Origin of the sequence: Actinoplanes sp. NPDC049681 (assembly GCF_044465265.1) — a bacterium.
Lineage (GTDB): Bacteria > Actinomycetota > Actinomycetes > Mycobacteriales > Micromonosporaceae > Actinoplanes.
Genome location: NZ_JBITLP010000003.1, coordinates 293,546 through 347,845 on the forward strand (window position 1 = coordinate 293,546; position 54,300 = coordinate 347,845).

General features: G+C 69.4%; 68 protein-coding genes, 3 tRNA genes and 1 riboswitch (2 of these 72 only partly in view). Of the genes, 66 read left to right on the plus strand and 5 right to left on the minus strand.

Annotated features, from left to right (window positions below):
* From ACIBO8_RS11160 to truA, 56 genes are all read left to right on the plus strand, one after another.
* Window positions 1–926, plus strand: the 3' end of a protein-coding gene (locus ACIBO8_RS11160; RefSeq protein WP_396115016.1) for a putative bifunctional diguanylate cyclase/phosphodiesterase. It extends 1,600 nt beyond the left edge of the window; the window shows 926 of its 2,526 coding nt (coding positions 1,601–2,526); its start codon lies beyond the left edge, outside the window; it ends in the stop codon at window positions 924–926.
* A 114-nt stretch (window positions 927–1,040) separates the two neighbouring features.
* Window positions 1,041–1,116 (plus strand) — tRNA-Thr (locus tag ACIBO8_RS11165).
* Between the two features lie 46 nt (window positions 1,117–1,162).
* Window positions 1,163–1,235 (plus strand) — tRNA-Met (locus tag ACIBO8_RS11170).
* A gap of 126 nt (window positions 1,236–1,361) precedes the next feature.
* Entirely contained in the window at window positions 1,362–1,529 is a 168-nt protein-coding gene (rpmG, locus tag ACIBO8_RS11175) for a 50S ribosomal protein L33 (protein ID WP_067495822.1), read from the plus strand.
* A gap of 87 nt (window positions 1,530–1,616) precedes the next feature.
* Window positions 1,617–2,072, plus strand: a complete 456-nt coding sequence (locus tag ACIBO8_RS11180; protein WP_396115017.1) for a MaoC family dehydratase N-terminal domain-containing protein — start codon at window positions 1,617–1,619, stop codon at window positions 2,070–2,072.
* On the plus strand, window positions 2,065–2,460 hold the full coding sequence (locus ACIBO8_RS11185) for a MaoC family dehydratase (RefSeq protein WP_396115018.1): 396 nt from the start codon (window positions 2,065–2,067) through the stop codon (window positions 2,458–2,460). The genes ACIBO8_RS11180 and ACIBO8_RS11185 overlap by 8 nt, the downstream gene beginning before the upstream one ends.
* A gap of 136 nt (window positions 2,461–2,596) precedes the next feature.
* Window positions 2,597–2,669, plus strand: a tRNA-Trp gene (locus tag ACIBO8_RS11190).
* Window positions 2,670–2,785: 116 nt separating this feature from the next.
* Window positions 2,786–3,163 carry a preprotein translocase subunit SecE gene (gene secE, locus ACIBO8_RS11195; RefSeq protein ID WP_396115019.1) on the plus strand — a complete coding sequence of 126 codons (378 nt, stop codon included), beginning with the start codon at window positions 2,786–2,788 and terminating at the stop codon, window positions 3,161–3,163.
* Between the two features lie 27 nt (window positions 3,164–3,190).
* A complete protein-coding gene (gene nusG, locus ACIBO8_RS11200) occupies window positions 3,191–3,955 on the plus strand; it encodes a transcription termination/antitermination protein NusG (RefSeq protein WP_396115020.1) in 765 nt (254 codons plus the stop codon).
* Between the two features lie 75 nt (window positions 3,956–4,030).
* The gene (gene rplA, locus ACIBO8_RS11205) at window positions 4,031–4,741 is read left to right on the plus strand and encodes a 50S ribosomal protein L1 (RefSeq protein ID WP_396115021.1); all 711 of its coding nucleotides are present in this window, start codon (window positions 4,031–4,033) and stop codon (window positions 4,739–4,741) included.
* Window positions 4,742–4,808: 67 nt separating this feature from the next.
* Window positions 4,809–5,543, plus strand: a complete 735-nt coding sequence (locus tag ACIBO8_RS11210; protein WP_396115022.1) for an ATP-binding cassette domain-containing protein — start codon at window positions 4,809–4,811, stop codon at window positions 5,541–5,543.
* Window positions 5,540–6,238: a hypothetical protein gene (locus tag ACIBO8_RS11215; protein ID WP_396115023.1), complete on the plus strand. Its 699-nt coding sequence runs from the start codon at window positions 5,540–5,542 to the stop codon at window positions 6,236–6,238. Before ACIBO8_RS11210 ends, ACIBO8_RS11215 begins: the two co-directional genes overlap by 4 nt.
* A 272-nt stretch (window positions 6,239–6,510) precedes the next feature.
* On the plus strand, window positions 6,511–7,056 hold the full coding sequence (gene rplJ, locus ACIBO8_RS11220) for a 50S ribosomal protein L10 (protein ID WP_396115024.1): 546 nt from the start codon (window positions 6,511–6,513) through the stop codon (window positions 7,054–7,056).
* Window positions 7,057–7,110: 54 nt separating this feature from the next.
* Window positions 7,111–7,500: a 50S ribosomal protein L7/L12 gene (rplL, locus tag ACIBO8_RS11225; protein ID WP_396115025.1), complete on the plus strand. Its 390-nt coding sequence runs from the start codon at window positions 7,111–7,113 to the stop codon at window positions 7,498–7,500.
* Window positions 7,501–8,125: 625 nt separating this feature from the next.
* On the plus strand, window positions 8,126–11,566 hold the full coding sequence (locus tag ACIBO8_RS11230) for a DNA-directed RNA polymerase subunit beta (RefSeq protein WP_364704307.1): 3,441 nt from the start codon (window positions 8,126–8,128) through the stop codon (window positions 11,564–11,566).
* Between the two features lie 90 nt (window positions 11,567–11,656).
* Entirely contained in the window at window positions 11,657–15,547 is a 3,891-nt protein-coding gene (locus ACIBO8_RS11235) for a DNA-directed RNA polymerase subunit beta' (protein WP_396115026.1), read from the plus strand.
* Window positions 15,548–15,661: 114 nt separating this feature from the next.
* A complete protein-coding gene (locus tag ACIBO8_RS11240) occupies window positions 15,662–15,976 on the plus strand; it encodes a hypothetical protein (protein WP_396115612.1) in 315 nt (104 codons plus the stop codon).
* 127 nt (window positions 15,977–16,103) lie between these two features.
* Complete coding sequence (locus ACIBO8_RS11245) at window positions 16,104–16,526, plus strand: hypothetical protein (protein WP_396115613.1); 423 nt, start codon at window positions 16,104–16,106, stop codon at window positions 16,524–16,526.
* Between the two features lie 394 nt (window positions 16,527–16,920).
* A complete protein-coding gene (rpsL, locus tag ACIBO8_RS11250; RefSeq protein ID WP_014440718.1) occupies window positions 16,921–17,295 on the plus strand; it encodes a 30S ribosomal protein S12 in 375 nt (124 codons plus the stop codon).
* Between the two features lies 1 nt (window position 17,296).
* Window positions 17,297–17,767: a 30S ribosomal protein S7 gene (rpsG, locus tag ACIBO8_RS11255; RefSeq protein WP_071803316.1), complete on the plus strand. Its 471-nt coding sequence runs from the start codon at window positions 17,297–17,299 to the stop codon at window positions 17,765–17,767.
* 105 nt (window positions 17,768–17,872) lie between these two features.
* On the plus strand, window positions 17,873–19,969 hold the full coding sequence (gene fusA, locus ACIBO8_RS11260; protein WP_396115028.1) for an elongation factor G: 2,097 nt from the start codon (window positions 17,873–17,875) through the stop codon (window positions 19,967–19,969).
* A gap of 119 nt (window positions 19,970–20,088) precedes the next feature.
* Window positions 20,089–21,282, plus strand: coding sequence for an elongation factor Tu (gene tuf / locus ACIBO8_RS11265; RefSeq protein WP_071803318.1), 1,194 nt, complete (start codon window positions 20,089–20,091; stop codon window positions 21,280–21,282).
* 360 nt (window positions 21,283–21,642) lie between these two features.
* Window positions 21,643–21,951, plus strand: coding sequence for a 30S ribosomal protein S10 (gene rpsJ / locus ACIBO8_RS11270; RefSeq protein ID WP_007073037.1), 309 nt, complete (start codon window positions 21,643–21,645; stop codon window positions 21,949–21,951).
* Window positions 21,952–21,962: 11 nt separating this feature from the next.
* Complete coding sequence (gene rplC, locus ACIBO8_RS11275) at window positions 21,963–22,616, plus strand: 50S ribosomal protein L3 (RefSeq protein ID WP_396115029.1); 654 nt, start codon at window positions 21,963–21,965, stop codon at window positions 22,614–22,616.
* Complete coding sequence (gene rplD / locus ACIBO8_RS11280) at window positions 22,613–23,263, plus strand: 50S ribosomal protein L4 (protein ID WP_396115030.1); 651 nt, start codon at window positions 22,613–22,615, stop codon at window positions 23,261–23,263. The genes rplC and rplD overlap by 4 nt, the downstream gene beginning before the upstream one ends.
* On the plus strand, window positions 23,260–23,562 hold the full coding sequence (rplW, locus tag ACIBO8_RS11285) for a 50S ribosomal protein L23 (RefSeq protein WP_184997663.1): 303 nt from the start codon (window positions 23,260–23,262) through the stop codon (window positions 23,560–23,562). Before rplD ends, rplW begins: the two co-directional genes overlap by 4 nt.
* Window positions 23,563–23,574: 12 nt before the next feature.
* A complete protein-coding gene (rplB, locus tag ACIBO8_RS11290) occupies window positions 23,575–24,414 on the plus strand; it encodes a 50S ribosomal protein L2 (RefSeq protein ID WP_396115031.1) in 840 nt (279 codons plus the stop codon).
* Window positions 24,415–24,427: 13 nt separating this feature from the next.
* The gene (gene rpsS, locus ACIBO8_RS11295; RefSeq protein WP_020513590.1) at window positions 24,428–24,709 is read left to right on the plus strand and encodes a 30S ribosomal protein S19; all 282 of its coding nucleotides are present in this window, start codon (window positions 24,428–24,430) and stop codon (window positions 24,707–24,709) included.
* Window positions 24,710–24,742: 33 nt separating this feature from the next.
* Entirely contained in the window at window positions 24,743–25,222 is a 480-nt protein-coding gene (gene rplV / locus ACIBO8_RS11300; RefSeq protein ID WP_396115032.1) for a 50S ribosomal protein L22, read from the plus strand.
* Window positions 25,222–26,082, plus strand: coding sequence for a 30S ribosomal protein S3 (rpsC, locus tag ACIBO8_RS11305; RefSeq protein WP_396115033.1), 861 nt, complete (start codon window positions 25,222–25,224; stop codon window positions 26,080–26,082). The genes rplV and rpsC overlap by 1 nt, the downstream gene beginning before the upstream one ends.
* A 3-nt stretch (window positions 26,083–26,085) precedes the next feature.
* The gene (gene rplP, locus ACIBO8_RS11310; RefSeq protein ID WP_015618999.1) at window positions 26,086–26,511 is read left to right on the plus strand and encodes a 50S ribosomal protein L16; all 426 of its coding nucleotides are present in this window, start codon (window positions 26,086–26,088) and stop codon (window positions 26,509–26,511) included.
* Entirely contained in the window at window positions 26,511–26,744 is a 234-nt protein-coding gene (rpmC, locus tag ACIBO8_RS11315) for a 50S ribosomal protein L29 (RefSeq protein ID WP_106130636.1), read from the plus strand. The genes rplP and rpmC overlap by 1 nt, the downstream gene beginning before the upstream one ends.
* A complete protein-coding gene (gene rpsQ / locus ACIBO8_RS11320; protein WP_071803326.1) occupies window positions 26,741–27,016 on the plus strand; it encodes a 30S ribosomal protein S17 in 276 nt (91 codons plus the stop codon). Before rpmC ends, rpsQ begins: the two co-directional genes overlap by 4 nt.
* Window positions 27,017–27,110: 94 nt before the next feature.
* Window positions 27,111–27,479 carry a 50S ribosomal protein L14 gene (gene rplN / locus ACIBO8_RS11325; RefSeq protein WP_015619002.1) on the plus strand — a complete coding sequence of 123 codons (369 nt, stop codon included), beginning with the start codon at window positions 27,111–27,113 and terminating at the stop codon, window positions 27,477–27,479.
* Window positions 27,476–27,796, plus strand: coding sequence for a 50S ribosomal protein L24 (gene rplX / locus ACIBO8_RS11330; RefSeq protein ID WP_396115614.1), 321 nt, complete (start codon window positions 27,476–27,478; stop codon window positions 27,794–27,796). Before rplN ends, rplX begins: the two co-directional genes overlap by 4 nt.
* Window positions 27,796–28,365 carry a 50S ribosomal protein L5 gene (gene rplE / locus ACIBO8_RS11335; protein ID WP_396115034.1) on the plus strand — a complete coding sequence of 190 codons (570 nt, stop codon included), beginning with the start codon at window positions 27,796–27,798 and terminating at the stop codon, window positions 28,363–28,365. The genes rplX and rplE overlap by 1 nt, the downstream gene beginning before the upstream one ends.
* 2 nt (window positions 28,366–28,367) lie before the next feature.
* Window positions 28,368–28,553 (plus strand): type Z 30S ribosomal protein S14, encoded by a 186-nt coding sequence (locus ACIBO8_RS11340; RefSeq protein WP_106130632.1) that lies wholly within the window; start codon window positions 28,368–28,370, stop codon window positions 28,551–28,553.
* 81 nt (window positions 28,554–28,634) lie between these two features.
* Window positions 28,635–29,042: a 30S ribosomal protein S8 gene (gene rpsH / locus ACIBO8_RS11345; RefSeq protein ID WP_071803329.1), complete on the plus strand. Its 408-nt coding sequence runs from the start codon at window positions 28,635–28,637 to the stop codon at window positions 29,040–29,042.
* 13 nt (window positions 29,043–29,055) lie between these two features.
* A complete protein-coding gene (rplF, locus tag ACIBO8_RS11350) occupies window positions 29,056–29,598 on the plus strand; it encodes a 50S ribosomal protein L6 (protein WP_396115035.1) in 543 nt (180 codons plus the stop codon).
* A gap of 8 nt (window positions 29,599–29,606) precedes the next feature.
* Window positions 29,607–29,990: a 50S ribosomal protein L18 gene (gene rplR, locus ACIBO8_RS11355; RefSeq protein ID WP_396115615.1), complete on the plus strand. Its 384-nt coding sequence runs from the start codon at window positions 29,607–29,609 to the stop codon at window positions 29,988–29,990.
* A gap of 12 nt (window positions 29,991–30,002) precedes the next feature.
* Window positions 30,003–30,623, plus strand: a complete 621-nt coding sequence (gene rpsE / locus ACIBO8_RS11360) for a 30S ribosomal protein S5 (protein ID WP_106130628.1) — start codon at window positions 30,003–30,005, stop codon at window positions 30,621–30,623.
* The gene (gene rpmD / locus ACIBO8_RS11365) at window positions 30,623–30,805 is read left to right on the plus strand and encodes a 50S ribosomal protein L30 (RefSeq protein ID WP_071803333.1); all 183 of its coding nucleotides are present in this window, start codon (window positions 30,623–30,625) and stop codon (window positions 30,803–30,805) included. Before rpsE ends, rpmD begins: the two co-directional genes overlap by 1 nt.
* Window positions 30,805–31,248 (plus strand): 50S ribosomal protein L15, encoded by a 444-nt coding sequence (gene rplO, locus ACIBO8_RS11370; RefSeq protein WP_396115036.1) that lies wholly within the window; start codon window positions 30,805–30,807, stop codon window positions 31,246–31,248. Before rpmD ends, rplO begins: the two co-directional genes overlap by 1 nt.
* 278 nt (window positions 31,249–31,526) lie before the next feature.
* Complete coding sequence (gene secY / locus ACIBO8_RS11375) at window positions 31,527–32,873, plus strand: preprotein translocase subunit SecY (protein WP_396115616.1); 1,347 nt, start codon at window positions 31,527–31,529, stop codon at window positions 32,871–32,873.
* A 74-nt stretch (window positions 32,874–32,947) separates the two neighbouring features.
* The gene (locus tag ACIBO8_RS11380) at window positions 32,948–33,601 is read left to right on the plus strand and encodes an adenylate kinase (protein WP_106130625.1); all 654 of its coding nucleotides are present in this window, start codon (window positions 32,948–32,950) and stop codon (window positions 33,599–33,601) included.
* Between the two features lies 1 nt (window position 33,602).
* Window positions 33,603–34,457 carry a type I methionyl aminopeptidase gene (map, locus tag ACIBO8_RS11385; RefSeq protein WP_396115038.1) on the plus strand — a complete coding sequence of 285 codons (855 nt, stop codon included), beginning with the start codon at window positions 33,603–33,605 and terminating at the stop codon, window positions 34,455–34,457.
* A 107-nt stretch (window positions 34,458–34,564) separates the two neighbouring features.
* Window positions 34,565–34,984, plus strand: coding sequence for a DUF1707 domain-containing protein (locus ACIBO8_RS11390; RefSeq protein WP_396115617.1), 420 nt, complete (start codon window positions 34,565–34,567; stop codon window positions 34,982–34,984).
* 61 nt (window positions 34,985–35,045) lie between these two features.
* Window positions 35,046–35,588 (plus strand): DUF1707 domain-containing protein, encoded by a 543-nt coding sequence (locus ACIBO8_RS11395; protein ID WP_396115618.1) that lies wholly within the window; start codon window positions 35,046–35,048, stop codon window positions 35,586–35,588.
* Between the two features lie 239 nt (window positions 35,589–35,827).
* Window positions 35,828–36,049, plus strand: a complete 222-nt coding sequence (infA, locus tag ACIBO8_RS11400) for a translation initiation factor IF-1 (RefSeq protein WP_007073013.1) — start codon at window positions 35,828–35,830, stop codon at window positions 36,047–36,049.
* 48 nt (window positions 36,050–36,097) lie between these two features.
* On the plus strand, window positions 36,098–36,214 hold the full coding sequence (gene rpmJ, locus ACIBO8_RS11405) for a 50S ribosomal protein L36 (RefSeq protein WP_015619018.1): 117 nt from the start codon (window positions 36,098–36,100) through the stop codon (window positions 36,212–36,214).
* A 173-nt stretch (window positions 36,215–36,387) separates the two neighbouring features.
* Window positions 36,388–36,768, plus strand: a complete 381-nt coding sequence (gene rpsM, locus ACIBO8_RS11410; protein ID WP_071803339.1) for a 30S ribosomal protein S13 — start codon at window positions 36,388–36,390, stop codon at window positions 36,766–36,768.
* 17 nt (window positions 36,769–36,785) lie between these two features.
* A complete protein-coding gene (gene rpsK / locus ACIBO8_RS11415) occupies window positions 36,786–37,193 on the plus strand; it encodes a 30S ribosomal protein S11 (protein ID WP_014440747.1) in 408 nt (135 codons plus the stop codon).
* A 16-nt stretch (window positions 37,194–37,209) separates the two neighbouring features.
* Window positions 37,210–37,836, plus strand: coding sequence for a 30S ribosomal protein S4 (gene rpsD, locus ACIBO8_RS11420; RefSeq protein WP_071803341.1), 627 nt, complete (start codon window positions 37,210–37,212; stop codon window positions 37,834–37,836).
* A gap of 93 nt (window positions 37,837–37,929) precedes the next feature.
* On the plus strand, window positions 37,930–38,952 hold the full coding sequence (locus ACIBO8_RS11425) for a DNA-directed RNA polymerase subunit alpha (protein ID WP_023358222.1): 1,023 nt from the start codon (window positions 37,930–37,932) through the stop codon (window positions 38,950–38,952).
* 35 nt (window positions 38,953–38,987) lie between these two features.
* Window positions 38,988–39,584 (plus strand): 50S ribosomal protein L17, encoded by a 597-nt coding sequence (rplQ, locus tag ACIBO8_RS11430; protein WP_396115040.1) that lies wholly within the window; start codon window positions 38,988–38,990, stop codon window positions 39,582–39,584.
* 76 nt (window positions 39,585–39,660) lie between these two features.
* The gene (gene truA, locus ACIBO8_RS11435; protein WP_396115041.1) at window positions 39,661–40,476 is read left to right on the plus strand and encodes a tRNA pseudouridine(38-40) synthase TruA; all 816 of its coding nucleotides are present in this window, start codon (window positions 39,661–39,663) and stop codon (window positions 40,474–40,476) included.
* 11 nt (window positions 40,477–40,487) lie between these two features.
* On the opposite strand, the gene ACIBO8_RS11440 is transcribed toward truA, so the two are convergent.
* Window positions 40,488–41,507 (minus strand): hypothetical protein, encoded by a 1,020-nt coding sequence (locus ACIBO8_RS11440; RefSeq protein WP_396115042.1) that lies wholly within the window; start codon window positions 41,505–41,507, stop codon window positions 40,488–40,490.
* A gap of 96 nt (window positions 41,508–41,603) precedes the next feature.
* Here ACIBO8_RS11440 and ACIBO8_RS11445 point away from each other — a divergent pair, with 96 nt between their 5' ends.
* The 9 genes from ACIBO8_RS11445 to thiC all read left to right on the plus strand — a co-directional run bounded on the left by ACIBO8_RS11445 (window position 41,604) and on the right by thiC (window position 49,745).
* Window positions 41,604–42,227 (plus strand): class I SAM-dependent methyltransferase, encoded by a 624-nt coding sequence (locus tag ACIBO8_RS11445; RefSeq protein ID WP_396115043.1) that lies wholly within the window; start codon window positions 41,604–41,606, stop codon window positions 42,225–42,227.
* Window positions 42,228–42,258: 31 nt separating this feature from the next.
* A complete protein-coding gene (locus ACIBO8_RS11450; protein ID WP_396115044.1) occupies window positions 42,259–43,914 on the plus strand; it encodes an ABC-F family ATP-binding cassette domain-containing protein in 1,656 nt (551 codons plus the stop codon).
* A gap of 45 nt (window positions 43,915–43,959) precedes the next feature.
* Window positions 43,960–44,071: riboswitch (TPP riboswitch) on the plus strand.
* The gene (thiE, locus tag ACIBO8_RS11455) at window positions 44,065–44,709 is read left to right on the plus strand and encodes a thiamine phosphate synthase (protein WP_396115045.1); all 645 of its coding nucleotides are present in this window, start codon (window positions 44,065–44,067) and stop codon (window positions 44,707–44,709) included. (Overlaps the previous riboswitch by 7 nt.)
* Window positions 44,706–45,734 carry a glycine oxidase ThiO gene (gene thiO / locus ACIBO8_RS11460; protein ID WP_396115047.1) on the plus strand — a complete coding sequence of 343 codons (1,029 nt, stop codon included), beginning with the start codon at window positions 44,706–44,708 and terminating at the stop codon, window positions 45,732–45,734. Before thiE ends, thiO begins: the two co-directional genes overlap by 4 nt.
* On the plus strand, window positions 45,731–45,931 hold the full coding sequence (gene thiS / locus ACIBO8_RS11465) for a sulfur carrier protein ThiS (protein ID WP_396115048.1): 201 nt from the start codon (window positions 45,731–45,733) through the stop codon (window positions 45,929–45,931). The genes thiO and thiS overlap by 4 nt, the downstream gene beginning before the upstream one ends.
* A 1-nt stretch (window position 45,932) precedes the next feature.
* Window positions 45,933–46,682, plus strand: a complete 750-nt coding sequence (locus ACIBO8_RS11470; RefSeq protein WP_396115049.1) for a thiazole synthase — start codon at window positions 45,933–45,935, stop codon at window positions 46,680–46,682.
* Complete coding sequence (locus ACIBO8_RS11475; RefSeq protein WP_396115050.1) at window positions 46,676–47,320, plus strand: thiamine phosphate synthase; 645 nt, start codon at window positions 46,676–46,678, stop codon at window positions 47,318–47,320. Before ACIBO8_RS11470 ends, ACIBO8_RS11475 begins: the two co-directional genes overlap by 7 nt.
* On the plus strand, window positions 47,317–48,075 hold the full coding sequence (gene thiD / locus ACIBO8_RS11480) for a bifunctional hydroxymethylpyrimidine kinase/phosphomethylpyrimidine kinase (RefSeq protein WP_396115051.1): 759 nt from the start codon (window positions 47,317–47,319) through the stop codon (window positions 48,073–48,075). Before ACIBO8_RS11475 ends, thiD begins: the two co-directional genes overlap by 4 nt.
* Before the next feature lie 74 nt (window positions 48,076–48,149).
* Window positions 48,150–49,745 carry a phosphomethylpyrimidine synthase ThiC gene (gene thiC, locus ACIBO8_RS11485; RefSeq protein WP_396115052.1) on the plus strand — a complete coding sequence of 532 codons (1,596 nt, stop codon included), beginning with the start codon at window positions 48,150–48,152 and terminating at the stop codon, window positions 49,743–49,745.
* Here thiC and ACIBO8_RS11490 read toward each other — a convergent pair.
* Complete coding sequence (locus tag ACIBO8_RS11490; RefSeq protein WP_396115053.1) at window positions 49,733–50,158, minus strand: ribonuclease domain-containing protein; 426 nt, start codon at window positions 50,156–50,158, stop codon at window positions 49,733–49,735. The two genes, thiC and ACIBO8_RS11490, sit on opposite strands and share 13 nt — an antisense overlap.
* 138 nt (window positions 50,159–50,296) lie before the next feature.
* Here ACIBO8_RS11490 and ACIBO8_RS11495 point away from each other — a divergent pair, with 138 nt between their 5' ends.
* Window positions 50,297–52,237, plus strand: coding sequence for a glycoside hydrolase family 5 protein (locus tag ACIBO8_RS11495; RefSeq protein ID WP_396115054.1), 1,941 nt, complete (start codon window positions 50,297–50,299; stop codon window positions 52,235–52,237).
* Between the two features lie 3 nt (window positions 52,238–52,240).
* Here ACIBO8_RS11495 and ACIBO8_RS11500 read toward each other — a convergent pair whose 3' ends face one another.
* The 3 genes from ACIBO8_RS11500 to ACIBO8_RS11510 form a co-directional block, all read right to left on the minus strand.
* Entirely contained in the window at window positions 52,241–53,815 is a 1,575-nt protein-coding gene (locus ACIBO8_RS11500) for a hypothetical protein (protein ID WP_396115055.1), read from the minus strand.
* Between the two features lie 75 nt (window positions 53,816–53,890).
* Window positions 53,891–54,154 (minus strand): cupin, encoded by a 264-nt coding sequence (locus ACIBO8_RS11505; RefSeq protein WP_396115619.1) that lies wholly within the window; start codon window positions 54,152–54,154, stop codon window positions 53,891–53,893.
* A 35-nt stretch (window positions 54,155–54,189) separates the two neighbouring features.
* Window positions 54,190–54,300: the final stretch of an LLM class F420-dependent oxidoreductase gene (locus tag ACIBO8_RS11510; RefSeq protein ID WP_396115056.1), read on the minus strand. The gene runs 831 nt beyond the window's last position; the window shows 111 of its 942 coding nt (coding positions 832–942); its start codon lies off the right edge, out of view; its stop codon occupies window positions 54,190–54,192.

Consider the following 54,300-nt stretch of genomic DNA (forward strand, 5'->3'; position numbering starts at 1 on the left):
ACGACCCCGACGCCCTGCTGCGCCGTGCCGAGCTGGCTGCCAACGCGGCCAAGGCGCTTCCGTACGGCGTACAGCTCTTCCACCCCGCGCTGGAGTCCCGGGCGGTCCGCCGCCTCGGCCTCGCGGCGGACCTGCGGCGCGCCCTGGACGAGGGAGCGCTGGAGGTGCACTACCAGCCCAAGGTCTCCATCCAGGACCGGCACCTGATCGGCGTCGAGTGCCTCGCCCGCTGGCAGCACCCGGCGCACGGCGAGGTGTCCCCGGAGGACTTCGTCGCGGTGGCGGAGCACACCGGTCAGCTGAACCGCCTCACCGAGGTGGTCCTCACCGCCGGCCTGCGGCACTGCCGCGAATGGGCGGACGCGGGCCGTCCCCTGTCCATCGCGGTCAACCTGTCGGCGCGCACCCTGCTGGATCCCCGGTTCCCCGATCAGGTGCACGAGCTGCTGAAGCAATATCGCGTCCCGGCCGGGCAGGTCACCTTCGAGATCTCCGAGCCCGGCATGCTCGGCGAGGTCGAGCGCGCGCTTCCGACCCTCTATCGCCTGCGCGATCTGGGCGTGCGGCTGTCGGTCGACGATTTCGGTACGGGGGCCTCGTCGCTGTCGTACCTCCGTCAGCTCCCGGTGCACGAGGTGAAGATCGACGGCAGCTTCGTCGAGGGCATGGCGACGGACTCGGGCGACCTGGCGATCGTCCGGGCGGTCATCGGCCTCTCCCGTGAGTTCGGTCTCACCGTGGTGGCCGAGGGCGTGGAGAGCGAGCTGACCCTGAACCTGCTCGCCGATCTGGGCTGCGAGATCGGCCAGGGATATCTGTTCAGCCGGCCGCTGCCGGTGGAGCGGCTGAACATGTGGCTGAGCGCCCAGACCGAGCCGGAGGAGACGCCCACCGGTGAGGTCCGGCGGCTGCGGGCCGTCGGCTGATCCGGCGCCCGCCGGCTTTCTGAACTGCTCATACGGCGCGCCGGGGTACCGATTTCACCTCGGCTGCGGGGCCGTGTAAGCTTCTCCCTGCGCAACAAGCGAGAGATCGCGCGCGCCCCCTTAGCTCAGTCGGCAGAGCGTCTCCATGGTAAGGAGAAGGTCTACGGTTCGATTCCGTAAGGGGGCTCCACCCGGGTTCGTGATCCGCCCTCAGGCGCAGGATTTCAGCCTGGCGCGGCGGTGTAGCTCAGATGGCAGAGCAAGCGGCTCATAATCGCTGTGTCGCCGGTTCAAGTCCGGCCACCGCTACTGTCCGGGACTCGTCCCGGATACCGTACGACCCCGGGCGAACGTCCGGCGTTTTGCATGTCCGCGTGGCAAGCGTCTACGCTGATATGCCGTATGTGAACCCCGTGAGCAGGAAGGCACCCCGCCGTGGCCAAGGCGACCGACGTCCGTCCCAAGATCACCTTGGCGTGTACGGAGTGCAAGGAGCGGAACTACATCACCCGCAAGAACCGCCGCAACGACCCGGACCGCATCGAGCTGAAGAAGTTCTGCCCCCGGGACGGCAAGCACACCCTGCACCGCGAGACGCGCTGAGCTGAACCTTCCAGTCGCGGCGGCACCCCGATCACGGGGCGCCGCCGCTTCTGCGTTCAGGCGCGGCGGGCAGGGTAGTTTCCCTTCATGCCCCTGGACCAGTCCTTCGTCGGCCGCAGCTGGCCGGCCACCGAGCCCTACCTGGTGGGCCGCGAGAAGATCCGTGAGTTCGCCTCGGCCATCGGCGCCACCGACGCGGAGTATCACGATCCCGCGGCCGCCCGCGCCGCCGGCTATCCCGATGTCGTCGCGCCGCCCACCTTCCCGGTGGTGATCACGATGGCCGCCAGCCGTCAGATCCTCGAGGATCCCGCGCTCGGCCTGGACTACAGCCGCGTCGTGCACGGCGACCAGAAGTTCGCGTACGCCCGCCCGGTCGTCGCCGGCGACACGCTGGTCTGCGTCAACACCGTCGAGGAGATCACCTCCCGGAGCGGCCACGACTTCATGACGACCCGGACCGACGTCACGACCGACGCCGGCGAGCCCGTCGTCACGGTCTGGTCCAAGCTCGTCCAGCGCGGGGAGGAAGACCATGGCTGAGGAACTGCCCACCCAGACCTTCCGGGTCACCCGGGCCGACCTGATCCGGTACGCGGGCGCGTCCGGCGACTTCAACATGATCCACTGGAGCGACCGAATCGCGAAGAGCGTCGGCCTGCCCGGCGTGATCGCCCACGGCATGTTCACGATGGCGCTGGCCGGCCGCGCGGTCACCCTGTGGGCCGGCGCCCCCGACGCCGTGGTCGAGTACGGCGTCCGCTTCACCCGCCCGGTCCCGGTGCCGGACACCGACGAGGGCACCGAGGTGGTGGTGAGCGGCGTCGTCAAGGAGGTCACCGACGACGGGCTCACCCGGATCGACATCACCGCGACCTGCAACGGCGAGAAGGTTCTGGCCATGGCGAAGGCCACGATCCGCAAGCGCTGACGGGCGTCGCCGGTCGCCACCCGGCCGGGTGGCGACCCGGGTTGGGAATCACGGGGACGAACCCGTACACTGGTCCGCCGTGGGGTAATCGACCCTGCCTTTCGCATGCGATGCGTGGGCATGGCCGCCCTCACGTAGGGGTGTAGCTCAATTGGCAGAGCAGCGGTCTCCAAAACCGCAGGCTGCAGGTTCAAGTCCTGTCACCCCTGCGCACCGAACCCGTATCGGCCCGGCGGCGGACCGCCCGGCGCGGGCCGCCGGTACGACCGAGCGCCGCGTAGGGCGCTGATGCACCATCCACCGACCGACGACGGAAGAGGGCGAAGTGGCCGAGAGGAAGCGACCCGGTGACGACGCTGCAGGCGACCGCCCCGAGGACGAGGCGTTCGACGGCGCCGACGACGAGCTCCTGGACGACGACGAGGCCGGCGAGCCGGTGACGCGCGGCGGCGGGACCGCCGTCCGTGAGCGCACCGAGAACGCCGACAAGCCGAAGTCGAAGAAGGAAGGCCGGCGTGGCGGCCGCATCGGCGGTTTCTTCCGCGAGGTCGTCAGTGAACTGCGTAAGGTCATCTGGCCGACCCGCAAGGAGTTGCTGACCTACACCGGCGTCGTGATCGCCTTCGTCACCGTGATGACCGCGATCGTCGCCGTGCTGGACTACGGGTTCGGCAAGGCCATCCTGGCGTCGTTCGGCAACTGAAGCTGATAGTTACGGAAGTGAGCAAGCGTGCCTGAGTACGACGACGAGACCGCCCTTTCCGCCGACGAGCAGTCCTCGGTGGCGACCGCGGGCGACGACGAGTCGGTCGAGGCCGCCGCTGAGCCCGCCGCCGAGGCGCCCGCTGAGGAGGCGCCCGCGGCCGAGGCGCCTGATGTCGAGGCGCCCGACGTCGACGAGGACTACGACCCCGTCGCCGAGCTGCGCCAGAAGCTGCGTTACGCCCCCGGCGACTGGTACGTGGTGCACTCGTACGCCGGTTACGAGAACAAGGTCAAGACCAACCTCGAGACCCGGATCACGAGCCTCGACATGGAGGACTTCATCTTCCAGGTCGAGGTGCCGACCCGCGAAGAGGTCGAGGTCAAGAACGGCAAGCGCAACCAGGTGCAGGCCAAGGTCTTCCCCGGCTACATCCTGGTCCGGATGGACCTCACCCCGGAGTCGTATTCCTGCGTGCGCAACACGCCGGGCGTGACGGGCTTCGTGGGCGCGACCGACCGGGTCGACCGTCCGGCGCCGCTGTCGCTGGACGAGGTGCTGAAGTGGCTCGCCCCGGCCGTCGAGGCCGAGGAGAAGAAGGCGAAGCCCGAGGTGAAGGTCCTCGACTTCGAGGTCGGCGACTCGGTCACCGTCACCGACGGCGCGTTCGCCTCGCTGCCCGCCTCGATCTCCGAGATCAACGCCGACCAGCAGAAGCTGAAGGTCCTGGTCTCGATCTTCGGCCGGGAGACGCCGGTCGAGCTGAACTTCAACCAGGTCACCAAGATCTGATTGAGGCAACACCCCGAGTAAGTCGTGGGAGGGGCGCGCGTGTGCGCCCCGCCATCAACCACAGGAGTACGAGAAATGCAGCGCAGCAAGGCCTACCGCAAGGCCGCCGAGCAGATCGACACCTCGAAGCTCTACCAGCCCGTCGAGGCCGTGACGCTGGCGAAGGAGTCCAGCCCCACCAAGTTCGACGCCACCGTCGAGGTCGCGATGCGCCTCGGTGTCGACCCCCGCAAGGCGGACCAGATGGTCCGTGGCACGGTCAACCTGCCGCACGGCACCGGTAAGACCGCCCGCGTGATCGTGTTCGCTCAGGGCGCGAAGGCCGAGGAGGCCGTCGCGGCCGGCGCCGACGAGGTCGGCACGGACGAGCTCGTCGCCCGCATCCAGGGCGGCTGGCTGGACTTCGACGCCGCGATCGCCACCCCGGACCAGATGGCCAAGATCGGCCGTATCGCCCGGATCCTCGGCCCCCGCGGCCTCATGCCGAACCCCAAGACCGGCACCGTCACCATGGACGTGGCCAAGGCGGTCTCGGACATCAAGGGCGGCAAGATCACCTTCCGGGTCGACAAGCACTCGAACCTGCACCTGATCATCGGCAAGGCCTCCTTCTCGGCCGAGCAGCTGGTCGACAACTACGGTGCGGTGCTCGACGAGGTGCTGCGGGCCAAGCCGTCCGCCGCCAAGGGCAAGTACCTCAAGAAGGTCACGGTCAGCACCACCATGGGTCCCGGCGTGCCGGTCGACCCGAACGTGACCAAGAACCTGCGTGAGGCCCAGGACTGACGGTCGTCATCCACAGAGAAGCCCTCGGGGACAACCCCGGGGGCTTCTTCTGTGCGAGGCTGCGCGGGTGCGATTCGAGCAGATCTGGTTCCGGTACGCACGACGTGCGCCCTGGACCTTGCGCGCGGCAGACGCCACCGTGGAGCCTGGGGCCACCGTGGTCGTGCTCGGTCGCAACGGTGCCGGCAAGTCCACCCTGCTCCAGCTGGCCGCCGGGGTGCTCCGCCCGGTGCGGGGCGCCGTCCGGGGCCGTCCGCGGGTCGTCGGCTGGGTGCCCGAGCGCTTCCCGGCGGATCAGCCGTTCACCGCACACCAATATCTGTCTGCCATGGCAGCGCTCCGCGGCCTCCGCGGCGACGCCGAGGTGGATCGCTGGATCGAGCGGCTGGGCCTCGGCGAGCACCGGCACACCCGGCTGAGCGCCCTGTCCAAGGGCACTGCCCAGAAGGTGGGCCTGGCGCAGGCGCTGCTGGTCACGCCCGGTCTCCTGGTTCTGGACGAGCCGTGGGAGGGCCTCGACGCCCAGGCCCGCACCCTCATCCCGCAGATCGTCGCCGAGGTGACGGCCGCCGGGGGAGCGGTGCTGGTCAGCGACCATCGCGGAGAGATCGCCGGCCTGCCCGAGGCCGTCCGCTGGACCGTCGCGGACGGCACGCTCCACGCGGCCGCGGATCGGCCCGAAGTCCCGGACGAGGTCGTGATCGAGGTCGCCGTCCGCCGGGCGCACGCCGACCGGACGCTGGCCGGGCTGCGTGCCGACGGTCACCGTGTTCTGGGGGTACGCGAGGAGCAGCCGCGATGATCGCCCTGACCCGGATGCGCCTCGCCGGTTTCCTGCGGGGTGGCCGCGTCCTCGCGCCGCTCATCACCGGCCTGGTCCTGCTGGGCATCCTGCACGGCGGTGGCCGGTCGTCGGCCGCCGCGGCGTACGGCTACTCCGCCGTGGCGCTCTTCCCGGTGTTCGCCTGGCTCGCCAAGGTCGTGCTCGACACCGAGCCGGACGTCCAGCGCCGGCTGGCCCGGATCACCGTCGGCCCGGCCCGCGAGCTGGTCGCCGGCACGCTGGCGGCCGCCACGGCCGGGTCGGTCCTGGCCGTGGCGGCCATCGTGGCGCCGCTGCTGCTCGGCGCCGTGCGAGGTCCCGAGCCGGGCAGTGCCGAGCCGTCCCTCGCCGCCGGGGTGGGCCTCGGCGTGCTGGCCCATGTGCTGTCGCTCCTCGCCGGTGTGGCACTCGGCGCGCTCGCCAGCCGGGCGGTCACGCGCACGATCCGCAACGGCGTCACGGTGCTGGTGACCGGCGCGGTGCTGGGCATCGTGCTCGGACTGCAGGGCTCGGTCGCGCCCTGGCTGGTGCCTCCCGTCATGGCGACCGCGCGGGCGCTCGTACGGGCTCCGCTTCCGCCCGCCGGGACGTTCTGGCTGCTCAGCGCGTGGGCGTTGGCGTGGGCCGGGACCGTGCTGGCGGCGTACGGGTGGCTTCGCCGCGGCCGGAGCTGAGCCGATTTGGTCTGGGGCGCTCCGCCGCGTACTCTTCGGTGTTGAAGTTCCACCCACAGACCGCTGGTCGCCGCAGTCGCCGTCGTTCGACGGAGGCCGCGGCCGAAGGTCCCGCAGCAAGGCGGGCGGCCCGCGCAGGGGAGAACGGTTCGTGATCATGGCCGCGTCCGCGCGTGTCCATGCTCCGCCCCGTGCGCCCTGCGCCGGGGCGTTTCTCGTTGTTCGGGCCCGCATCCGTGCCAGCGGCTCTTGAGCAACGAGAGAGGAGGGACATGGCGGACAAGCCGGTCCGGGCCGACAAGGCCACAGCCGTCGCCGAGCTCACGGAGCATTTCCGTAACTCGTCGGCCACCGTGTTGACCGAGTACCGCGGCCTCACGGTTTCCGAGCTCACCGAGCTGCGGCGCTCGCTCGGTAGCGAGACCAAGTACTCCGTGTCGAAGAACACGCTCGCGAAGCGGGCGGCCAGCGACGCGGGTATCGAGGGGCTCGACGCGCTCTTCGCCGGTCCTACCGCGCTCGCTTTCGTCACCGGCGACCCGGTCGAGGCGGCCAAGGGCCTCCGGGCCTTCGCCAAGAGCCACCCCGTCCTGGTGATCAAGGGCGGTGTGTTCGAGGGCAAGGCCATCTCGGCCGCCGAGGTCAGCAAGATCGCCGACCTCGAGCCTCGCGAGGTGCTGCTGGCCAAGCTGGCCGGCGCCATGAAGGGCAACCTGACCAAGGCCGCGGGCACGTTCCAGGCCCCGCTGGCCCAGGTCGCACGTCTGGCGGCTGCACTGCAGGACAAGCGCGCGCAGGACGGTTCCGCCGAGGGCTGACAGCCCCGCGCGGAGTTGACTTACATCCACGGAAACAACGAAAGGTTGCCAGACATGGCGAAGCTCAGCACCGACGAGCTGCTCGACGCGTTCAAGGAGATGACGCTGATCGAGCTGTCCGAGTTCGTGAAGCAGTTCGAGGAGGTCTTCGAGGTCACCGCCGCCGCGCCCGTCGCGATGGTCGCCGGTGGCGCAGCCGGCGGCGGCGAGGCTGCCCCGGCCGAGGCCGAGAAGGACTCCTTCGACGTCGTCCTCGAGGCCGACGGTGGCAAGAAGATCCAGGTCATCAAGGTCGTGCGTGAGCTGACCGGCCTGGGCCTCAAGGAGGCCAAGGACGCCGTCGAGGCCGCCCCCAAGGCGATCCTCGAGGGTGTCAACAAGGAGAAGGCCGAGGAGGCCAAGGCCAAGCTCGAGGGCGAGGGCGCCAAGGTCACCCTCAAGTGACCTGAGCTCCACCCGCTTCATCCTCGCCGCAGGCGGGGGCCCGTTCCCGGGCCCCCGCCTGCGCGATTTTTCGGGAAGAAACCGCAGGTCAGCGCCGGTGTGGCGGACGGTCGGAAGGCTGACGGACAAAAGCCGCCGGACCCCCTAATCCATGCGTTAAGGTCTCTATGCCGTGTCCGGCGGAGCACGGCACAGGTCCGACCCGCGGCACAGCCCTTGACTGTGTGTCCGCCGACAGGCACGCTGACTACAGCAAGTTTCCGCGCTTGCGACAGCCGCTCTGTGGGTATACCGCGTACGACGGGCCCCCAGACGGCACCCGAGGGAGTTTCGCCGCGTTCCGAGCGGCCCCGCATGAGGCACTGACCGTGGAGGCGCAGGTCAGAGGCCGCGGGGACACGTTCCGCAGGCCCCCTCCGGTGTGGGCTGGACAGCGGTTAGCCGAGCGGCTACACTGCTAGTTTGCGCTGCCTTCTGTCTTGAGCCCTGCAGGGACATCCATCCGGATGACTTCCTGGGGGTTCATTGGAGTGCCCGGCAGTTAATGGGACGGCAGTCAGTAGCGCACACAGTTGCATCAGCAGCTCAGCCGCATCAGCAGCACCGGTCCTCGGAAGGACGCATCTTGGCAGCTTCCCGCCCTGCGAAGACCAGTCGTACGTCGAGCGCTTACGCTCCCCGCCGTATCTCTTTCGGCAGGATCACCGAGCAACTTGAGGTCCCCAACCTCCTTGCCCTCCAGACGGAGTCCTTCGACTGGCTGGTGGGTAACGAGGCATGGCAGGCCCGATCGACGGATGACCCGCACGCCCACTCGGGCCTCGCAGAGATCCTCGAAGAGATCAGTCCCATTGAGGACTTCTCCGGCACAATGTCGCTGTCCTTCTCCTCTCCGCGCTTCGACGAGGTCAAGGCCTCGATCGAGGAGTGCAAGGAGAAGGACCTGACCTACTGCGCACCGCTGTTCGTGACCGCGGAGTTCACCAACAACACCACTGGCGAGATCAAGAGCCAGACCGTGTTCATGGGTGACTTCCCGATGATGACCCCCAAGGGGACGTTCGTCATCAACGGCACCGAGCGCGTCGTGGTGAGTCAGCTCGTCCGCTCGCCGGGCGTGTACTTCACGAAGGAGCCGGACAAGACCTCCGACCGCGACCTGTCCAGCGTCAAGGTGATCCCGAGCCGGGGCGCCTGGCTCGAGTTCGACATCGACAAGCGCGACACCGTCGGCGTCCGCATCGACCGCAAGCGCCGGCAGGCCGTCACCGTCCTGCTCAAGGCGATCGGCTGGTCGGCGGACCAGATCCGGGAGCGGTTCGGCTGGTCCGAGCTGCTCATGACGACGCTCGAGAAGGACCACATCGCCGGGCAGGACGAGGCTCTGCTCGACATCTACCGCAAGCTGCGTCCCGGTGAGCCCCCGACGCGGGAGAACGCACAGACCCTGCTGGACAACCTCTTCTTCAACCCGAAGAGGTACGACGTCGCCAAGGTCGGCCGTTACAAGTTCAACAAGAAGCTGGACATCGATGTCCCGATCGTCCGCGGCACCCTCACCGAAGAGGACATCGTCAAGACCGTCGAGTACCTCTGCCGGCTGCACGCCGGTGAGGAGGGCTACGAGGCCGACGACATCGACCACTTCGGCAACCGGCGCCTGCGTACGGTCGGCGAGCTGATCCAGAACCAGGTCCGCGTCGGCCTCTCCCGCATGGAGCGGGTCGTCCGCGAGCGCATGACCACGCAGGACGTCGAGGCGATCACGCCGCAGACCCTGATCAACATCCGCCCGGTCGTGGCGGCGATCAAGGAGTTCTTCGGTACGTCGCAGCTGTCGCAGTTCATGGACCAGACGAACCCGCTGGCGGGCCTGACCCACCGGCGCCGGCTGAGCGCGCTCGGCCCGGGCGGTCTGTCCCGTGAGCGGGCCGGCTTCGAGGTCCGTGACGTGCACCCGTCCCACTATGGCCGGATGTGCCCGATCGAGACCCCCGAAGGCCCGAACATCGGCCTGATCGGTGCTCTCTCGACCTTCGCGCGGGTGAACCCGTTCGGTTTCGTCGAGACGCCGTACCGCAAGGTCGAGAACGGCCGCGTCACCGATGAGGTGCACTACCTCACCGCTGACGAGGAGGACCGGTTCATCAAGGCCCAGGCGAACGCCCCGCTCTCCAGCGACGGCACCTTCGCCGAGGACCGCGTCCTGGTCCGCCGGAAGGGCGGTGAGGTCGACTACGTGCCCGGCACCGACGTCGACTACATGGACGTCTCGCCGCGGCAGATGACCTCGGTCGCGACCGCGATGATCCCGTTCCTCGAGCACGACGACGCCAACCGCGCGCTCATGGGCGCGAACATGCAGCGTCAGGCGGTGCCGCTGGTCAAGGCCGAGGCGCCGCTGGTCGGCACCGGCATGGAGTACCGCGCCGCGGTCGACGCCGGTGACGTGGTCGTGGCCGAGGTCGGCGGCGTCGTCGAGGACCTCTGCGCCGACTACGTGACGGTGCACCAGGACGACGGCCACCGCCGGACGTACCTGCTGCACAAGTTCCGTCGCAGCAACGCCGGCTCCTGCGTCAACCAGAAGCCGGTGGTCTTCGAGGGCGACCGGGTCGAGGCCGGCCAGGTCATCGCCGACGGCCCGTGCACCGACGAAGGGGAGATGGCCCTCGGCCGCAACCTGCTCGTCGCGTTCATGTGCTGGGAAGGCCACAACTACGAGGACGCGATCATCCTGTCGCAGCGCCTCGTGCAGCAGGACGTGCTCACCTCGATCCACATCGAGGAGCACGAGGTCGACGCGCGCGACACCAAGCTCGGCCCGGAGGAGATCACCCGCGACATCCCCAACGTCAGCGAGGAAATGCTCGCGGACCTGGACGAGCGCGGCATCATCCGGATCGGTGCCGAGGTCGTGCCCGGCGACATCCTGGTCGGCAAGGTCACGCCCAAGGGCGAGACCGAGCTGACCCCGGAGGAGCGGCTGCTCCGCGCGATCTTCGGTGAGAAGGCGCGCGAGGTTCGCGACACCTCGCTGAAGGTGCCGCACGGCGAGACCGGCACGGTCATCGGCGTCCGCACCTTCTCGCGCGAGGACGGCGACGAGCTGCCCCCGGGCGTGAACGAGCTGGTCCGGGTGTACGTCGCCCAGAAGCGCAAGATTCAGGACGGCGACAAGCTCGCCGGCCGGCACGGCAACAAGGGCGTCATCTCGAAGATCCTGCCGGTCGAGGACATGCCGTTCCTGGAGGACGGCACCCCGGTCGACATCGTGCTGAACCCGCTCGGTGTGCCCTCGCGTATGAACATCGGCCAGGTTCTGGAGACCCACCTCGGGTGGATCGCCAAGACCGGCTGGGAGGTCGAGGGCGAGGACGCCGACTGGAAGCGGCAGCTGCGGGCCATCGAGGCGCACGAGTCCCCCGCGGACTCGAACGTCGCGACCCCGGTCTTCGACGGCGCCCAGGAGGAGGAGATCAAGGGCCTCCTCGAGTCGACGCTCGTCAACCGCGACGGCAAGCGGCTGGTCAACGGCGACGGCAAGGCGCAGCTCTTCGACGGTCGTTCCGGCGAGCCGCTGCCCGACCCGATCTCCGTCGGCTACGTGTACATCCTCAAGCTGAACCACCTGGTCGACGACAAGATCCACGCTCGCTCGACCGGCCCGTACTCGATGATCACTCAGCAGCCGCTGGGTGGTAAGGCGCAGTTCGGTGGCCAGCGGTTCGGCGAGATGGAGTGCTGGGCGATGCAGGCCTACGGCGCGGCATACGCGCTGCAGGAGCTGCTCACCATCAAGTCCGATGACGTCCTGGGCCGCGTGAAGGTCTACGAGGCCATCGTCAAGGGCGAGAACATCCCGGAGCCGGGAATCCCCGAGTCGTTCAAGGTGCTGCTCAAGGAGCTGCAGTCGCTGTGCCTCAATGTCGAGGTGCTGTCCAGCGACGGCGTGGCCCTGGAGATGCGCGAGACCGACGACGAGGTCTTCCGGGCCGCGGAAGAACTCGGCATCGACCTGTCCCGGCGCCCGAACGAGGGCGTCAGCAGCGTCGAAGAGATCTGACGGATGGTGTCCCCGGGGATGTGAATCTCCGGGGACACCCCCGCCGGCCTGGAAACCATCCGAGCAAGCGAAACACGAGGGATAGACCAAGTGCTCGACGTCAACTTCTTCGACGAGTTGCGCATCGGCCTGGCGACCGCGGACGATATCCGTCAGTGGTCGCACGGCGAGGTCAAGAAGCCCGAGACGATCAACTACCGCACCCTGAAGCCCGAGAAGGACGGACTCTTCTGCGAGAAGATCTTCGGTCCGCAGCGGGACTGGGAGTGCTACTGCGGCAAGTACAAGCGGGTCCGGTTCAAGGGCATCATCTGTGAGCGCTGCGGCGTCGAGGTGACCCGGTCCAAGGTCCGCCGTGAGCGCATGGGCCACATCGAGCTCGCCGCGTCGGTCACGCACATCTGGTACTTCAAGGGTGTGCCGAGCCGGCTGGGCTACCTGCTCGACCTGGCGCCCAAGGACCTCGAGAAGATCATCTACTTCGCCTCGTACGTGGTCACGAGCGTGGACGCCGAAGCGCGTCACCGCGACATGTCCACCATCGAGAACGAGATCTTCGCCGAGAAGCGGCAGTCCGAGAACGGCCGCGACTCCGAGATCGAGAAGCGCGCCGCCAAGCTGGAGCAGGACCTCGCCGAGCTCGAGGCCGAGGGTGCCAAGGCGGACGTGCGCCGCAAGGTCAAGGAGGCCGGCGAACGCGAGATGCGCCAGATCCGCGACAAGGCGCAGCGCGAGATCGACCGGCTCGACGAGGTGCTCGACACCTTCCGCAAGCTCGACAGCAAGCAGCTGGTCACCGACGAGCTGCTCTACCGCGAGCTGCGGGACCGCTTCGGTGAGTACTTCACCGGTGGCATGGGCGCCGAGGCCATCAAGGCCCTGCTCGAGAACATGGACCTGGACGCCGAGGCCGAGAACCTGCGGGAGATCATCCGCACCGGTAAGGGCCAGCGGAAGATCCGTGCGCTCAAGCGGCTCAAGGTCGTCGCCGCGTTCCTGAACACCCGCAACTCGCCGCTGGGCATGGTGCTGGACTGCGTCCCGGTCATCCCGCCGGACCTGCGCCCGATGGTGCAGCTCGACGGTGGCCGCTTCGCGACCAGCGACCTGAACGACCTGTACCGCCGGGTCATCAACCGCAACAACCGGCTCAAGCGCCTGATCGACCTGGGCGCGCCCGAGATCATCGTCAACAACGAGAAGCGGATGCTGCAGGAGGCCGTCGACGCGCTGTTCGACAACGGCCGCCGCGGCCGGCCGGTCACCGGCCCGGGTAACCGCCCGCTGAAGTCGCTGTCCGACATGCTCAAGGGCAAGCAGGGCCGTTTCCGGCAGAACCTGCTGGGCAAGCGCGTCGACTACTCCGGCCGTTCCGTCATCGTCGTCGGCCCCCGGCTCAAGCTGCACCAGTGCGGCCTGCCGAAGCAGATGGCGCTGGAGCTGTTCAAGCCGTTCGTGATGAAGCGCCTGGTGGACCTCAACCACGCGCAGAACATCAAGTCGGCCAAGCGCATGGTCGAGCGGCAGCGCCCGGTCGTGTGGGACGTCCTGGAAGAGGTCATCAGCGAGCACCCGGTGCTGCTGAACCGCGCGCCGACGCTGCACCGCCTCGGCATCCAGGCCTTCGAGCCGCAGCTGGTCGAGGGCAAGGCGATCCAGATCCACCCGCTCGTCTGCACGGCGTTCAACGCCGACTTCGACGGTGACCAGATGGCGGTGCACGTGCCGCTGTCGGCCGAGGCGCAGGCCGAGGCCCGGATCCTGATGCTCTCGTCGAACAACATCCTCAAGCCGGCCGACGGCAAGCCGGTCACCATGCCCACCCAGGACATGGTCATCGGGCTGTACCACCTGACCCACCTGACGCCGGGCGCGAAGGGTGAGGGCCGGGTGTTCAGCTCGGACGCCGAGGCGCGGATGGCGTTCGACAACGGCGAGCTGCACCTGCAGGCGCCGGTCAAGATCCGGCTCCGCGAGGTCGTCGGTGTCGACAACGGCGCCGGCAAGGCCCCGTGGGAGACGCCGGAGGAGTGGCAGCAGGGCGACCCGCTGCTCATCGAGACCACCCTGGGCCGGGTGATCTTCAACGAGACGCTGCCGCCGGGCTACCGGTACGTCAACTACGAGATCCGCAAGGGTCAGCTCTCCGCGATCGTCAACGACCTCGCCGAGCGCTTCCCCAAGGTGGCCCTGGCGGCGACCCTGGACGCGCTCAAGGAGGCCGGCTTCCACTGGGCCACCTGGTCCGGTGTGACGATCGGCATGGGCGACGTCATCGGTCCTCCGCGCAAGCCGGAGATCATCGCCCGCTACCAGGGCGAGGCGGACCGCATCGACAAGCAGTACCAGCGGGGTCTGATGACCGCCGAGGAACGCCGCGGCGAGCTCATCGACATCTGGACCAACGCGACCAAGGACATCTCGAAGGAGATGGAGACGGCGCTGCCGCAGGAGAACCCGCTCTGGGTGATGATCAACTCCGGCGCCCGCGGTAACCTCCTCCAGCTCCGGCAGATCGCCGCGATCCGTGGTCTGGTGGCCAACCCCAAGGGCGAGATCATCCCGCGGCCGATCACGTCGTCGTACCGCGAGGGTCTGACCGTGCTGGAGTACTTCATCTCCACGCACGGTGCTCGTAAGGGTCTGGCCGACACCGCGCTGCGTACCGCCGACTCGGGTTACCTGACCCGGCGTCTGGTGGACGTCTCGCAGGACGTCATCATCCGCGAGGAGGACTGCGGCACCGACCGCGCGATCCCGATGCAGGTGGCGGACAAGCTCGAGGACGGCACCCTCGTCGTGCACACGCACGCCGAGACCGGCGTCCACGCGCGCACCCTGGCCGACGACATCGACGACGCGCAGGGCAACCGCGTGGTGTCGCGTGGCGACGATCTCAACTCGATCCTGGTCGACAAGCTCGTGGCCGCCGGCGTCGAGAACGTCCGCGTCCGCAGCGTGCTGACCTGTGAGTCGAAGCTCGGCGTCTGCGCGGCCTGCTACGGCCGCTCGCTGCCGACCGGCAAGTCGGTCGACATCGGCGAGGCGGTCGGCATCATCGCCGCCCAGTCCATCGGTGAGCCGGGTACGCAGCTGACGATGCGTACCTTCCACACCGGTGGTGTCGCGGGTGAGGACATCACCCAGGGTCTGCCGCGTGTGCAGGAGATCTTCGAGGCCCGCGTCCCCAAGGGCAAGGCGCCCATCGCCGACACCCCGGGCCGCGTGCGGATCGAGGACGGCGAGCGCTCCCGCAAGATCATCGTGGTGCCGGACGACGGCAGCGACGAGATCGTGTACGACAAGATCTCGAAGCGCGTCAAGCTGCGGTTCCACGACGGCGACCACGTGGGCGTCGGCGAGAAGCTCACCGAGGGCACCATCGACCCGCACGAGCTTCTGCGGATCATGGGTCCGCGTGCGGTCCAGGTCCACCTGACCAGCGAGGTCCAGGAGGTCTACCGCTCGCAGGGTGTGCTCATCCACGACAAGCACATCGAGATCATCATCCGCCAGATGCTCAAGCGGGTGACGGTCATCGACTCGGGCGCCTCGGAGTTCCTGCCGGGCGTGCTGGTCGACCGGGCGCTGTTCGAGTCGGAGAACCGCCGGCTCGTCGGCGAGGGCGGCGAGCCCGCCGCCGGTCGTCCGGTGCTCATGGGTATCACCAAGGCGTCGCTGGCGACCGACTCCTGGCTCTCGGCGGCCTCCTTCCAGGAGACCACCCGGGTGCTCACCGACGCGGCGATCAACTCGCGCAGCGACTCGCTCGTCGGCCTCAAGGAGAACGTCATCATCGGTAAGCTCATCCCGGCCGGTACGGGCATCAGCAAGTACCGCAACATCCGGGTCGAGCCCACCGAGGAGGCGAAGGCCAAGGTGTACTCGATGACCGGCTACCCCGAGACCGACTACGGCTTCGGGCCGGCCAGCGGGCAGGCAGTGCCGCTGGACGACTTCGACTTCGGGTCGTACCGCTAAGGGTTTCCGCAGCAACGCACAGGGCGGTCGCGCAGCAGCGCGGCCGCCCTCGGCGTTTCTTCCTAAGATGGACGGGTGACGCTCCCCGCCCCCGCCGCGCCCACCCGCCACCCGATGGATCCGGAGCCGGCACCGTCGACGAAGGCGCGCGCCGTCTTCGCGCTCGGGCTGATGGCGTTCGTCACCGGAGCGTTCGTCGGCGGCGTGATTCCCGCCACCATCACCCTCCTGCTCGCGCGCCAGGTCGCCCGCGAGCAGTTCGCCGCGGGCGGCTACCTCACCGGCTCCACATGGGTACGCCGCGGCCGCCGGCTGGCCTGGGCCGGCATCGTGCTGGCCCTGACCACGCTGGTGGTGGCCGCGATCGCGGGTCTGCTGCACCTCGCGGCCACTCCGGGCGGCGTGGACTACGCCCCCGGCACCGACTGACCCGCCTCGGGCTGCGCGCGCCCACCTTCGGGTGACATGCTCGAGATCCAGCGGTACGCGGCGAGAGGGACGGTCCGTGACACAGCAGCCAGGTTCGTGGCCGGGACAGCCGCGTCCACCGGTGGCGATGCCGCCGCGGCCCGGGGAGGCGTGGACGCCCGAGCGGGTCGAACCGGTGGCAGGCACGGAATTCGGGCTGGTCCAGTTGCGCGTCGTGCCGATCACGTCGGGGCTCGCCATCGGCTCGCTCATCGCCGGCATCGCTTCCATCCTGGTCGCCACGCTCGTGCTGTGCTTTGGCATCGCAGGTGCGCCGCAGGGCTGGGGTGGGGTGGTGGCCGGCGCGTTCGCCCTGCTCGGGGCCCTGGTGGGTGGCGGTGCGATCGCGCTGGGACTGATCGCACGGCGCCAGATCACGCGCTCCGGCCAGGGCGGCCGCGTGCGCTTCACCGGTCGCGGTGTGGCCGTGGCGGGGATCTCCTGCGGTGGGGCGGGAGTGGGAATTGCGGTGCTTGTGCTGCTGTTGGTGATGGTGTTGCAGTCCTCGTGAGGCCGCGTCGTGCCGAAACAGGCACCGCGGCGTTGTGGCGGCAGAGCACCCGGTACACTTGATAAGCGGAGATGTCCATCGTCAGGCTGGCTGGTCAAGCGGGCTCGTTTTGACCTGCGTGCCTGTGGTGGGTACTCTTTCCCCTCGTGCCCGGGCTCGCCCGGGCAACTCGTGCGTGCGCCCGAGTCTGTAGTACCGACGGGGCGACGAGCACGACGGGCTGAGCCCGACAAAGACAAGACTCGCTGCGCGCGACGTGCGTGCGGCGGGACCGTGAGCCGGACGACACGCCCGACCGCGGGTGCGGGGCGTTCCATCCGGGACGGCTCGTACACAAGGCATAACGAAGACGGTGCGGCCGCTGAAGGGCGGCCGAAGGGAGCGGAGAAACCCGGTGCCCACGATCCAGCAGCTGGTCCGTAAGGGCCGCCAGGCGAAGACGAGCAAGACCAAGACGCCGGCGCTGAAGGGAAGTCCCCAGCGGCGCGGCGTGTGCACGCGCGTGTACACCACCACCCCCAAGAAGCCGAACTCTGCGCTGCGCAAGGTCGCTCGTGTGAAGCTCAGCAGCCAGATCGAGGTCACGGCGTACATCCCGGGCGTCGGCCACAACCTGCAGGAGCACTCGATCGTGCTCGTGCGTGGCGGCCGTGTGAAGGACCTCCCGGGCGTCCGCTACAAGATCGTCCGTGGTTCGCTGGACACCCAGGGTGTCCGCAACCGCAAGCAGGCCCGCAGCCGTTACGGCGCGAAGAAGGAGAAGAGCTGACATGCCGCGTAAGGGCCCCGCTCCGCGCCACCCGGTGGTTCCGGACCCGGTTTACAACTCGCCGCTGGTCACCCAGCTGGTGAACAAGATCCTGGTCGGCGGCAAGCGTCAGCTCGCCGAGCGGATCGTCTACGGCGCCCTGGAGGGCTGCCGTGAGAAGAACGGGACCGACCCCGTGGTGACGCTCAAGCGCGCCATGGACAACGTCAAGCCGACCCTCGAGGTCCGCAGCCGCCGTGTCGGTGGCGCGACCTACCAGGTGCCGGTCGAGGTCCGTACCCCGCGGCAGACCACCCTCGGTCTTCGCTGGCTGGTCCAGTACTCCAAGGCCCGCCGCGAGAAGACCATGATCGAGCGCCTGCAGAACGAGCTGCTCGACGCCAGCAACGGCCTCGGTGCCGCCGTCAAGCGGCGCGAGGACACCCACAAGATGGCGGAGTCCAACAAGGCCTTCGCGCACTACCGCTGGTAAGACCCCGTCACCGGCCCGGCATTGCCGGGCCGGAACGCCGGTCTCCGGCTCCCCGCGGAATCCCGCGGGACACAGTCGACACGACGACGAAGAGTAGGGATTGCAGTGGCTGCCGCAGACGCGCTCGCCAAGGTACGCAACATCGGCATCATGGCGCACATCGACGCTGGTAAGACCACGACGACCGAGCGCATCCTGTTCTACACCGGCATCACGTACAAGATCGGTGAAGTCCACGAGGGCGCGGCCGTCATGGACTGGATGGAGCAGGAACAGGAACGCGGTATCACCATCACCTCCGCCGCCACGAAGTGCGAGTGGAAGGGCCACACGATCCAGATCATCGACACGCCCGGCCACGTCGACTTCACGGTCGAGGTCGAGCGGTCGCTGCGTGTGCTCGACGGTGCCGTCGCGGTCTACGACGGTGTCGCCGGCGTGGAGCCCCAGACGGAGAACGTGTGGCGGCAGGCGGACAAGTACCACGTCCCCCGGATGTGCTTCGTCAACAAGCTCGACCGGACCGGCGCGGACTTCTTCCGCTGCGTCCAGATGATGATCGACCGGCTGAACGCGACGCCGCTCGTCCTGCAGATCCCGATCGGCCTCGAGGGTGACCACATCGGCGTCGTCGACCTGATCGGCATGCGGGCGCTGACCTGGCGCGGCGAGACCCAGAAGGGCGAGGACTACGCGGTCGAGGAGATCCCGGCCGACCTCGCCGACCAGGCCGCCGAGTGGCGCGAGAAGCTCATCGAGACCCTCGCCGACGTCGACGACGCGGTCATGGAGAAGTACCTCGAGGGCGAGGAGATCTCCGAGGCCGAGATCAAGGCCGCCATCCGGCGCGCCACGATCGCCAGCAAGGCGAACCCGGTGCTCTGCGGTTCGGCGTTCAAGAACAAGGGCGTGCAGCCCATGCTCGACGCCGTGGTGGATTTCCTGCCGTCGCCGCTGGACATCCCGGCCATCGAGGGCACCGCGACCGACGGCGAGACGCCGCTGCAGCGCAAGCCCTCCAACGACGAGCCCTTCTCGGCCCTGGCGTTCAAGATCCAGACCGACAAGCACCTCGGTAAGCTGACCTACGTCCGGGTCTACTCCGGCACGCTCGAGACCGGTTCCCAGGTGATCAACTCCACCAAGGACCGCAAGGAGCGGATCGGCAAGATCTACCAGATGCACGCGAACAAGCGTGAGGAGCGCACCACCGCGCAGGCCGGCGACATCATCGCCGTCCAGGGTCTGAAGCAGACCACCACCGGTGACACGCTCTGCGACCCGGCCAAGCCGGTCATCCTCGAGTCGATGACCTTCCCCGAGCCGGTCATCCAGGTGGCCATCGAGCCGAAGACCAAGTCGGACCAGGAGAAGCTGGGCACCGCGATCCAGCGTCTGGCCGAGGAGGACCCGACCTTCCGCGTCTTCAACGACGAGGAGACCGGGCAGACGATCATCGCCGGCATGGGCGAGCTCCACCTCGACATCCTCGTCGACCGCATGCGGCGCGAGTTCAACGTCGAGGCGAACATCGGTAAGCCGCAGGTGGCGTACCGCGAGACGATCCGCGGCACCGTGGAGAAGCTCGACTACGTGCACAAGAAGCAGACCGGTGGTTCCGGCCAGTACGCGAAGGTCGTCGTCAAGCTCGAGCCCCTGCCGCTCGCGGCCGACGGCCCGACGTACGAGTTCGTCAACGCGGTGACCGGTGGTCGCATCCCCAAGGAGTTCATCCCGTCGGTCGACGCCGGTGCGCAGGACTCGATGCAGTACGGCGTGCTGGCCGGCTACCCGCTGGTGGGCGTGAAGCTGACGCTGCTCGACGGCCAGTACCACGAGGTCGACTCGTCCGAGATGGCGTTCAAGATCGCCGGCTCGATGGTGATGAAGGAGGCGGCCCGCAAGGCCGACCCCGCGCTGCTCGAGCCGATGATGTCCGTCGAGGTCACCACGCCCGAGGACAACATGGGCGATGTCATCGGCGACCTCAACTCCCGCCGTGGCATCATCCAGTCGATGGAGGAGCGTTCCGGCGCCCGGGTCGTCAAGGCGCTGGTGCCGCTCTCCGAGATGTTCGGCTACGTCGGCGACCTCCGGTCGAAGACTGCGGGCCGGGCTAGCTACAGCATGCAGTTCGACTCCTACGCCGAGGTTCCGCAGGGCGTGGCGAAGGAGATCATCGCTAAGGCCACTGGCGCCTGATGCGTTGAGGCGCGTGCGGTCCGTCGAGGACCGCACGCGTACGAGCAGTCGACAGAGTCCTAATCGCCTTATCGGCGTGCCGGGCGAGAGAAGAAACCCCAGTCCACAGGAGGACACCAGTGGCGAAGGCGAAGTTCGAGCGGACTAAGCCGCACGTCAACATCGGCACCATTGGTCACATCGACCACGGTAAGACGACGCTGACTGCGGCCATCACGAAGGTCCTGCACGACGAGTACCCGGACCTGAACCCGTACACCCCGTTCGACGAGATCGACAAGGCGCCGGAGGAGAAGGCCCGCGGCATCACGATCTCGATCGCGCACGTGGAGTACCAGACCGCGGCGCGGCACTACGCGCACGTGGACTGCCCCGGCCACGCCGACTACATCAAGAACATGATCACCGGTGCCGCGCAGATGGACGGCGCGATCCTGGTGGTCGCGGCGACCGACGGCCCGATGCCGCAGACCAAGGAGCACGTGCTCCTGGCCCGCCAGGTCGGCGTTCCGTACATCGTCGTCGCCCTGAACAAGAGCGACATGGTCGAGGACGAGGAGCTCCTGGAGCTCGTCGAGCTCGAGGTCCGCGAGCTGCTGAGCACCTACGAGTTCCCGGGCGACGACCTTCCGGTCGTGCGCGTCTCGGCGCTCAAGGCGCTCGAGGGCGACCCGGAGTGGACCGGCAAGCTCATGGAGCTGATGAACGCGGTCGACACCGCGATCCCGCAGCCCGAGCGTGAGACCGAGAAGCCGTTCCTCATGCCGATCGAGGACGTCTTCACGATCACCGGTCGTGGCACGGTCGTCACCGGCCGGGCCGAGCGCGGCATCCTCAAGCCGAACGAGGAGGTCGAGATCGTGGGCATCCGCGAGAAGTCGACCAAGACCGTTTGCACCGGCATCGAGATGTTCCGCAAGCTGCTCGACGAGGCTCGCGCGGGCGAGAACGTCGGTCTGCTGCTGCGCGGTATCAAGCGCGAGGACGTCGAGCGCGGCATGGTCGTTGTGAAGCCGGGCACCACGACTCCGCACACGGAGTTCGAGGGCCAGGTCTACATCCTGTCGAAGGAGGAGGGCGGCCGTCACACGCCGTTCTTCCAGAACTACCGTCCGCAGTTCTACTTCCGCACCACGGACGTCACCGGCGTCGTCACGCTGCCCGAGGGCACCGAGATGGTCATGCCGGGCGACTCCACCTCCATGTCGGTCAAGCTGATCCAGCCGATCGCCATGGAGCAGGGCCTGAAGTTCGCGATCCGTGAGGGTGGCCGCACCGTCGGCGCCGGAACGGTCACGAAGATCAACGTCTGATTGAGGTTAAACCCTCAATGGTGACCCCGATTAGCGTTGCCGCTTTCGATACGGCATACTAGTCAGGTTGCGTCCGCGCAGGGTGGTTGGCTGCCTTGGCACTTTGGCAGCCAACCACCCTCGCCCGGTGTCCGGCGTGTGTTCAAGCCGCCGGCCGCCCCGATCCCGACGGATGGGGTAGCTCCCCTCGGAGCTCTCCCACGGGCATGATCGCTCCAGTTGCCTGGGGCGGAGCCTGGTTCCACAGCGCGACACGCCCGACCGCGGGGGTCGGACAACGCAGGATCAACGGTCCTGCGGGCATGCGAGGGCCACCGCTTTCGCACGTAGCGGCATCGAGAGAAGGAAACAGAAGCCACCATGGCGGGACAGAAGATCCGCATCCGGCTCAAGGCCTATGACCACGAGGTCGTCGACTCCTCGGCGCGGAAGATCGTCGAGACGGTGACGCGGACCGGGGCGCAGGTTGCTGGCCCGGTGCCGCTGCCCACGGAGATCAACCGTTTCTGCGTGATCCGTTCGCCGCACAAGTACAAGGACTCGCGCGAGCACTTCGAGATGCGCACGCACAAGCGTCTGATCGACATCATCGACCCGACTCCGAAGACGGTCGACTCGCTCATGCGCCTCGACCTGCCGGCTGGCGTCGACATCGAGATCAAGCTGTAGGGATCCGGACAATGGACAGGCAAGTGAAGGGCATCCTGGGCGCCAAGCTCGGCATGACCCAGGTCTGGGACAACAACAAGGTCGTCCCGGTAACCGTGGTGCAGGCCGGCCCGTGCGTCGTGACCCAGGTCCGCACCCCTGAGGCGGACGGCTACGCCGCGGTGCAGCTGGCTTACGGCCAGATCGACCCGCGCAAGGTGAACAAGCCGGAGAGCGGCCACTTCGCCAAGGCGAACGTGTCGCCGCGCCGCCACGTCGTGGAGCTGCGCACCACCGACGCCGGTGAGTACGAGCTCGGCCAAGAGGTCACCGTCGAGACGTTCGCGGTCGGTTCGCCGATCGACGTCACCGGTAAGACCAAGGGCAAGGGCTACGCCGGTGTCATGAAGCGGCACGGCTTCCACGGCCTCAAGTCGAGCCACGGTGTCGAGCGCAAGCACCGCTCGCCGGGCTCGATCGGCGCCTGCGCCACCCCCGCGCGTGTCTTCAAGGGCACCCGGATGGCCGGTCGCATGGGCAGCAAGCGCTTCACCGTGCAGAACCTCACGGTGCAGGCCGTCGACACCGACAACAACCTGCTGCTGATCAAGGGTGCCATTCCCGGCCCCAAGGGCGCGCTGATCCTGGTCCGTACGGCGGCGAAGAAGAAGGGTGGTGCCAAGTGAGCTCGGTTGACGTGATCAACGCCGAGGGCACGAAGGCCGGCTCGGTCGAGCTGCCCGACGACATCTTCGACGTGCAGGCGAACATCCCGCTGATGCACCAGGTCGTCGTCGCCCAGCTCGCGGCTGCCCGGCAGGGTACGCACAAGGCGAAGACCCGCGGCGAGGTCGCCGGCGGCGGCAAGAAGCCGTACAAGCAGAAGGGCACCGGCCGCGCCCGCCAGGGCTCGATCCGCGCCCCGCAGTTCACCGGCGGTGGCACCGTGCACGGTCCCGTGCCGCGTGACTACAGCCAGCGGACCCCGAAGAAGATGAAGGCCGCCGCCCTGCGTGGCGCCCTCTCGGACCGGGCCCGTGACGGCCGCGTGCACGTCGTCGAGGCGTTCCTCGCCGGCGAGACCCCGTCCACGAAGGCCGCGGTCGCGACGCTGCGCAAGGCGACCCAGTCCACCAAGGTGCTGGTCGTGCTGAGCAGCTACGACGAGCTGAACTGGCTGTCGCTGCGCAACGAGCCGACCGTGCACCTCATCGAGGCGGGCCAGCTCAACACGTACGACGTGCTGGTGGCGGACGAGGTCGTCTTCACCAAGGAAGCGCTCGAGGAGTTCCTGGGCGTTCCCGCCGAGACTTCCGAGGAGGGGGACAAGTGAGCACGATCGCCGACCCGCGCGACATCATCGTCGCTCCCGTGGTCTCCGAGAAGAGCTACAGCGTTCTCGACCAGAACTGGTACACGTTCCTCGTCCACCCGGACGCGAACAAGACCCAGATCAAGATCGCGATCCAGCAGATCTTCGACGTCCGCGTGCTGACGGTGAACACCGCGAACCGCGAGGGCAAGCGCAAGCGCACCAAGACCGGGTTCGGTCAGCGCAAGGCGACCAAGCGCGCGATGGTGAAGCTGGCTGACGGTGACCGTATCGAGGCCTTCGGCGGCCCGGTCAGCTAAGGGGTGTAAATCATGGCTATCCGTAAGTACAAGCCGACCACGCCGGGCCGTCGCGGCTCCAGCGTCGCCGACTTCGCCGAGATCACCCGGTCCACCCCGGAGAAGTCTCTGCTCGCCCCGCTGCCGAAGAAGGGTGGGCGCAACGTCCACGGCCGCATCACCACGCGGCACCAGGGCGGTGGCCACAAGCGGCAGTACCGGATCATCGACTTCAAGCGCAACGACAAGGACGGCGTGCCGGCCAAGGTCGCTCACATCGAGTACGACCCCAACCGCACCGCCCGCATCGCGCTGCTGCACTACGCCGACGGCGAGAAGCGCTACATCCTCGCGCCGAAGGACCTCAAGCAGGGCGACCGTGTCGAGTCGGGTGCGGGCGCGGACATCAAGCCGGGCAACAACCTGGCCCTGCGCAACATCCCGGTCGGTACGACGGTCCACAACGTGGAGCTTCGTCCCGGCGGTGGCGCCAAGCTGGCCCGTTCGGCCGGCGTCGGCATCCAGCTCCTGGGCCGGGAGGGTGTCTACGCCACGCTGCGTATGCCCTCGGGCGAGATCCGTCGCGTCGACGTGCGCTGCCGCGCCACCGTCGGCGAGATCGGCAACGCCGACCAGTCGAACATCAACTGGGGCAAGGCCGGCCGCATGCGGTGGAAGGGCAAGCGCCCGACCGTCCGTGGTGTCGCCATGAACCCGATCGACCACCCGCACGGTGGTGGTGAGGGTAAGACCTCGGGTGGTCGCCACCCGGTGAACCCGGCGGGTAAGCCTGAGGGCCGCACCCGTCGCAAGGGCCAGCCGAGCGACAAGCTGATCGTTCGCCGCCGCTACGCGACCCGCAAGCGCGGGTAACGGGAGTTAAAAGATGCCTCGCAGCCTGAAGAAGGGCCCGTTCGTCGACGACCACCTGCTCAAGAAGGTGGAAGTCCAGAACGAGAAGAACTCGAAGAACGTCATCAAGACCTGGTCGCGGCGCTCGACGATCATTCCCGACATGCTCGGGCACACGATCGCCGTGCACGACGGGCGCAAGCACGTCCCGGTGTTCATCACCGAGGCCATGGTCGGGCACAAGCTCGGCGAGTTCGCTCTGACCCGTACGTTCAAGGGTCACGAGAAGGACGACCGCAAGAGCCGTCGTCGCTAAGCAGTCCACGGATAAGAACAAGGGGTTACAGCGATGCCAGTCAAGGGCGACGCTCCGGCGCTTCCGGGCGCGCGGGCGGTTGCGCGCCACGTGCGCATCTCGCCGAACAAGGCGCGCCGTGTGATCAACCTCGTCCGCGGTCTGCCCGCGAAGGAGGCTCTCACGGTCCTGCAGTTCGCGCCGCAGGCTGCGAGTGAGCAGGTCTACAAGGTGCTCGCCAGCGCGATCGCGAACGCCGAGAACAACGAGCGGCTCGACCCGGACGCGCTCCTGGTCAGCGAGGCGTTCGTCGACGAGGGTCCGACGCTGAAGCGGTTCCGGCCGCGGGCGCAGGGCCGGGCGTACCGGATCCGCAAGCGCACCTGTCACATCACCGTCGCGGTGGAGGCCGTCCAGGTCGCCACGCCGGCCCGCAAGGCCGCCGCGAAGAAGGCCACGCCGGCCAAGAAGGCGGCCCCGGCCGCCGCCGAGGCCACGCCGGCCGAGTCCCAGAGCACGGAAGGTGCCGAGTAATGGGTCAGAAAGTTCACCCCACCGGGTTCCGGCTCGGCATCTCCACCGACTGGAAGAGCCGCTGGTTCGCGGACAAGCTCTACAAGGACTACATCGGCGAGGACGTCAAGATCCGCCGCATGATGTCCAAGGGCCTCGAGCGCGCCGGCATCTCCAAGGTGGACATCGAGCGCACCCGTGACCGGGTCCGCGTCGACATCCACACCGCCCGGCCGGGCATCGTCATCGGCCGTAAGGGCGCGGAGGCCGACCGGATCCGCGGCGAGCTCGAGAAGCTCACCGGCAAGCAGGTCCAGCTCAACATCCTCGAGGTGAAGAGCCCGGAGTCGGACGCGCAGCTCGTGGCGCAGGGCGTCGCCGAGCAGCTCTCCAGCCGGGTCAGCTTCCGCCGGGCGATGCGCAAGGCCATGCAGTCGGCGATGAAGAACCCGGTCTGCAAGGGCATCCGGGTGCAGGTCTCCGGCCGCCTCGGCGGCGCCGAGATGAGCCGCACGGAGTTCTACCGTGAGGGTCGCGTCCCGCTGCACACGCTGCGCGCCAACATCGAGTACGGCTTCTTCGAGGCCCGCACGACGTTCGGCCGCATCGGCGTGAAGGTCTGGATCTACAAGGGCGACGCCGTGCCGGGTCGCGAGGTCGCCCCCGAGGCGCCCGCGCGTCCGCGCCGCGAGCGTGGCGACCGTCCGGAGCGTCCGCGCCGTGGCCGTTCCGGTTCGTCCGGCACCACCGCGGGTGGTACCGAGGCCGGCCGTGCCGCCGCTGCCGCCCAGGCCAAGGGCGACACCCCGACCGGTGAGTCGATCGACGACGCGGCTGTCGCCGCGGCGCCGGCCACCGCCGACCCGCAGCAGGAGGGCTGACACATGCTGATGCCGCGTAAGCCCCCGAAGGGCTTCCGCAAGCCGCACCACCCGGACCGCCACGGCGCGTCCAAGGGCGGCAACCGGGTGGTCTTCGGCGAGTTCGGTATCCAGGCCCTGGAGCCGGCGTACGTGACCAACCGGCAGATCGAGTCGGCCCGTATCGCCATGACCCGTCACATCAAGCGTGGCGGCAAGGTGTGGATCTCGATCTTCCCGGACCAGGCTCTGACCAAGAAGCCCGCCGAGACCCGCATGGGTTCCGGTAAGGGCTCGCCGGAGTGGTGGGTGGCGAACGTCAAGCCGGGACGCATTCTCTTCGAGATGTCGTTCCCGAACGAGACGATCGCGCGCGAAGCGATGCGTCGCGCGATCCACAAGCTCCCGATGAAGTGCCGCATCGTGACACGCGAAGTGGGTGAAAGCTGATGGCAGCGGGCGTTAAGGCAGCCGAGCTGCGCGAGCTCTCCGAAGAGGAGCTGGTCTCGCGGCTGCGGGAGGCCAAGGCGGAGCTGTTCAATCTTCGCGTGCAGGGCGCGACCGGCCAGCTCGACAATCACCGTCGGCTGCAGGTGGTCCGCAAGGACATCGCGAAGATCTACACGATCATGCGTGAGCGTGAGCTGGGGCTCTCGGCCGCGCCGAGTGAGGTGACAGCATGAGTGAGAACGCTGCTGCTGCGCCGCGGGCTCAGCGCAAGGTGCGCGAGGGCCTCGTGGTCAGCGACAAGATGGACAAGACCGTCGTCGTCGAGGTCGAGGACCGCGTCAAGCACGCCCTCTACGGCAAGGTTCTCCGTCGTACCCGCAAGCTGAAGGTGCACGACGAGCAGAACGCGTGCGGCATCGGCGACCGGGTTCTGATGATGGAGACCCGTCCGCTGTCAGCCACCAAGCGGTGGCGAGTCGTGGAGATCCTCGAAAAGGCCAAGTGAGTGCGCTGGGCCGGCTGCGGCCGGCCCAGCCCACCATCGTTCCGCCAAGCTTCGGATGAACTTCCCGGAGAACTGGCAGACATAGGAGACAGACGTGATCCAGCAGGAGTCGCGACTGCGCGTCGCCGACAACACGGGTGCCCGGGAGATCCTGTGCATCCGCGTACTGGGCGGCTCCGGCCGCCGCTACGCGAGCATCGGCGACGTCATCGTGGCCACGGTCAAGGACGCCATCCCGGGTGCGGGTGTGAAGAAGGGCGACGTCGTCAAGGCGGTCATCGTCCGCACCGCCAAGGAGAAGCGCCGTCCCGACGGCTCGTACATCCGCTTCGACGAGAACGCCGCCGTCATCATCAAGGACGGTGGGGACCCCCGCGGTACGCGTATCTTCGGCCCGGTCGGCCGCGAGCTGCGCGACAAGCGGTTCATGAAGATCATCAGCCTGGCGCCGGAGGTGCTCTGACCGTGAAGATCAAGAAGGGCGACACGGTCGTCGTCATCGCCGGCAAGGACAAGGGTGCGAAGGGCAAGGTCATCGCGGCCTTCCCGCGCCAGGACAAGGTCCTCGTCGAGGGCGTCAACCGCATCAAGAAGCACGAGCGCATCCGTACGACGCAGCGTGGTTCGAAGACCGGCGGCATCGTCACGCAGGAAGCCCCGATCCACATCTCCAACGTGCAGATCGTGGACGACCAGGGCAAGCCGACCCGTGTCGGCTACCGCATCGACGACAACGGCCAGAAGGTCCGCATCGCGCGTACGACCGGTAAGGACCTGTGATGACTGCCGCTACCGAGACCAAGACGCTGCCCCGGCTGAAGCAGAAGTACCGCGGAGAGGTTATCCCCGCGCTTCAGGAGCAGTACAAGTACGGCAACCCCATGCAGGTTCCCGGCCTGGTGAAGGTCGTCGTGAACATGGGTGTGGGCGAGGCCGCCCGCGACGCCAAGCTGATCGACGGCGCCGTGCGGGACCTGACCACCATCACCGGTCAGAAGCCGCTGGTGCGGCGGGCGACCAAGTCCATCGCGCAGTTCAAGCTGCGTGAGGGCATGCCGATCGGCGCGAAGGTCACCCTCCGCAACGACCGGATGTGGGAGTTCCTGGACCGGCTGCTGTCGATCGCGCTGCCGCGTATCCGTGACTTCCGCGGCCTCGACGGGCGCAAGCTCGACGGGCACGGCAACTACACGTTCGGTCTGACCGAGCAGTCGGTGTTCCACGAGATCGACCAGGACCGGATCGATCGCACCCGGGGCATGGACATCACGGTGGTGACCACCGCCAAGACCGACGAGGAGGGCCGGCAGCTGCTCAAGCTCCTGGGCTTCCCGTTCAAGGAGAACTGAGCATGGCGAAGAAGGCCCTGATCCTGAAGGCTGCCGCGAAGCCGAAGTTCGCTGTGCGTGCGTACACCCGCTGCCAGCGCTGCGGGCGCCCGCACTCGGTCTACCGCAAGTTCGGCCTCTGCCGGGTGTGCATCCGTGAGATGGCCCACCGCGGCGAGCTGCCGGGTGTGTCGAAGGCTTCCTGGTAACCCCGACTTCTTAGATATACCGCTTCGCCGTAGGCCTAGGCCTGGCCCGGGAACCCCGGCGAGAAAGGTTGACGAATACCCATGACGATGACGGACCCGATCGCAGACATGCTCACGCGTCTGCGTAACGCCAACCAGGCGTACCACGACAAGGTGACCATGCCCTTCTCGAAGATCAAGGCGAACATCGCCGAGGTCCTCAAGGCCGAGGGTTACATCGCCTCCTGGTCGGCCGAGGAGCCCGAGGAGGGCGCTGTCGGCAGGCGTCTGGTCGTTGAGCTCAAGTACGGCCAGAACCGCGAGCGCAGCCTCGCCGGCATCAAGCGCGTGTCCAAGCCCGGTCTGCGGGTTTACGCCAAGTCCGACGAGCTCCCGCGCGTGCTCGGCGGCCTGGGCGTCGCGATCATCTCGACGTCCCAGGGCCTCCTGACCGACCGGCAGGCCCGCAAGCGGAGCGTTGGCGGGGAAGTCCTCGCCTTCGTCTGGTAACGGAGACTCTGACATGTCGCGAATCGGACGTAAGTCGATCCCGGTCCCGGCCGGCGTCGACGTCACCATCACGGGCCAGACCGTCAAGGTCAAGGGCCCCAAGGGCGAGCTCTCGCACACCGTCTCGGAGCCGATCACGGTCGAGAAGGCGGACAACGGCGAGCTGGTCGTCAACCGGCCCAACGACGAGCGCAAGGCCAAGGAGCTGCACGGGCTCTCGCGTACCCTCGTCGCCAACATGATCGTCGGCGTCACCGAGGGCTACCGGAAGACCCTGGAGATCAACGGCACCGGTTACCGCGTGACCGCCAAGGGCAAGGACCTCGAGTTCGCCCTGGGCTTCTCGCACCCGGTCAACGTGGTCGCGCCGGACGGCATCACCTTCTCGGTGGAGCGGCCGACGCAGTTCACCGTCGCCGGCATCGACAAGCAGCTCGTCGGCGAGGTCGCCGCGAACATCCGGAAGATCCGCCCGCCGGAGCCGTACAAGGGCAAGGGCGTCAAGTACCAGGGCGAGGTCATCCGCCGCAAGGCTGGAAAGGCAGGTAAGAAGTGACCGCCACGCTGCTCAAGCGCCGCAATGGGGGCGGAGTCGCCTCCAAGCGCGCCGTCGGAAAGGCGCGTCGGCACTTCCGGGTCCGCAAGAACGTCCGCGGCACTGCCGAGCGTCCCCGTCTGGTCGTCACCCGGTCCACGCGGCACATCACCGCGCAGATCGTGGACGACCTCAAGGGCCACACGCTCGTCTCTGCCTCCACGCTCGACGCCTCCCTGCGGGGCAGCGAGGGTGACAAGAGCGCTCTGGCCACCAAGGTCGGCGCTCTCCTCGCCGAGCGCGCGAAGGCCGCGGGCGTGTCCAAGGTCGTCTTCGACCGCGGTGGCAACAAGTACGCGGGGCGTATCGCCGCGCTTGCCGACGCCGCCCGCGAAGCCGGACTCGAGTTCTAGGAAGGAAGACCAATGCCTGGTCAGCAGCGCCGTGGCGGCGGGTCCGGCGGTAACAACGAGGGCGGCCGCCGCGACAACCGCCGTGAGGGCGGCCGCGGAAACGCGCCCGTCGAGAAGACCCCCCACCTGGAGCGGGTCGTAGCGATCAACCGTGTCGCGAAGGTCGTGAAGGGTGGTCGTCGCTTCAGCTTCACCGCCCTCGTGATCGTCGGCGATGGTGACGGCACCGTCGGCATCGGATACGGCAAGGCCAAGGAGGTGCCCGCGGCCATCGCCAAGGGTGTCGAGGAGGCCAAGAAGCACTTCTTCAAGGTGCCGCGGATCGGTGCGACGATCCCGCACCCGATCACCGGCGAGGCCGCCGCGGGTGTCGTGCTCCTCAAGCCGGCTTCCGCCGGTACCGGTGTCATCGCCGGTGGCCCGGTGCGTGCCGTGCTCGAGTGCGCGGGCATCCACGACGTGCTCAGCAAGAGCCTCGGCTCGTCCAACCCGATCAACATCGTGCACGCGACGGTGGCCGCTCTGAAGGGCCTCGAGTCCCCGGAGCAGGTCGCGAGCCGTCGTGGCCTGCCGGTCGAGGACGTCGCGCCCGCGGCCATGCTGGCGGCGCGTGCGGAAGCGGCGGTGCACTGATGGCACGCTTGAAGGTCACCCAGATCCGGTCCGAGATCGGCCGTAAGCAGAACCAGCGGGACTCCCTGCGGTCGCTCGGCCTCAAGCGGATCAACGATGTGGTGGTCAAGGAGGACCGCCCCGAGATTCGGGGCATGATCTTCGCCGTGAGCCACCTCGTGAGTGTTGAGGAGGTCGAGTAATGGCGATCAAGGTCCACCACCTCCGTCCGGCGCCCGGAGCCAAGACGCCGAAGACCCGTGTGGGTCGCGGTGAGGGCTCCAAGGGCAAGACCGCCGGTCGGGGCACCAAGGGTACGGGAGCTCGCAAGAACGTCTCGGCGGCGTTCGAGGGTGGGCAGATGCCCCTCCACATGCGCCTGCCGAAGCTGAAGGGCTTCAAGAACAAGAACAAGGTCGTCTTCCAGGTCGTCAACCTGGACCGGCTCGCCGAGCTGTTCCCGAACGGCGGCGAGGTCGGCCCGCTGGAGCTCGCCGAGGCCGGCGCGGTCCGCCGCGGCCAGCCCGTGAAGGTCCTGGGCTCCGGTGAGCTGGGTGGCGTGTCGCTGCAGGTTTCGGCGCACGCGTTCAGCGAGTCGGCCAAGGAGAAGATCGCAGCCGCCGGTGGTTCCGCCACCGAGCTGTGAGGCTTGCCGGGGATGCCGGTCCGGGTTATCGCACTGCGATGCTCGGCCGGCATCCCCGTTGTGGCGTCTGACCTGGCATTTCGCCTGGCCGGACGGCATGTTTCCACCAGCCGCGGCGTAGCTCTTCGTCCCCGGGTGCTGCACAAGCGGCGACCGTGCCTCACAGCGGGCACGTCAGGCTGTTAAAGTCCGTTCCCAGCCAGGTATATCGGTCGTCCGGACCGATGCCTACCCCCATCCGCCGGTTCCAGGCGGCCACCTCGCGCAGGAGGAAGAAGTTGCTCTCCGCCTTTCTGAGTGCGTTCCGGACGCCTGACCTGCGCAAGAAACTGCTGTTCACAGTAGCGATCATCGCGGTCTACCGGCTCGGGGCCACACTGCCCAGCCCGGGCGTGTCCTACACCAACGTCAAGAACTGCCTGAAGGCGGTGAGCGATCAGGACGCCGGCAGCGGGGTGCTGAACCTCCTGAACCTGTTCTCCGGCGGTGCGTTGCTTCAGCTGTCGGTCTTCGCGCTCGGCATCATGCCGTACATCACGTCCTCGATCATCCTTCAGCTGCTCACCGTGGTGATCCCCCGGCTGGAGCAGCTCCGCAAGGAGGGTCAGTCCGGACAAGCGAAGATCACGCAGTACACGCGGTACCTGACGCTGGGCCTCGCCATCCTGCAGTCCTCGGCGTTCGTCGCGCTGGCTCGTTCCGGCCAGCTCTTCGCCGGCGCCTGCCCTCAGGACCAGTCGAAGTTTGCGATCATCCCCAAGGGCACCGGTATTCCGGACTGGCTGACGCTCACGATGCTGGTCATCACGATGACCGCCGGTACGGGCGTGGTCATGTGGCTCGGCGAGCTGATCACCGACCGCGGCGTCGGCAACGGCATGTCCGTCCTGATCTTCACCTCGATCGCCGCCCGCCTTCCCGGCGAGGGCTGGACGATCAAGGAGAGCAGCGGCTGGGCGAAGTTCTGGCTCGTCGTCGTGCTGGTGCTGCTGGTCATCTGCGCCGTCGTCTTCATCGAGCAGGCTCAGCGCCGCATCCCGGTGCAGTACGCGAAGCGCATGATCGGCCGGCGCATGTACGGCGGCACCTCGACGTACATCCCGCTCAAGGTCAACCAGGCCGGTGTCGTCCCGGTGATCTTCGCGTCGTCGCTGCTCTACCTGCCCCAGCTGTACCTGCAGTTCTTCGACAGGAACAACCTCAAGGGCTACCAGCTGTGGATCCAGGACCACCTCGCTGACCCGAGGAGTTCGATCTACATCGCGGCGTACTTCTTCATGATCATTTTCTTCACGTACTTCTACGTGTCGATCACGTTCAATCCGACCGAGGTCGCCGACAACATGAAGAAGTACGGTGGCTTCGTACCGGGCATCCGGCCCGGTAAGCCGACCGCCGACTACCTGGACTTCATCCTCAGCCGGATCACGCTGCCGGGCGCGCTGTACCTGGGTCTGATCTCGGTCCTGCCGAACTTCTTCTTCATCTGGCTGAACAGCCGGCAGTACCAGAACTTCCCGTTCGGCGGTACCGCGGTGCTGATCATGGTGGGTGTGGGTCTGGAGACGGTGAAGCAGATCGAGAGCCAGCTCATGCAGCGCAACTACGAAGGGTTCCTCCGGTAGTGGGGGCGCAGAGCCGGGGGGCTCTTGCGTCTGTGGTTTGCGAGGCTCGTTCTCACCGAAGCGAGGCGATGTAGGTGCGGCTGGTACTGGTGGGCCCTCCGGGGGCCGGCAAGGGGACCCAGGCTGAGTTCATCGCCGCCCATCTCGCCGTACCGAAGATCTCGACCGGTGACATCTTCCGGGCGAACGTCTCCCAGGGCACGCCGCTCGGGCTCGAGGCGAAGCGCTACATGGACGCGGGCAATCTCGTCCCCGACGAGGTCACCATCAACATGGTCCGCGACCGGCTCGCCGAGCCCGACGCCGGCGACGGCTTCCTGCTCGACGGCTTCCCGAGAACCGTCCCGCAGGCCTCGGCGCTGGACAAGCTGCTGGCCGACCTGGGCACGGCGCTCGACCTGGTGATGGAGCTCGTGGTCGACGACGACGAGGTCATCCGGCGGCTCTCGGGCCGCCGGACCTGCCGCGGCTGCGGCAAGATCTGGCACGTCGAGTTCGACCCCACGAGCAAGGAGAACGTCTGCGACCGGTGCGGGTCCGAGCTGTTCCAGCGTGACGACGACCGGGCGGAGACCATCGCCAACCGCCTCGTCGAGTACGCGGACAAGACCGCACCGCTCGTCGACTTCTACGGCGCCCAGGGCAAGCTCGTCGGCATCGATGCCACCGGGCCGGTCGAGGACGTCACCGTGCGTGCGATCGACGCGCTGCGGTCGTACGGGGGCTGACATGCGCCGTCAGCAGCTGGACATCCAGCTCAAGACGCCGGAACAGATCGAGCTCATGCGCGGCGCCGGCCTGGTCGTCGCCGCCGCGCTCGACGCGATGCGCGCGGCCGTGGCCCCCGGGGTCTCGACCGCGGACCTGGACGCCATCGCGGAGAAGGTCATCAGGGACGCGGGCGCCGTCCCGTCGTTCAAGGGCTACCACGGATTCCCGGCGTCGATCTGCGCGTCGGTCAACGAGCAGGTGGTCCACGGCATCCCTTCGCCCGACCAGGTGCTGCGTGAAGGCGACCTGATCTCGCTGGACTGCGGTGCGATCCTGAACGGCTGGCACGGCGACTCGGCGATCACCGTCGGGGTCGGCGAGACCGAACCCGAGCTGCTGCGCATGGCAGAGGTGGCCGAGGACGCGATGTGGGCGGGGATCGCCGCCGCGGCGCGCGGCGCCGCCAACGGCCGTGGCCGCCTCACCGACATCTCGTTCAACGTCGAGAAGGCCGTCCGCAAGGCTGGCCGCTACGGCATCGTCGACGGGTACGGCGGACACGGCATCGGCACCGAGATGCACCAGGACCCGCACGTGCTCAACCACGGCAAGCCCGGCAAGGGCCCGCGCCTGGTGCCCGGCCTCTGCCTGGCGATCGAGCCGATGATCACGATGGGCTCGCCCCGCACGCAGGAACTGTCGGACGGCTGGACGGTCGTGACCCGCGACGGGTCAATGGCGGCGCACGTGGAACACACGATGGCGTTGCTCGAGGACGGCGTCTGGGTGACGACGGCGCCGGACGGTGGGCGCGCCCGCCTGGGCGATCTCGTGACGTCCCGCCAGCCTGCGGCAGACTCGCTCGCGGAGTAGCCGCGACCTGGTTCCGGGGCAATTGGCTCGGCGACCGAGCAAACCCTGATCGCGGGGGCGCGGGCCGGCGCCGCGTTTGGCATGCTGACGCCATGGGTCAGGACGAGATGCGGGCAGGCGACGCCGAGCGGCAGGCCGTCGCCGACAAGTTGAAGCTGGCGCTGGACGAGGGCCGCCTCGATCTCCACGAGTACGACGAGCGGCTGCAGCGGGCGTACGGGGCGAAGACGTTCGGCGAGCTGGACGGCCTCACCGCCGATCTTCCCGGCACGATCCCCGCGCAGCGTGCGCAGATGGCGCCTCAGTCACCGCAGGAGGGCCTGGTGGGCGCGCCCGGTGCCGCGGAGGTGCCCAAGCCGTCCGGACCGCCGTGGGTGGCCTCCTACGCGGGCGTCGTGGTGATCTGCATCATCGTGTGGGCGCTGTCCTCCCTGGCGTCGGGGGAGTGGATCTACTTCTGGCCGGGCTGGATGCTCATTCCCCTGGTGCTCGGCATCATGGGCCGCCGGACCGGCCGCCGGCGCTGACGGGGCTCTCCGCCGTCACGAGCGTCGCGCTGGCATCCTGGAGGGTATGGGGCGGGACGAGATGAGGGCCGCCGACGCCGACCGGCAGGCCGTCGCCGATCAGCTGCGGGTGGCGCTGGACGAGGGCCGCCTCGAGCTGCACGAGTACGACGAGCGGCTGCAGCGGGCGTACGCGGCCAAGACCTACGGAGAGCTGGGCGGGCTGCTGACGGACCTGCCGGCCGCGACGGTGCCCGACGCCTCACCCGTCGTCACCGCCTCGGACCGCGAGCTGAGGCGCAGGTGGCTGGCTCATGTCTGGGGGAGCTGGCTGCCCGTGGTGGGCACCATGGTCGCGATATGGGCCGTGACCTGCCTGGCGGCGGGCGAGCTGACGTACTTCTGGCCGGTGTGGGTCGCCGTGGCGTGGGGGATCGGGCCGGTGATCGCGACGACCTCCGGGCTGGCCACCGGCGAACCCCGGCGGTGGGCCGAGAAGAAGGTGCGCAAGGAGCGGGCGAGACAGCTCAAGCGGGAGCGCCGGGCGCTGCGGGCCGAGGCGATCGCGCGCGGGGAGCTGCCGGCGGGGGCCGCGCCGGTGAAAGAGCCGAAGAACACGCACTGATCCGGCGTCTTTGTCCGGTTCTGTGGACCGTCGACACACCCGACTCCGGGTTGCGGGGACCTCGGTTTGGTGTCGATGCCCGTGCGCGCGTACACTGGCTTGCTGGCGCACAGCGTCCACTCCGGCATGTCCATCAAGCGCTTCTGATGGCGCCGGAGCCGCGGCTGGTCCGGCCCCCCGGGGTCGGGATGAATGTTGTGAGCCTGCCCCCAAGAACCCGATGTCAGGTAGCGGAGGACATGCCAAAGAAAGACGGAGCCATCGAGATCGAAGGCCGAGTGATCGAGCCCCTGCCGAACGCCATGTTCCGTGTGGAGCTCGCGAATGGTCACAAGGTGCTCGCTCACATCTCCGGCAAGATGCGGCAGCACTACATCCGCATCCTTCCCGAGGACCGGGTCGTCGTCGAGCTTTCGCCGTACGACCTGACCCGTGGGCGCATCGTCTATCGCTACAAGTAACAGGGTCGCGGGGATCCACATCCCGTCTGACTGAGAGTTAGGCAAACCGTGAAGGTCAAGCCGAGCGTCAAGCGGATCTGCAACAACTGCCGGGTCATCCGGCGGCACGGGCGCGTCATGGTCATCTGCAAGACCGACGCGCGTCACAAGCAGCGCCAGGGCTGATCCCAGCCTCGCACTGCCAGATCCGTACCACTGAAGAAGCTCGTCCCAGCCGCGGTGTCATGCATGACGATGGCGCGCGGCTTCACCCCCGGTCGGAGGCCGGGGCCCGCCCGGGCAGGCGGGGCAGGGACGGGCACAGACCTCCGTGAGACATCTGAGGAGTACGCCCACTTATGGCTCGACTCGTCGGCGTCGATCTTCCCCGCGAAAAGCGGATGGAGATCGCGCTCACCTACATCTTCGGGGTCGGTCGGACCCGCGCCGTCGAGGCGCTCACCGCGACCGGCATTGACCTGAACAAGCGCGCCAAGGACCTCACTGACGAGGAGCTCGTCCAGCTCCGCGACTACATCGAGGCCAATTTCAAGGTTGAGGGTGACCTTCGCCGCGAGGTCGCCGCGGACATCCGCCGCAAGGTCGAGATCGGCTGCTACGCCGGCATCCGCCACCGTCGTGGGCTCCCCGTCCGGGGTCAGCGCACGCGGACCAACGCTCGTACCCGCAAGGGTCCGAAGCGCACGGTCGCCGGTAAGAAGAAGCCCGGTCGGAAGTAATAGGAGCGCACTGACTTATGCCACCGAAGGCACGCGCAGGGGCCGCAGTCAAGAAGGTCCGGCGCAAGGAACGCAAGAACGTCGCCCACGGGCAGGCGCACATCAAGAGCACCTTCAACAACACCATCGTGTCGATCACCGACCCGACCGGTGCGGTCATCTCCTGGGCCTCGTCGGGCCAGGTGGGCTTCAAGGGCTCCCGCAAGTCGACTCCGTTCGCCGCGCAGCTGGCCGCCGAGGCCGCCGCGCGCCGGGCCATGGAGCACGGCATGCGCAAGGTCGACGTGTTCGTCAAGGGCCCCGGTTCCGGCCGGGAGACCGCGATCCGTTCGCTGCAGGCCGCCGGCCTCGAGGTCGGGCAGATCTCCGACGTCACGCCGCAGCCGCACAACGGATGCCGTCCGCCGAAGCGTCGCCGGGTCTAAGGGAGAGATCGAAGCAATGGCTCGTTACACAGGTGCGGACTGCAAGCGCTGCCGCCGCGAGAAGATGAAGCTGTTCCTCAAGGGCAGCAAGTGCGATGGTCCGAAGTGCCCGTTCGAGTCCCGGCCGTTCCCGCCCGGGCAGCACGGACGCGGCCGGACCAAGGAGACCGAGTACCTGCTCCAGCACCGCGAGAAGCAGAAGGCCCGCCGCACGTACGGCGTCCTCGAGAAGCAGTTCCGCGGTTACTACGAGGAGGCTGTCACCAAGCCCGGCAAGACCGGTGAGGTGCTGCTGCAGATCCTCGAGTCGCGGCTGGACAACGTCGTCTACCGGGCCGGCTACGCCGCGTCCCGGGACATGGCCCGGCAGCTGGTCAAGCACGGCCACTTCCTGGTCAACGGCGTGAAGGTCGACATCCCGTCGTACCGGGTGAAGGAGCACGACATCGTCACGCTCCGGGAGAAGTCGAAGGAGATGACCCCCTTCGTCGTCGCCCAGGCGCAGGCCGGTTCCCGGCCGGTGCCGGCGTGGCTCGAGCCCATCCCGAGCGAGATGAAGATCCTGATCCACTCGCTCCCGGCCCGCGCCGTCATCGACACGCAGGTCCAGGAGCAGCTGATCGTCGAGCTCTACTCCAAGTAGCGCTCCGGCCGGGCGCCTCCGCCAGGAGGCGCCCGGTGCATCACATCAGGACGGCCATCAAATAGCGGGTGGCCCGACAGAAAGAAGAAACGCGTGCTCATCAGCCAGCGTCCGAGCCTCTCGGAAGAGTCGCTCAGCGAGACCCGCTCCCGGTTCACCATCGAGCCCCTGGAGCCGGGCTTCGGCTACACCCTCGGCAACTCGCTGCGGCGGACCCTGCTGTCGTCCATCCCGGGCGCGGCGGTCACCAGCATCAAGATCGACGGCGTGCTGCACGAGTTCACCACGATCCCCGGTGTCAAGGAGGACGTGGTCGAGCTCGTCATGAACGTCAAGGAGCTCACCGTCAGCTCCGAGCACGACGAGCCGGTCAGCATGTACCTGCGCAAGCAGGGCCCGGGCGACGTCACCGCCGGTGACATCCAGCCCCCGGCCGGCGTGTCCGTGCACAACCCCGACCTGAAGCTGGCCACCCTCAACAGCAAGGGCCGGCTCGACATGGAGCTCACCGTCGAGCGGGGCCGTGGCTACGTCACGGCGGCGCAGAACAAGAGCGCCGGCGCCGAGATCGGCCGCATCCCGGTCGACTCGATCTACTCGCCGGTCATGAAGGTGACCTACCGCGTCGAGGCGACCCGTGTCGAGCAGCGCACCGACTTCGACCGTCTGATCATCGACGTCGAGTCGAAGGCGTCGATCTCGCCCCGCACCGCGCTGGCGTCGGCCGGCTCGACCCTCGTCGAGCTGTTCGGCCTCTGCCGCGAGCTGGACGAGACGGCCGAGGGCATCGACATCGGCCCGTCGCCGCAGGACGCCCAGCTGGCCGCCGACCTTGCCCTGCCGATCGAGGAGCTGGACCTCACGGTCCGGTCGTACAACTGCCTCAAGCGCGAGGGCATCAACACCGTCGGCGAACTGATCGGGCGGACGGAGGCCGACCTTCTGGATATAAGGAATTTCGGTCAGAAGTCGATCGACGAGGTCAAGATGAAGCTCGCCGGAATGGGCCTGGGCCTGAAGGACAGCGCGCCGTCCTTCGACCCGGCGCACGTGGTCGACTCGTTCGGCGACGTGGACTACGACACCGACGACTACCGCGAGACCGAGCAGCTCTGAGCCTCGGCTGCCGCGCCATTAATTAGGAGCAAGAAATGCCCACGCCCACCAAGGGTCCCCGCCTCGGCGGCAGCCCGGCGCACGAGAAGCTGCTGCTGGCCAACCTGGCCACGGAGCTCTTCCGGCACGGGAAGATCAAGACGACCGAGACCAAGGCGAAGCGCCTGCGCCCCCTGGCGGAGCAGCTCATCACCAAGGCCAAGCGCGGTGACCTGCACGCCCGCCGCCGGGTGCTGACCGTCGTCAAGGACAAGGACGTCGTCTACTCGCTGTTCGAGCAGATCGCCCCGCGCTACGGCAACCGGCCGGGTGGCTACACCCGGATCACCAAGACCGGTCCCCGCAAGGGCGACGCCGCTCCGATGGCGATCATCGAGCTGGTCGAGGAGCTGCAGGTCGCGGCCACCACGGCGCCGGCCAAGAAGGCTGCCCGCAAGGCCGCCGCGCAGCAGGACAAGGTCGAGGCGCTCGCCCGCGAGGACGAGGCTCCGGCCACGACGGCTCCGGCCGCCGACGAGGCTCCGGCTGCGGACCAGGATTCCGAGCCGCCGGTGAACGCGTCCGGCGACAAGGGCGCCGAGGGCCCGGGCGACCAGGCCGAGGGCGAAGACACCGACGACGCCAAGGCCTGATCAGGCACGTGCGGCCCGGCACCCTTCTCGGGGTGCCGGGCCGTTTCGCATCTTCCGTACGGACAGAGGACCGGTTTTGCCCGACACGACTCGTCTGCGTCTCGACGTCTCCTACGACGGCGGGGAATTCTCGGGATGGGCGGCCCAGCCGTCTCGCCGTACGGTGGCCGGGGCGCTGACCGAGGCGCTCGGAAAGCTCGTCGGGCCGGATCTGCCGCTCGGGCTGACCGTGGCGGGTCGTACGGACGCCGGGGTGCACGCCACCGGGCAGGTGTGCCACATCGATTTGCCGGTGGACACCTGGGAGGCGCTGCGGGAGTCGCTGCTGCGCCGGCTCGCGGCGCTGATGCCACCGGACGCCCGGGTGAAGGCGGTGACGCCCGTACCCGCCACCTTCGACGCCCGCTTCTCGGCCACCTACCGCCGGTACGAGTACCGGGTCGCGGACACCGTCTACGGGCCGGAGCCGCTGCGGCGCCACGACACCCTCGGGTGGGTGCGCCCGCTGGATCTGGGCCGGCTCAACGAGGCCGCGGCCGGGCTGGTGGGGTTGCACGACTTTGCCGCGTACTGCAAACGCAAGGAGCACGCGACCACCGTGCGCGCGATCACCCGGCTGGAGTGGCGCCGTGATCCGGACGGGGTCGCGGTCGCGACCGTGCAGGCGGACGCGTTCTGCCAGGCGATGGTACGCAGCCTGGTCGGGGCGATGCTCACCGTCGGCGACGGCCGCCGGGATCCCGCCTGGCCGGCGAAGCTGCTGACGCTGCGGGAAAGGTCCAGCGAGGTGACGGTGGCGCCGGCGCACGGGCTGACGCTGGTCGAGGTCGGCTACCCGGACGAGGCGCAGTACGCCAGCCGCGCCGACGCGACCCGCCGCCTGCGCGCCTGACAGGGTTGGCTCTAAGGGCTGACGCTGCGCTTGCCGAGGACGTCCTGGGCCAGATAGTGCTCGACCAGGTCGACCGTGATCTGCTCCGCGTACGGGTCGTCGTCGGCGACGAGGCTGCCGTCCGGGCGCGAGATGACACAGTAGAGCAGGTAGTGGCCCCTGTCGTGCCAGCCGACCTGGGTCAGCGGGGTGGCCGGGGCGTCGCCGGTGTCCAGCGCCGCGAAGCTGCCGCGGCCGGATTCGACCGAGACCTGGATGTCGTCGCCGGCCGCCTCGGCGCTCGCCGCGTCGGGCAGGTTGAAGATGCCGGCGGTGACCCGGTAGCCGCCGTACGGTGCGACCATGGCCGCCCGGACCACCTGGCTGCACCCGCGCTCGCTCAGCACACCGCCGACGTCGCCGGTGGTGGCGACGCCGCAGTCGGTGTCGGTGTGGGTCATGGTGACCCGGTAGGGCGCGCTGCCGGCCGCGAGCCGGATCTCGGGGGTGCCGAAGACCTCCCCCCGCGTGAGCGGGGCGGTGTCCACGTCGCGGGAGCTGATCGCCTCCGCCGCGATCCCGGGCGACGCCGACGAGCCGTCGACCGGCCCCCGGCTCTCCTCGGCGATCACGAAGAACAGGGTGAGCACGACGATCGACGTCATGATGAGCGCGCCGAGGCCGCTCAGCAGCAGCTGCAGCGCCTGCTGCGGCTGAGCCAGGGGGTGCAGCGGGCCGCCGGGGCGACGGGGGACCCCGCGCACCACGGCGCGCGGCCACAGGCGCTGCGTGGTCTCGTCCTGGGGCCGGACCCGGGCGGCCGCCGCGGAGCGGGCCGTCACGAGAAGCCGGTCCGCGAGCGAGGGCCGGGCAGGGTTCGCCCGGCGCCGGGGTGCATGCCTCTCGGGGGTCCGCATCCGGGGGATCACGACGGCCGCCCGGTGCGGGCGGCGGTGCTGGGCCGGGGCGGTCACCCGTACGAGGGCTTGGATCGCGAGTCCGCTCCCCGGATTCGCACGATGGGCGGAGCGGGAGTGGGAGTCGCGGAGCATGGATGCCACGGTAGGAGCGCACCGTGATCGATGAACGCACAGATTGTGCGGCACCCCGGTGGGCCGGGCCTCGTTGCGCGGCGGGAGACTGACGGGGTGAGCGCCGACCATTACTTCACTGCCGAGCCGGCCGGCCCCGAGACCCGTGGGCGGATCGAGTTCTCCGCGGCCGGGCGCGCGTACGACCTGGCGGTCGCGCGCGGGGTCTTCTCCGCCGGGCGGCTCGACCCGGGCACCGCGGTGCTGTTGCGCAAGGCCGACCTGCCGACGGCGGCGACCACGGGCACCCTGCTCGACCTGGGCTGCGGGTACGGCCCGATCGCCTGCGTGCTCGCCAGCGAGGCACCCGCCGCCACGGTGTACGCGATCGACGTCAACTCGCGGGCCCGGGACCTGACGGCCGAGAACGCGGCGGCGCTCGGACTGGCCGGCCGGATCCGGGTCTGCGCGCCCGACGAGGTGCCCGACGGCGTGGCGTTCGACGAGATCTGGAGCAACCCGCCCACCCACGTCGGCAAGGCCGAGCTGCACGCGCTGATGGACCGCTGGCTGGCCCGGCTGACGCCCGCCGGCGTGGCGTGGCTGGTCATCAACCGCAACCTGGGCGGTGACTCCCTGCACTCCTGGCTGACCGACCGGGACTGGGACGTGCAGCGTACGGCCAGCCAGCGCGGCTTCCGCGTGCTGAGGGTGACGCGGGGACGCGCAAAAACCGACTGACCCACGCCGCTTCCTCGGGGAGGATGGCCGCGTGGGTTACGTGGATGTCGCCGGGGTCGGGTTTGTGCTGCCGGACGGACGGGAGCTCTTCTCCGACGTCTCCTTCCGGGTCGGCGAGGGCGCGAAGGTGGCGCTCGTCGGGCCGAACGGCGCCGGCAAGACCACGCTGCTGCGGATGGTCGCCGGTGATCTCGCCGTACCGGTCGGTACGGTGGCGCGCTCCGGCGGGCTCGGCGTCATGCGCCAGTTCATCGGGATGATCGGCGACGACCGTACCCTTGCAGATCTTGCCTTGTCCCTGGTGGCCCCCGAGCTGCGGACGGCCGGCGAAGCCATGGCCGACGCCGACGCCGCGTTGCGGTCCGCGCCCGACTCGGAGAAGGCGCAGCTGCGGTTCGCCAACGCGCTGACCGGGTGGGGCGAGGCCGGCGGCTACGACGCCGAGGTCCTCTTCGACACGGTCGCCGTCTCGATCCTCGGCAAGCCGTGGGAGGAGGTACGCACCCGCCCGGTGCGCACGCTCTCCGGCGGCCAGCAGAAGCGGTTCGCGCTCGACCTGCTGCTGCGCGGCGGCGACGAGGTGCTGCTCCTCGACGAGCCGGACAACTTCCTCGACGTGCCCGGCAAGCGGTGGCTGGAGGCACGGCTGCGGGATTCGCCCAAGTCGGTGCTCTACGTCTCGCACGACCGGGAGCTGCTGGCGCAGACCGCGACCCGGGTGGTGGCGGTCGAGGGCGGTGGTGCGTGGACCCATCCCGCCGGGTTCGCCTCCTGGCACGAGGCACGCGCCAACCGTCACGAGCGGCTGCTGGAGCTGCGGCGCCGCTGGGACGAGGAGCACGAGAAGCTGCGCGAGCTGGTGTTCACCCTGAAGCAGAAGGCGACGTTCAACGACGGGCTGGCGTCGCGCTACCAGGCCGCCCAGACGCGGCTGCGCAAGTTCGAGGAGGCCGGTCCGCCGCCGCTGCCGCCGAAGGAACAGTCGCTGCGGATGAACCTGCGCGGTGGGCGTACCGGAAAACGGGCCGTTGTCTGCACGGAGCTGGAGCTGGAGGACCTGACCTTCCCCTTCGACCTGGAGATCTGGTACGGCGACCGCGTCGCCGTCCTGGGCGCGAACGGCACCGGCAAGTCGCATTTCCTGCGGCTGCTGGCGGCCGGCGGCACCGCCCCGGAGGCCGACAACAAGCCGGTCGACGGCGCGCCGCTCGCCCACGTGGCGCACAGCGGCACGGCTCGTCTCGGTGCCCGGGTGCGGCCGGGGCACTTCTCGCAGACCCACGACCGGCCCGAACTGCTCGACCGCACGCTGGTCGAGATCCTGTGGCGCGGCGACGACCACCGGTCCGGAATGGATCGGGCGGGGGCGATGAAGGCGCTCAACCGCTACGAGCTGGCTGCGCAGGGTGATCAGCGGTTCGGCACGCTCTCGGGCGGCCAGCAGGCGCGTTTCCTGGTGCTGCTGCTGGAGTTGTCGGGCGCGACGGTGCTGCTGCTGGACGAGCCGACGGACAACCTGGACCTGGCGTCGGCGGAGGCGCTCGAGGAGGGGCTGAAGGCGTTCGAGGGCACGGTGATAGCCGTCACCCACGACCGCTGGTTCACTCGCGGCTTCGACCGGTTCGTGCTCTTCCAGGGGGACGGCGAGGTCGTGGAGACGCCGGAGCCGGTCTGGGACGTCCGCTGACGGGGGTTTACGCGGACGGCGGCGCGGCGCTAGTGTCGGCGTCGGAACCAACCCCACGGGAGTCCGGTGCACCGGGCTGAGAGGGGGGCTGACGCGGCCCCCGACCGTCGAACCTGATCCGGGTCATGCCGGCGCAGGGAGGAGTGCGTTGTGGACCCTGCTTTCCCGTGTCTGCATGTCATCACCGATGCCCGGTCCGGGCGTGATCCGATCGCCGTCGTGGCCGCCGCGGTGGCCGCCGCGCAGCGATCAGGAGCCGCCGACCGGCTGGCGATCCAGGTCCGCGTCGAGGACGACGTCACCGACCGGATCTTCTTCGAGCTGGCGACCGAGACCGTCGCCCGGTGCCGTCCCGCCGGCGTGCGATGCCTGATCAACGATCGGTTGCACGTCGCGCTGGCGGTGGACGCCGACGGGGCGCATGTCGGCGCCGACGACCTGCCGGTGGCGGCCGCACGTAAGGTGCTCGGCGACCGCGGCGTGCTCGGGGCCACGTGCCGGGACCCTGCAGCGGCGCGGGCGGCGATCGCTGCCGGCGCCACGTATCTGGGTGTCGGGCCCGCTTTCGCGACCGTGACGAAGCCCGGCCTGCCAGCGCCGTTGGGGCCCGCGCGGATCGGCGAGGTGGCGAGGGCTGTGCCCGGCGTACCGGTCGTGGCGATCGGCGGCGTCACTGTGGACAGTGCCGCCGAGCTGGTCCGGGCCGGCGCGACCGGCGTGGCCGTGGTGGGTGCCGTCGCGAACGCCGCGGACCCCGGGGAGGCCGTCGAGCGGCTGCTGAAGGTCCTGCCGTGACGGACCTGACCGTGGTGGGCGGCGGGATCATCGGTCTCGCCGTCGCGTGGCGCTGCCGGCAACGGGGGATGCGGGTCACCGTGCACGACGGCGGGGCGGACGACGCCGCCTGGTACGCGGCCGCCGGCATGCTGGCCCCCGTGGCCGAGGCGGCGTTCGGGCAGGAGGCCCTCACCGCCCTCATGATCGAATCGGCTTCCCGGTGGCCCGGCTTCGTCGCCGGCCTGCACGAGGAGACCGGCCTGGACGTGGGCTTCGATCCCCGGGGCTCGCTGGCCGTGGCGCTGACCGGCGATGATCTGGCCGAGGCTCAGCGGATGTGGGCGTACCGGGAGCAGCACGACCTCAAGGTGCGCCGCTTGCTGCCCAGCGCCGTCCGCGAGCTGGAACCCGCCCTGTCCCCGCGGCTGCGCGGCGGGGCGTACGTCCCCGACGATCTCCAGGTGGACCCGCGGCGCGTGGTCGCCGCGCTGCGGGCCGCCCTCGGCGACGCGGTGGTGCCGGGGAAGGTCACCGAGCTCCCGCCGGGGCCGGTGGTGGTGGCGGCCGGCACCGGAACCGCCGCGCTGACCGGACTGCCGGTACGCCCGGTGAAGGGGCTGGTGCTGCGCCTGCGCGGGGAACCGGGCCTGCTGCAGCACGTGGTGGTCGGGTACGCGGACGGACGCCACGTCTACCTCGTCCCCCGCGCGGACGGCGAGGTGGTCGTCGGCGCGACCCAGGAGGAACGCGCCGACTTCGCGGTGACCGCGGGTGCCGTCCTCGAGCTGCTGCGTGCCGCCACCGACATCGTGCCCGAGCTGGGCGAGCTGACTTTGAGCGAGACCGTCGTGCGGCACCGGCCGTCCACCCCGGACAACGCGCCGCTGCTCGGCCGCCTGCGCGACGACGTCTACGTCGCGGCCGGTCACCACCGTAACGGCGTGCTGCTCGCGCCCGTCACCGCCGATCTCATCGCCGACCTGGTGTTCACGGGCCGGCACGATCCGTTGCTCGAAGCGTTCGCGCCCGGGAGGTTCGCATGAGGGTCACCGTCAACGGCGCCGGCCGCACCATCGACGCCGGCAGCACCGTCGAGCGGCTGGTCGCCGCCGTCACGGAGGCGCGGCGTGGCGTCGCGGTGGCCGTGAACGGCGAGGTCGTGCCCCGCTCCGCCTGGCCGGGCGCGCAGTTGTCCGAGGGTGACCGCGTCGAGGTCCTCACCGCCGCCCAGGGTGGTTGACGTGGAGGATCTTCTCGGGGGGACGCGGCTCATCCTCGGCACCGGCGGAGCGGAGAGTCTGGCCGCGCTGGAGGCGGCGATCGTGGCCTCCGGCACGCAGATGGTGACCGTCGCGCTGCGCCGGGTCGACGCGGCCGGGCCGGGCCTGCTGCCGCTGCTCGACCGGTTGGGCATGCGAGTGCTGCCGAACACTGCCGGGTGCTACACCGCCACGGACGCCGTCAAAGCGGCGCACCTCGCCCGGGACGCGTTCGAGACAGACCTGATCAAACTCGAGGTGATCGGGGACGAGCGGACGCTGCTACCGGACGGCGTGGAGCTGCTCCGGGCGGCGGAGACGCTGGTCGGCGACGGGTTCCGGGTACTGCCGTACACCAGCGACGATCCGATCCTGGCGCGTCGGCTGGCCGACATCGGCTGCGCGGCGGTCATGCCGGCGGGCGCGCCGATCGGGTCCGGCCTGGGCATCAGCAATCCCCATCACATCCAGCTGATCCGCGACAGTGTCGACGTACCGGTGATCCTCGACGCCGGTATCGGCACCGCCTCGGACGCGGCGCTGGCGATGGAGCTGGGCTGCGACGCCGTGCTCATCGCCTCGGCGGTGACGCGGGCGGCGGACCCGGCGCGGATGGCGGCGGCCATGCGGCATGCCGTGGAGGCCGGCCGCCTCGCCGCGGGTGCCGGCCGGATCCCCAAGCGCTACCACGCCCTCGCATCCACCTCGGACGACGGCTTGCCGGCATGGTGATCCCGACGGGCGTCGTCGTGCTCACGGACCGCCGGCTCGCCGCCGGGCCGCTGGTCGAGGTGGTCCGGGCCGCGGTCCGCGGCGGCGCGTCGTGGGTCGTCCTGCGGGAGAAGGATCTTTCGTACGGGCACCGCTCGGCACTCGCCTCAGAGCTGCGAGCGGTGGCGCCGGTGATCGTCGCCGGTCCGGATCCGTTGGGTGGCCGAGCGGTTCATCTGTCCGCTGTGGATAACCTGCCGCCGGATATGGATCTAGTGGGACGCTCGTGGCATGGCACGGAACCGCTGTCCGATGAGGACTACGTCACGCTTTCGCCGATCTTCGCTACGGCGTCGAAGCCCGGGTACGGCCCGGCGCTGGGCGTTTCGCGCGCCGCCGAGCTGGTGGAGTCCGCCGGCTCGTCCGGCCGCGAGACCCGGCGGGCGGGGTTTCGGCATCGCCGGCCCAGCACCATGGCCGGCGGCGACCCGGGCGCCGTGAGGCGGCCGTGGCTGGCGCTGGGCGGGATCGACTCGCCGGAGCGGGCGTCGGCGTGCGTGCGGGCGGGGGCGGCCGGCGTGGCGGTGATGGGAGCGATCATGCGGTCGGACGATCCGGAGAGGACGACGCGGATGCTGGTCGAGGCGGTGGCTTCGTGACCCCGGCGGTCGTGTTGACCATCGCGGGGTCGGATTCCGGTGGTGGGGCGGGGATCCAGGCCGATCTCAAGACGTTCGCGGCGCTGGGGACGTACGGGGTTTCCGTGGTCACGGCGATCACCGCGCAGAACACGCTCGGCGTCACCGCGATCCATTCGGTGCCGGCGGACATCGTGGCGGCCCAGCTGGACGCCGTCCTCGACGACTTCGAGGTGGCGGCGGTCAAGGTCGGCATGGTGGGCGATCCGGCGGTCGCCGCGGTGCTCGCCGCCCGGGCTCCGGAGCTGCCGAACCTGGTGGTGGATCCCGTGCTCGTCGCCACCAGTGGCAGCCGGTTGTCCGGTGTTGCGGCTGTCGCGCCGCTGATCCCGTACCCGAGGGTTCTGACGCCGAACCGGCACGAAGCCGGCGCCCTCCTCGAGGCCCGGGTCGAGACGGCCGAGGAGATGGCCCGAGCGGCGGCCGCGCTGGTCGCGCGGGGGCCCGAGGCGGTAGTGGTCACCGGCAGTGAGCTGGCCGTGGATGTGCTGCACACCGGCGGCCGCACCGAGATGGTGCGGGGCGAGCCGGTGCCCACGGCCAACAACCACGGGTCCGGCTGCACGTTCTCGTCCGCGATCGCCGCGCGGCTGGCGCTCGGCGACGACATCGCGGCGGCGGTCGGGAACGCCAAGTCCTACGTGGCGCGGGCGCTGGCGGGCGGCCGCGACTGGAAGCTCGGAGCGGGGCCGGGGCCGCTGCACCACTTCGCCTGAGCGGTGGAGGAAAGCCACCGGCGCGGCCCCCTGCGGCCCTGTCGCGCCCGGTTCATCATGATTGGGGAGGAAAAATGAGGCGCAAGGTGTACGTCGAGGGATCCCGTCCGGACCTGCGGGTGCCGTTCGCGGAGATCGAGCTGACCGGCGACAACCCGCCGGTGCGGCTCTACGACACGTCCGGTCCGGGCAGTGACCCCGAGGTCGGCCTGCCGCCGCTGCGAGGTCCGTGGATCGCGGCCCGCGGCGACGTCGCGCCGGTCGCGGGCGGAGGTACGCCACTCGCGGGCGTGCGCCCGACCCAGCTCGCATATGCCCGCGCGGGCATCGTGACCGACGAGATGGAGTTCGTCGCCATCCGCGAGAACGTCGACCCGTCCGTCGTGCGCGAGGAGATCGCGGCGGGCCGGGCCGTGCTGCCCGCCAACGTCAACCACCCCGAGACCGAGCCGATGATCATCGGTTCCCGGTTCCTGGTGAAGGTCAACGCCAACATCGGTACGTCCGCCGTCACGTCCTCGATCGCCGAGGAGGTCGACAAGCTGACCTGGGCCACGCGCTGGGGTGCCGACACGGTGATGGACCTGTCGACCGGCAAGCGGATCCACGAGACGCGCGAGGCGATCATCCGCAACTCCGCGGTGCCGATCGGTACCGTGCCGATCTACCAGGCGCTCGAGAAGGTCGACGGCGACCCGGTCAAGCTCTCGTGGGAGGTGTTCCGCGAGACGGTCATCGAGCAGGCCGAGCAAGGCGTCGACTACATGACCGTCCACGCCGGAGTGCTCCTGCCGTACGTGCCGCTGGCGGTGAACCGGGTGACGGGCATCGTGTCGCGCGGTGGTTCGATCATGGCCGCGTGGTGCCTGGCTCACCACCGCGAGAACTTCCTCTACGAGAACTTCGCCGAGCTGTGCGAGATCCTCGCACGCTACGACGTGACCTTCTCGCTGGGTGACGGGCTGCGTCCCGGCTCGATCGCGGACGCCAACGACGAGGCGCAGTTCGCGGAGCTCCGGACGCTGGGCGAGCTGACGCACGTCGCGTGGGAGCACGGCGTACAGGTGATGATCGAGGGGCCGGGGCACGTGCCCATGCACAAGATCAAGGAGAACGTCGACCTCCAGCAGGAGCTCTGCGCCGGGGCGCCGTTCTACACCCTCGGGCCGCTGACCACCGACATCGCGCCCGCGTACGACCACATCACCTCGGCCATCGGCGCCGCGATGATCGGCATGTTCGGCACCGCGATGCTCTGTTACGTCACGCCGAAGGAGCACCTGGGGCTGCCCGACCGGGACGACGTGAAGGCGGGTGTCATCGCGTACAAGATCGCTGCGCACGCCGCCGACCTGGCGAAGGGGCACGCGGGGGCGCAGGCCTGGGACGACGCGCTCTCCAAGGCACGCTTCGAGTTCCGCTGGGAGGACCAGTTCAACCTGTCGCTGGACCCCGACACCGCACGGGCGTACCACGACGCGACCCTGCCGGCGGCGCCCGCGAAGACGGCGCACTTCTGCTCGATGTGCGGGCCGAAGTTCTGCTCGATGAAGATCACCCAGGAGCTGAAGGAATACGCCGCCAAGGGCATGCAGGACAAGAGCGAGGAGTTCGTGAACGCGGGAGGTCGCGTGTACCTCCCGGTCACGTCGGCCGCTCAGAGCTTGTAGAAGGTGGCGTAATGGTCGGGGGTGAACCAGGTCTCCTTGGTGGCCCGGTTCACCACGATCCGGTACGCGTCCCGCGACGCGTTCTCGGGCCGCGGGTAGACGTCGTACTCGTTGTAGCTGGCGTTCGTGGGCAGCTGGCGCTCACGGTTCTGGAACGTGCCGCCGGTGTAGTTGTCCTGCCCGTACGGCCAGGCGTACCAACCTGCACTGGTGGGCCACGCGAGCCGGCTCCAGCCGGTCCGGGCGGTGAGGGCGGCGTCGCACCGAGAGATCGCGCAGCTCGAGTAGACCGAGGCATGGGCGGCGCCGGCGGGGGCGACGAGCGCGCCGCCGGTGACCGCGAAGGCGATCGCGATCGCGGCGAGCACGCGGCGGAGGAGGGACGGGCGGGGCGCCGATGTGTCTGCGTACATGCGGGACTCCGTGGCGTCAGGGCCCGACCAACCTCGGGCCGTGCGCTCATCGTGCGGTGAATCCCCAGCCAGCGGTACATTCCTGATTCATCATTCCATCGGTGTTCGGCTATGCGTCGGCGGTCGTTCGGGTCTTGAATGGAGGCTGAAGCCGAGGGGTTGGAGATCGTCGTGCTGTTCATCACCGCGCTCGTCGCCGTTCTCGCCCTGCCCGGCGTGCCCGCGGCCGCCTTCGGCGACCCGGCGCCCTTCGCCGGTTCGGGCGGCCATGCCGTGGCCGCACCCGCCGATGCCGGTTGGAAGGCGCCGCTCAGCACGCGGGGCCGCTACATCGTCGACGCCGACGGCATGCGGTTCAAGCTGCGTTCCGGCAACTGGCACGGCGCCAGCGGCACGTGGAACGGCTCGGGCGATCCCGCCGACGATGCCAACCATCACGCCGGCGAGAACTCGGGGCGCATCCCGCTCGGCCTCGACCGCGCACCGCTGGACGAGATCGTCGCCGGCTTCCGCTCGATCGGCCTGAACAGCGTCCGGCTTCCCTTCTCCGACGAGATGCTCACCGATCCGCAGCCCGTCACCGACGCCGCGGTGGCGGCCAACCCGGGGCTGCGCGGCATGACGCCGCTGCAGGTGTACGACCGGGTCGTGGCCGCCCTCACCGGTGCCGGTCTCGCGGTGATCCTCAACAACCACACCAACACCACTCGCTGGTGCTGCGGCGTCGACGGCAACGAGCGGTGGAACTCGTCGCAGAGCACCGCCGCCTGGGAGGAGAGCTGGCTGTCGATCATCCGCCGCTACCGGGACAACCCCCGCGTGGTGGGCGCGGATCTCTACAACGAGGTACGCCGGGACGTCTGGGACGATCCCAACTGGGGGCTCGGCGACGAGCACGACTGGTTCGCCGCCTCCCAGCGGCTCGGCGACCGGATCCTGCGCGAGGCCAACCCGAACCTGCTGATCATCGTCGAGGGCATCAACTGGACCGGGATCCCGGTGGATGGCTTTCCGCACGGGCGGCCGACGCTGGCGCCCGTACGCTCGCTCTCGCACACGCTGGTGAGATCCGGGAAGCTCGTCTACTCCGCGCACTTCTACGACTACACCGGCCCGAACCACAGCGGCGCGACCGGGATCGGCGAGACCAGCGACCCTCGCTACCGCGACCTGAGCCGCGACGAGCTGTACGCCGTTCTCCAGCGCGACGCCTTCTTCGTCAGCGGCGAGTCCGGCCGGCACTTCACGGCACCGGTGTGGATCAGCGAGTTCGGCGTGGACGGCAACGTCGCAGCCGGGACGAAACAGCGCGCCTGGTTCGCCGCCTTCACCGACTATCTGATCGCCGCGGACGCCGACTTCGCGTACTGGCCGGCGGTGGGCTGGACGGAGAACCGCGGCACCAACGGGTGGGCGCTGCTCTACTGGGACCGGGCGGGACACCGAACCGGTCCGTACGACGGTGCCGACTGGCGGGCCGACGCCTGGATGCGGCTGGTCACCTCCACCGCCCGCAGCGGGTACGTCGATCCGGTGCCGCACTGGTCGATGCTGAGCCCGGACCACGGTGACTTCGTCGCGTCGCTGCGCATGCGGGACCGTCCGGACTGGGACCCCGGCGCACGCAAGGCAGCATGCCCGGACGGACAGCGGCTCATCGGCCTCGGCCACACCGGCAACCGGGGCCTCTGCACCGACACCGCGGCCGCCGACCTGTGGGCGGCCTCGGGTGATCACCAGGTCGTCACGGATGAGCGGTACGTCTCCGCCGACTGGGCCACGGGCTACACCAAGCTGCAGTGCCCGTCGGGGTCGTTCCTCATCGGGTACGCCGTCCGCGGCGCGGCGATGTCGAGCGCGTTGTGCGCGGCGTCGGGCACCGCACTGGCAGGAAGCGGGCGGACGGTGTGGTTCGACCGCGGCGACAACCGGCCGGCAGGCGAGCCCGGCGGCGACTTCGCCACCGGCCACTACAAGGGGCAGTGCGCCGACGGTGAGTACGCCGCGGGCATCGCCTACACCGGCCGGCTCGGCTCGGCGCGGACCCCCGACGCGTTGTACTGCCGCCGGCTCCCGTGACGCCTATTTGCCGAGTTCGCTGACCCAGTCGACGTAGTCCTCGTCCTTGCGCCGGCGAAGCCCGAACTTGTTGCGGCCGCGCCCGCCGCCGCCCGGCGCGTCCTTCGGAACCGCCTGCGGGGGTACGTCGGCCGGGCGCGGTGCGGGCGTGAGCGGCAGCGGCGGCGTCACCGGCTCGGGTTGCGGCAGCGGCGCGCTGACCGCCGTCGGCTCCGGGGTCAGTGGGCCCTTCGCGCGGCCGCGGGCGACCGGGCGCAGGCTCCGGCCGAGCCGCCCGGCCACCGAGCGCGGCTGGTCCCCGGCCGGCGGCTGGAGGGCCGGAGTCTGGTGGTTCGGTGCCGGGAGCGCCTCGGGCGGGAGCGGGCGGGTGGCGGGCTCGGGGACGTAGGGCGCCGGCCCGGTCTTGCGGCCGAAAGCGTCGAACGGCGCCGGATCCGGGGCGCCCGAGCGGCCACGAGCGTCGAACGGCGCCGGATGGGTCGAGTCCGACGCCGTGTCCGCGTCGGTGTCGGGACGGCGGGTGGGAAACTCGCCGGTGCGGCCCGTGAACGCATCCGCCGCGCTCGAGCGCCGGCCGGCGGGTGATTCGAAGACCGCTGTGTCCGACGTACGGAGCGGGGACTCGGGCGTGGCCTGCGCGGCCGCGATGGCCGACTCGGGTTGCTCGGCGCGCTTGGGCAACGGCGGGCGGTTCTCGGTGGGCGCGTCACCGTCGTCGTCCGCGCCGGGTGCACGTCGCAGGACCGCCGCCAGTACCGAGCCGAGGACGCCCGCGCCCGTGGCCGTCATCGCGGCCCAGTACGGGACCACCTGGTAGCGGTCCGCACCCGCACCGGGGCCCGCGATCAGGTAGGAGATGGTCAGCAGCGCCGGGCCCGGCAGCCCGGCCAGCGCGATCGTCAGGGTCGGCAGATCGCGGCGCCGGGCCGCCCAGCCCAGGGCCGCTCCGGCCAGCAGCGCCAGCGCGGGCATCGTGGCCAGGGCGGTCCGCTGCGTCACGGCCGGCGGCAGGAAGCCCGCATCGAACACCCCCAGCCGTACGGCCGGAAGCGGGTCGCCGGGCGCCAGGGACGGCGAGACGGAGACGAGGGCGACGACCCAGATCGCGATGCCCATGGTCACGAGGCTCCACCGGGCCACCGCCTGGGCGAGGGCGGCCCAGGCGGCGAAGACGCCCACCAGCGCTCCCAGCCCCGCGCAGATCGCGATGACGACGACCGGGTTCACCCCGGCGACCTGTGCCGTCCGGGCCGGCTGCATCGTCAGCGGTACGACGATCCCCGCCCCGATCGCCGCCGAGAAGGCCAGGGCAAGTTCGGTGCCGACGCCGCCGCGGCCCGCCGGAGCCCAGCGGCGCAGGAAGGCGGCGCCGGCCAGGGCGCCCACGACCGCGGCGGTCATCGGGAACCAGGCGACCCAGGCGAGCTGGGCGGTCCACTGATCACGCGTGGTCACGTCGAGGACCCGGGTGAGGCGCACGATGCCCAGCCCGTACGCCAATCCCAGCTGGCTGGCGCCCGCGAGGACCCCCACGCCGAGGGTGGCGGACAACAGCTTGGCCCAGGTCCGAAATGCCATGGCGGGCACGTTACGGAATGGTCCGGTCTGCTCGCCAGTCAGGAAGCCGCTTCTTAAGGCTGCCCAAAATCGCGCTTAGGCGGACTTCAGCTCGATGATCCGGCCGATATACACAGTGTCACCGTCGTTCGTCAGCATGTGAGTCTGGCCGGGCTCGCGGAACACGATGGCGCCGGTCTCCTCCTCGACCTCGATGCGCGCGCCGGCGGCCGTGTGGATCACGTTCTTGGCGCCCTGGACGGCGACCACCACGTACGGGAGGCCGTGGTGGTGCAGCGGCTGGGTCTCGCCGGGGCGCAGGGAGATGTGCCAGATCCGGACCTGATCGTTCTCGAGCATGATCTCCTGGCCCACGGCGCCCGGCACCCGCTCGGTCACAGCGACCCCACCAGCGGCAGGACCTGGTCGGCGATCAGGTCGACGTGGTCGAGGTCGGACATGTCGATCACCCGCAGGTGCACCCGGGTGGTGCCGATCTCCGCCAG

Coding starts and splice junctions, on each gene's coding strand:
- ACIBO8_RS11495 (WP_396115054.1), top strand. CDS start 50,297: ATGGAGGCTGAAGCCGAGGGGTTGGAGATCGTCGTGCTGTTCATCACC.
- rplL (WP_396115025.1), top strand. CDS start 7,111: ATGGCGAAGCTCAGCACCGACGAGCTGCTCGACGCGTTCAAGGAGATG.
- rplV (WP_396115032.1), top strand. CDS start 24,743: ATGCCAGTCAAGGGCGACGCTCCGGCGCTTCCGGGCGCGCGGGCGGTT.
- ACIBO8_RS11240 (WP_396115612.1), top strand. CDS start 15,662: ATGGATCCGGAGCCGGCACCGTCGACGAAGGCGCGCGCCGTCTTCGCG.
- rplJ (WP_396115024.1), top strand. CDS start 6,511: ATGGCGGACAAGCCGGTCCGGGCCGACAAGGCCACAGCCGTCGCCGAG.
- rplF (WP_396115035.1), top strand. CDS start 29,056: ATGTCGCGAATCGGACGTAAGTCGATCCCGGTCCCGGCCGGCGTCGAC.
- rplC (WP_396115029.1), top strand. CDS start 21,963: ATGGACAGGCAAGTGAAGGGCATCCTGGGCGCCAAGCTCGGCATGACC.
- rplA (WP_396115021.1), top strand. CDS start 4,031: ATGCAGCGCAGCAAGGCCTACCGCAAGGCCGCCGAGCAGATCGACACC.
- rpsM (WP_071803339.1), top strand. CDS start 36,388: ATGGCTCGACTCGTCGGCGTCGATCTTCCCCGCGAAAAGCGGATGGAG.
- ACIBO8_RS11440 (WP_396115042.1), bottom strand. CDS start 41,507: ATGCTCCGCGACTCCCACTCCCGCTCCGCCCATCGTGCGAATCCGGGG.
- rpsE (WP_106130628.1), top strand. CDS start 30,003: ATGCCTGGTCAGCAGCGCCGTGGCGGCGGGTCCGGCGGTAACAACGAG.
- thiS (WP_396115048.1), top strand. CDS start 45,731: ATGAGGGTCACCGTCAACGGCGCCGGCCGCACCATCGACGCCGGCAGC.
- rpsD (WP_071803341.1), top strand. CDS start 37,210: ATGGCTCGTTACACAGGTGCGGACTGCAAGCGCTGCCGCCGCGAGAAG.
- rpmC (WP_106130636.1), top strand. CDS start 26,511: ATGGCAGCGGGCGTTAAGGCAGCCGAGCTGCGCGAGCTCTCCGAAGAG.
- rplO (WP_396115036.1), top strand. CDS start 30,805: ATGGCGATCAAGGTCCACCACCTCCGTCCGGCGCCCGGAGCCAAGACG.
- ACIBO8_RS11475 (WP_396115050.1), top strand. CDS start 46,676: ATGGTGATCCCGACGGGCGTCGTCGTGCTCACGGACCGCCGGCTCGCC.
- map (WP_396115038.1), top strand. CDS start 33,603: ATGCGCCGTCAGCAGCTGGACATCCAGCTCAAGACGCCGGAACAGATC.
- rpsJ (WP_007073037.1), top strand. CDS start 21,643: ATGGCGGGACAGAAGATCCGCATCCGGCTCAAGGCCTATGACCACGAG.
- ACIBO8_RS11490 (WP_396115053.1), bottom strand. CDS start 50,158: ATGTACGCAGACACATCGGCGCCCCGCCCGTCCCTCCTCCGCCGCGTG.
- rplQ (WP_396115040.1), top strand. CDS start 38,988: ATGCCCACGCCCACCAAGGGTCCCCGCCTCGGCGGCAGCCCGGCGCAC.
- rpsQ (WP_071803326.1), top strand. CDS start 26,741: ATGAGTGAGAACGCTGCTGCTGCGCCGCGGGCTCAGCGCAAGGTGCGC.
- thiC (WP_396115052.1), top strand. CDS start 48,150: ATGAGGCGCAAGGTGTACGTCGAGGGATCCCGTCCGGACCTGCGGGTG.
- ACIBO8_RS11390 (WP_396115617.1), top strand. CDS start 34,565: ATGCGGGCAGGCGACGCCGAGCGGCAGGCCGTCGCCGACAAGTTGAAG.
- rplP (WP_015618999.1), top strand. CDS start 26,086: ATGCTGATGCCGCGTAAGCCCCCGAAGGGCTTCCGCAAGCCGCACCAC.
- ACIBO8_RS11340 (WP_106130632.1), top strand. CDS start 28,368: ATGGCGAAGAAGGCCCTGATCCTGAAGGCTGCCGCGAAGCCGAAGTTC.
- rpsK (WP_014440747.1), top strand. CDS start 36,786: ATGCCACCGAAGGCACGCGCAGGGGCCGCAGTCAAGAAGGTCCGGCGC.
- rpmD (WP_071803333.1), top strand. CDS start 30,623: ATGGCACGCTTGAAGGTCACCCAGATCCGGTCCGAGATCGGCCGTAAG.
- ACIBO8_RS11395 (WP_396115618.1), top strand. CDS start 35,046: ATGAGGGCCGCCGACGCCGACCGGCAGGCCGTCGCCGATCAGCTGCGG.
- rplE (WP_396115034.1), top strand. CDS start 27,796: ATGACTGCCGCTACCGAGACCAAGACGCTGCCCCGGCTGAAGCAGAAG.
- ACIBO8_RS11500 (WP_396115055.1), bottom strand. CDS start 53,815: ATGGCATTTCGGACCTGGGCCAAGCTGTTGTCCGCCACCCTCGGCGTG.
- rpsC (WP_396115033.1), top strand. CDS start 25,222: ATGGGTCAGAAAGTTCACCCCACCGGGTTCCGGCTCGGCATCTCCACC.
- ACIBO8_RS11180 (WP_396115017.1), top strand. CDS start 1,617: ATGCCCCTGGACCAGTCCTTCGTCGGCCGCAGCTGGCCGGCCACCGAG.
- ACIBO8_RS11215 (WP_396115023.1), top strand. CDS start 5,540: ATGATCGCCCTGACCCGGATGCGCCTCGCCGGTTTCCTGCGGGGTGGC.
- rpsS (WP_020513590.1), top strand. CDS start 24,428: ATGCCTCGCAGCCTGAAGAAGGGCCCGTTCGTCGACGACCACCTGCTC.
- ACIBO8_RS11505 (WP_396115619.1), bottom strand. CDS start 54,154: ATGCTCGAGAACGATCAGGTCCGGATCTGGCACATCTCCCTGCGCCCC.
- rpsH (WP_071803329.1), top strand. CDS start 28,635: ATGACGATGACGGACCCGATCGCAGACATGCTCACGCGTCTGCGTAAC.
- rpsG (WP_071803316.1), top strand. CDS start 17,297: ATGCCGCGTAAGGGCCCCGCTCCGCGCCACCCGGTGGTTCCGGACCCG.
- ACIBO8_RS11185 (WP_396115018.1), top strand. CDS start 2,065: ATGGCTGAGGAACTGCCCACCCAGACCTTCCGGGTCACCCGGGCCGAC.
- rplB (WP_396115031.1), top strand. CDS start 23,575: ATGGCTATCCGTAAGTACAAGCCGACCACGCCGGGCCGTCGCGGCTCC.
- infA (WP_007073013.1), top strand. CDS start 35,828: ATGCCAAAGAAAGACGGAGCCATCGAGATCGAAGGCCGAGTGATCGAG.
- ACIBO8_RS11245 (WP_396115613.1), top strand. CDS start 16,104: ATGCCGCCGCGGCCCGGGGAGGCGTGGACGCCCGAGCGGGTCGAACCG.